Here is a 57671-nt window from a genome sequence, read left to right on the forward strand (position 1 = left end):
AAATCCACCCCCGTCACCCGACGGAGGGAGGCCAGCACCTCGCTGACCGTCAGCCCGCGTCCGCTCCCGAGGTTGTAGACCTCGTGCTCGTGCCGGCGGCCGACCATACGCGTGATCATGCGGACGACATCGTTCACGAAGATGTAGTCGCGGACCATCGAGCCGTCCCCGAACCGGACGACGGGCTCCCCGACGGCGATCTGTCGCAGCGCGATCGGGATGAGGCCCTGCTTCTTGTTGTGGTGCTGCCGCGTGCCGTACGGGTTCGAGATGCGGAGCGCCGTCGAGCGGAGGCCGCGGACCGCCTGGAAGTAGCGCAGGTAGTTCTCGATCGTCAGTTTGCCGATGGCGTACGGCGACACCGGCAGCGTCGGGTCGGTCTCGACGTACTCGGCTCGGTCCTGGGCCCCGTAGATCGCTCCGCCCGTGGAGGCGAAGTAGAAGTGACCGACGCCGGCCGCGGCACAGCTCTCGAGCATCTCGACCGTCTGGGCGACGTTCGTCCGGATGTCGAGCGTCGGGTCGTTCTGCGCCGTCGCCGGGGTCGTCGTCGACAGGAAGTGGAACACGAGGTCCATACCGGCGACCGCCGCGTCGAGGTCGGACCGGCTGAGGAACTCACCGCGGACGATCTCCACGCCGTCGGTGTCGAAACTGGGCTCGCGTGAGCTGAACCGGTCGAACGCACGGACCCGGTGTCCGTCGGCCTTGAGTGCGTCGACCAGGTGCGAACCGATGAACCCGTTCGCACCGATGACGAGGGCGTCAGCCACGCATCGCCCGTTCGAACGCCTCGACGAACTGTCGTCCGCTGTCGTCCCAGCTCGTGTGCTCCAGGGAGTCGGCCATCGCGATCGAGCGTTCGACGGCGTCCTGCCGCGAGACCACCTCGACGAGGCGCTTGGCGATCGCACCGGGTGCGGGCTGCACGTACTCGATGAAGGGGTTGTCCGAGACGAGCCGGTTGTTCGGCGCGTCGTTCACCACCGGCGCCACGCCACTCGCGATGAGTTCGAGCGGGAGCAGCGACATGTTGGAGAGGGAGAGGACGAGCCCGGCGGCGCAGCGGTTGTAGATCGGGTTCAGCTCGGAGATCGACAGCCCGGAGAGGTTCTTGTACTCGAACGGGATGTCCCAGTCCGAGACGTCCCAGCCGGCCATGTTGATCGTGTAGTCCGGTCGCTGCCTGGCGAACTCGCCGAGGGCGATGACTCCCAGTTCGAACGCACGGCGCGGGGTGACCGGGCGGGCGTAGAAGAAGATCTCCTTCCGCGGTGCGCGGTTCGTCAGGCTGTAGTGCGTCCGGTCCACCGAGAAGTCGAAGTGATCGGTGGGCATGCCGTACTCGTCGTGCAGCTTCTTCGAGAGCCAGCCACCGGCGGTGATGCCGTGGAAGCCGAAGTGGTAGGTGTTCTCGGCCAGGATGGCCTCCGAACCGGACGGGTAGAAGGCCGGTTCGAAGTCCTGGACGAAGTAGAAGCGACGGGCCCGCGAGCGGTCGCGGAACACCGGGTAGGCGGTCTCCCAACCCGTCGCGAAGATGGCGTCGACGTCGTCGGCCACCCCGCGCTCGTCGAGGTTGTGCACCCGAGCCCGCACATTGGGGTACGCCGGCGACTCGCGGAGCAGCTGCTTGAGGTCGGATTCCTTGACGATCACACCGAGGCTGTTGTAGATGTACACGCTGCACGTGTGTCCGGCGCGCTCGGCGTAGTCGATGAAGCGGAACAGGTTCTGGTGACCACCGCTCGTCGCGCTCGGCGGCGACATCACCCAGGCGATGTGCGACTTCCGGTCGCGGACGACGACCGGGTCCGACAGCTGCGGGCCGGGCTCGGTCCAGTCGACGGCGAGAGCGTCCTCGAGCTTGACCGGGAGGATGAGCTTCTTCCCCGCGAACCTCGACTTGATGTTCAGTTCGACGCGCTTCCAGAAGAAGCGGGGACCTTCGTGCTTCAGGACGGACAGGGCGTTCCTGAAGGTGGTGATGACTGATCTCATATCGGCGGACCGACCTCTATTCCGGGAATGGCCAGTATTGCGGCTGGTGGAGTCGGTGGCGCCAACGCCGTCCGAGGGTCTCGAGCTCGTAGGCGCGGACGCGGGCATCGCGGGTCTTCGACTCGAAGTGGTACAGCTCGGCTCGTGGCGTCCAGTAGGCCTGGTACCCGAGCTCCGCCACCTTGAGGCAGAAGTCGACGTCGTTGAACGCGCCGGGCAGCAACGTGGTCATGCCGCCGACCTCGAGATACACGGATCGCGGGAACAGGGAGCAGGCGGCGGTCACGCCACCGACCTCGCGCTCGACCTGGAACGCGTGCTGCGATCCGGCCGACCCGCGCGGGACCTGCAGGCCGATATGCGTCGGGCTACCCATCCAGTAGTGGTGCCCACCGTGCTGGATGGTGTCGTCCTCGTAGTAGAGCATGCAGCCGGCCATGCCTGCGCCCGGGAGCTGCGCGAGGCGCAGCAGGGACTCGATCCAGTCGGGGGTGATGACCTCGACGTCGTCGTTCAGCATGAGGACGTACTCGCCGACGGCGCTCAGCACGCCGCGGTTCGCCTTGGCCGCGAAGTTGAACGGCAGGTCGAAGTCGACGACGACGAGGCGGTCGCCGAGCAGTGCGCGGGCCTCGTCGATGACGGCGGGCTCGGGGTCGGTGTCGACGACGAGGACGACCTCGAGGTTCTGGTACGTCGTCCGTTCCACGAGGCCGCGAAGGGCGTGCAGGAGGTAGCTGTGGGGTTCGTCGCCGGCCAGCAGCGGCGCGCTGTAGCGCGCCTGGGTGGGGATGACGACGGACACGAGTGGCTCGCCGTGGAGGGGACGCACGGTGGTGTGGACGCCGTCCGCGGCGACCGCCCGCACCTCTCCACCGCCGGTGGCGGCGAGGTGACGCTCGAGGACCGCCCGGACGTGACCGAGCTGCGCTTCCGCGAACGCGCCGATGTCGCGGCGCGACGGTGCGTGGAACAGCACGCGTGGCACGTGGAGCGTGACGGCACCGGCCTGGACGCACCGCAGCGCGGCGTCGTAGAGCTCGACGCCGTCCACGTCGTGGGACAGCCCGCCGATCTCGGCGAGGGTGTCGCGGCGGAACAGCAGCAGGTCGCCGTAGTAGAACTGGCAGCGCAACCGCTCCGGTGCCGGCCCCTGCTTGGAGACCACCTCGATCCCGCCGTCGGGACGGACGGCGGACTCGTCGGAGTAGACCACCGCGGCGTCGGGTGCGAGCGCGAGCCAGTCGACGAGGGTCTGGATCGTCTTCTCGTCCGGCACGCCGACGTCCGGCAGCACGGACACGAAGCGGCCGCTAGCAGAGGCGACCCCGGTCTCGATCAGCCGGCTGACCGGCGCGGACGCCGCAGCGTCGGCACGGACGATCGACCGGTGATCGGGGACGGTCCCGACAGGAGCCACGAGCACGAGTTCCCAGTCGGTCTGACCGGTCAACGAGGCGAGCAGGTCCTGGACGCGCGCACCGTCGGGACGGATGGCGAGGAAGGAGACGAGCGGAGCACCGGTCGTCCCGGAAGCGGAGGGGATGGCCATCGGGTCAGGCGCGTCCGCGCTTCAGCACGCGGAGCGGTGCCAGCACGGCGCGGCCCGCCTTCCAGGTGCGCGTCGAGTGGACCGCGGCGAGCTGCTGACGCAGCCCCTGCATCTCGCGCTCGAGGACGTCGAAGTCGTCCTTCGTCGGCGAGAAGTAGATCGATGCTCGGGCGAGTTCGGCCTCGAGCCCGATCACCCGGTCGACGAGTGCGAGCACTCGTTCCTCGCCTGCCAGTTCGGCCGCCGTCGGGCGTTTCGTCGTCATGGTCATTCCCTCGTTCGATTCCGTCGGGCGGGTTAACCCGACGAGTCTAACATCGGCCCGATCCCGGCCCAGTGGCGGTCGTTCAGCGGCGTCGGGCGCGGTCGACGAGCCGACGGAGCGGGCTCGTCGCCCGCCACACCGTGCTGTCGGTCACCTCGGTGAAGCGGTCGCGAGCTCGCTGCAACTCGATCTCGAGCTGGGTCGCGTGCAACCGCACGGCACCGAGCTCGGCCTCCTGTCGCTCGACCGCCGCCAGGGCGTCCGACCGCTCCTGCATGAGGCCCGCCCGTGCCGTGACGACCGCGCCAAGGCGTGCGTAGTCGGCGCGCACCGCATCAGGGTCGGCCCGTCCGGCGGCGAAGAAGTCGACCAGCGGCTGCGGGAGGTCGCCCAGGCCGAGCACGCCCAGGCCGTGCCCGTGCTCGAACTGGAACGTCGAGTCCGGGTACCGCTCGCACAGTTCGGCCCACAGTCGGTGGACACCGAAGCCGCGCTCGAACTCGAAGGTGTCGTGGAAGATGACGACCGCCGTGGCCGCGAGCTTCGGTCGGTAGGTCTCGAAGTCCTCGACGGCGTCCTCGTACCGGTGCCGTCCGTCGATGTGCAGCAGTTCGATCGACCCGTCCTCGAACTGGTCGACGGCGTCGCTGAAGTAGGAGCGGATGAGTCGCGAGAAGCCGCTGTACGAGGCCTCGTTGATCTCGGTGACCGACCGATAGACGTCGTCGCCGTAGAACCCGGCGTGCTCGTCGCCCTCCCAGCTGTCGATCGCCGAGCAGCTCGTGTCGAGCCCGAGACGCTGCACGGCCTCGCAGACGGCGAAGTAGGAGAAGCCGTTGTGGGAGCCGAGCTCGACGAAGGTCGACGGACGAAGCGCGTCCACGAGCCAGAAGGCGAAGGGAGCGTGCTCGTGCCAGGCCGACGGGACGACGTGCGTGGGCGACCAGTACGAGGCCTTGCCCACCCAGGAGACCGGGGTCTCAGTCGTGATGTCACCGAGCCCGAGCGCCGAAGCACCTCTCATCATCGAACCGTTCCTCTCGTCGACCTCGGACCGCCGAAAGCCGAACGGGTCCTCGTATCCGCGATCAACCCTAGGCCACGTCGCAGACCGTATGACGGGCCGCGCAGGCCGCGCCGGTCCCGGGCTCACAGGATGGCTACGGTATATTGTCCGGGTTGCGCACCCGTGTCACCCGAACCCCAAATCGAGGCTCCATGCAGTATCTCAGGGATCTGGCATCCGCCAGGGAACTCCTGGCGAATCTCACTCTCCGAGACATCCGCGGCCAGTACAAGCGGACCATCCTCGGTCGCCTGTGGTCGCTCGTGAGCCCGCTCTCGTCGATGCTGGTGTACTCGTTCGTCTTCTACTTCCTGCTGCGCGCCGAGCCGGACCCCGGAGACCCGAGCGGTCTGCACATCTTCGCCGTCTGGCTCCTGTGCGGCCTCCTCCCCTGGTCCTTCTTCTCCGGCGCGCTGTCCGCGAGCATGAACTCCATCGTCGGCGGCGCGAGCCTCATCACGAAGGTGTACTTCCCGCGCGTCGTCCTCCCGATCTCCTCCGTGCTCACCATGGGCTACAACTGGCTGTTCGAGATGGGCGTCCTCGTGATCGTGCTGTGCGCGGTCGGCGGGTGGGGCGTCATCCTGTGGCTCCCCCTGGTCGCCGTGTTCATGGTGGTCCTCGCCGCCTTCGCGACCGGTGTCGGGCTCATCCTCGCGATCGCGAACGTCTACTTCCGCGACACCCAGCACCTCGTCTCGATCCTCCTGCAGATCTGGATGTACCTGACCCCGATCATCTACCCGCCGTCGCTCGTCGAGGTCCAGTCCGACAAGCTCGGCGGCCTCCTCGGGACGGACATCACGGTGATGAACATCTACGAGTCCAACCCGATGTTCCACTTCGTCTCGGTGTTCCGGAACCTCATGTACGACCAGCGCTGGCCCGACCCCGCAGACGCCCTCGCCTGCGTCGCCTGGGCGCTCGTCGCACTCGTCGGCGGCTTCCTCATGTTCACCCGTAAAGAGAAAAGACTGGCCGAGATCCTATGACCGAAACCGCCGTCCACGTCGACTCCGTCAGCAAGAAGTTCCGCCTGTACCACGAGCGGAACCAGAGCCTGAAGTCCGCCATCATGCGCCGCAAGATCTCGGTGCACGAGGACTTCTGGGCGCTCCGCGACATCACCTTCGACGTCCCCGTCGGCTCCACCTTCGGGCTCATCGGCAGCAACGGTTCCGGCAAGTCGACCCTGCTGAAGTGCCTCGCGAAGATCCTGTACCCGGAACACGGGAACATCAGCGCGAACGGCAAGGTCGCCGCCCTGCTCGAGGTCGGCTCAGGGTTCCACCCCGAGCTGTCCGGCCGGGAGAACGTCTTCCTCAACGGATCGATCCTCGGGATGAGCCGCAAGGAGATCCAGCGCAAGTTCGACGACATCGTCTCCTTCTCCGGCGTCGAGCAGTTCATCGACCAGCCGGTGAAGAACTACTCCTCCGGCATGTATGTCCGTCTCGGCTTCTCGGTCGCCATCAACGTCGACCCCGACATCCTGGTCGTCGACGAGGTCCTCGCCGTCGGTGACGCCGAATTCCAGCAGAAGTGCTTCCAGAAGTTCGAGGACTTCAAGGCCGCCGGCAAGACTGTGATCCTCGTCAGCCACTCGATGGGCACCGTCAAGCAGATGTGCGACCACGCCGCCTGGATCAACAAGGGGAACCTCGAGCTCGTCGGCCCGGCCGATCCGGTGATCGCCGCCTACGAGGCGACCTACCCGCACCAGGGCTGAGACCCGCTGCTCGGTGCCCGCCGAGCTACTGCGTGCTCGCGGGCTCCGGTTCGTCAGTCGCGGCGGTGGTTCGTGCGCGCCGACCCCACCGTGTCACCAGGGACCCGACGATGATGAGCACCGAGAGCCCGACGCCGACGCGGGTCGCGGTGATGCCCTGGTCGAGCCCGGGCGTACGGTAGGCGAGTTCGACCCGGTGCTCGCCGGCCTCGACCCGGACCGCGGCTCCCGCCTGCTCCGCGTCGACCAGCGGACTGGCGACCCCGTCGACCGTGACCGACCAACCGGGGCGTCGGAGCGAGTCGGCGAAGACGACCCATCCGGCGTCGTCGGCGTCGACGTCGACCACGGTCCGGTTCAGGTCCCATCCCTGGTCGCGCACCTCGACGTCGGCGTTGGACGCCGTCGTCGGCGCACTGTCCGCGGTGGTCGCCGTCGGGTCGACACCGATGAGGTCGTCGGGATCCTCCAGCAGGACGGTCGTGGACGGCAGGACGGGATCCTCCATGAGGGACACCCGGCGCGAGGGGTCGCGCTCGACGAGGCCGTCCGACGCCCAGCGCACGCGGTCGAGGGCGGTCGCCCGCTCGACGACGGTCGCGTCGCCGGTGTGCGCGACCGTGAGGCCGTCCTCCATCGGACGGTTGAGCGACACGGCGGCGGCCTCGGGTTCCAGTGCGTCGGACGCGATCCTCCCCTGTCCGTGGTCGATGGAGATCTCCGCCCGCCAGGACGCGTCGGGGGCGATGCCACTCCCGTCGATCGCCACACTCCGCTGACCCTCGATGGTGCGGTACCACGTGGAGGTCGAGGCCAGGACCTGCTCCGTCACCGGGTCGACGAGGGTGACCTCGAGGGTGGTGCCGCCCTCGGCGCCGAGGACCGGCTCCAGCATCGGGAAGGACAGGCTGCGCACCGGTCCGGTCCGCACGGTCGAGACGGCGATCTCGCCGTCACCGATCGGGACGGCCTCCTCCGAGGCCGGAGTGTCCTCGTACCGGCCTGGGACCGGGAGGTTCGGCTCCATCACGACGTACTTCACCGCGAGCCGGTCCAGGATCGGGGACTCGATCGACGAGACCAGACTCGGGTAGTTGAGCGTCGAATACGTCGCCGAGGCGAGCGACTCCGTGTCCAGGCGCAGGAGGAGGGACTTCCACTCGACGGTCTGGAACGTGTGTCCACCGAGCGAGCGGACCCGGTACATCGAGTTCGTCCCGGTGAGCATGGCGTGGTCGACCGACGCGTACCGCGACTCGCCGAGATGCTGCTGGAGGAACCTCGTGGTCGGGGTGTCGGGGTACACACTCGCGGTGTCCGACTTCGGCCACCAGGTGTCGGCCACCAAGACGGCCGGTGCGGCCACGAGCAGCGGCACGAAGCAGAGCGCGACGATGCGGATGCCACCACGCCTGGTCGCGAGCACGACGACGACGAGCGCCGCGGCGACGGCGAGCAGGACCACCGTCCACAGCACCTGCGTCTCGAGGAGGGCGGTGAACCGTTCCGGCGCGGACACCACGGCGCGCTGGAGCGCGACGGCGAGGAGCGTCGCAGCGGCGATCCCCGAGCCGAGCGTCGCGAGGCCCCAGAGCCAACGGCCGAGCGGTCGACGCGATGTCGTGGGCGGTGACACCGGCGCCGTGTCGCCGCGCTCCAGCAGCCGCCCGAACCCGACGCCCGCGAGGATGGCGACGAAGAACCCCAGCATGACGCGCAACCGTCCGATCCGGTTGCTGTCGAAGATGGGGAGCTGTTGTGCGGTGCCGAGGACCGGCCCGCCGAGGTACACCAGCACTCCGGACAGGATCAGCGCGACCGCGAGGAACAGGCTCATGTCGCGACGACCGCCCCGCCGCCGCTGGAGGAGGAGCGCCACGACGGCGAGGACCACTGCCGTCGCACCGACGTAGGACAGACGCTCGACGGGCGAGCTGTTCCCCCAGGTGTCACCGGAGCTCACCTCGCCGACGAGACTCGGGACGAAGGCCGAGAGGAGGTCGTCGATGCTCAGGTGGTTCTCGGGCCCCTGCCGCCGGCCACTGAAGTCGAGGACGGCCACCGCGTTCAGGGCGAACGGCAGCAGCGTCCACGCCGAGAGCAGGAACCCGAGGACGACGCCGGCGGCACTGACGAGGCCCGCGGTGATGACCTTCCAGAACCGGCGGTGGACGACGATCGCGCGCACCAGGACGTAGGCGGCGCCGCCGTAGAGGGCGTACCCGACGATGGCCGGGAACCCGCCGAGGAGCATGCCCGCGAGCACCAGCCCCACCGGCACGATGTCGAGGAGGCGCCGGCGGACGGCCGCGCGGTCGAGCGCCCAGAACAGGAGCGGGATGAACGCCGCGACCCTGGTCTGCGGCCAGTTCGTCCACGAGATCATGAACCCCGAGGCGAGGAAGACGACGCTCGCGATCGGCCACGCCTGGTGGGGCACACCGAGCCGTCGCAGGAACAGCGAACAGCCGAGGGTCACGACGATCATCTCGACCAGCTTCGTGAACCCGGGGGCGACGGCGACCGGCAGGAACCACCACCCGAAGGAGATCGGCGAGTACAGACCGGAGTTCGGGAGTCCGCCGAGCTCCGAGCCGCCGGCCTGATACGGCAGCCACTCGGCGAAGAAGCCGTGGCGCGCGGCCTCGACGATCGTCCACATCTGCGGAACGCCCGAGTCGATCGTGTCGCCGATCATCGCGTTGGTGCCCACCTCGGTCGAACCGCCGGCGGAGGCCCACGGCGCGAAGCGGTACAGGATGTCGGTCCCCATGAAGGTACCGACCCCGATGAGCGGCAGACCGATCGACAGGACCACGAAGGCGATCAGGGACGCCCACGCCACGATGCCGAGCACGCGGAGCGCCGCGACCGGGACGGTGGGACGCGAGGGGGCGTCCGGTGCCGTGTCCGGTTGAGCAGTCATGGGCGTCCTGGGTCTCGCATCTCGGTTGCACCGGGGCCGACCGAGCGCACCCTCGATTATGCCTGCTCGCCTCCACAGCGCGAACTCGGCCGGGCCGATCGGGGATAATGGACAGCTGCGAGACGGCCAGCGAGAGGACGACGTGCGACTGTTCATCCAGATCCCCTGCCTGAACGAGGAGACGACGCTCCCAGCGGTGCTCGAATCGATCCCGCGGTCGATCCCCGGCATCGACGAGATCGAGATCCTGGTGATCGACGACGGTTCGACCGACCGCACGGTCGAGGTAGCCCGGGCCCACGGCGTGACGCACATCGTCCGCCATGCGACGAACATGGGGCTCGCCAGATCGTTCCGGGACGGCGTCGACTACGCCCTCCTCCACGGTGCGGACATCGTGGTGAACACCGACGGCGACAACCAGTACCCGCAGGACCGGATCGGCGACCTCGTCCAGCCGATCCTCGAGGGGCGGGCGGAGATCGTCGTCGCCGACCGCCAGACCGCGCTCATCGAGCACTTCTCGCCGTTCAAGAAGGCCATGCAGCGGTTCGGCAGCTTCGTCGTCAACAAGGCGGCGAAGACCACGCTCCCGGACGCGGCGAGCGGCTTCCGCGCCTACTCGAAGTACTCGCTCATCAGGCTCAACGTCGTGACGAAGTTCAGCTACTGCATGGAGACCATCATCCAGGCGGGCAACAAGCGTCTGGCTATCACGAGCATCCCCGTCCGGACGAACCCGAAGACGCGCGAGTCCCGCCTGTTCTCCTCGATCGGTGAACACATGTACCAGTCGGGTGTCGCGATCGTGCGCGCCTATCTCATGTACCGGCCGTACGTCGTGTTCGCGGGTCTGGGCCTCATCCTCCTCCTCGCGGGGATCACCCCGTTCGCGAGATACCTCGTCCTCATGCTCGTGGACGACCAGGGGAACCACCTGCAGAGCCTTCTGGTGGGCGCGACCCTCCTCATGGGCTCGCTGCTGTCGTTCGCGATCGGTGTGGTCGCCGACCTCACGAGGATCAACCGGACGCTCAACGAGGAGATGCTCGACTACCTGAAACTGCAACGGTATGGCGACTGACCCCATCGGAGCGGTCCGTCGCCTCTGGGCGGCGTTCGTCGGCTCGGCGTTCGTCGCCTGGCTCCGGAGCCACCGGCGAGGCATCGGCGTCACCGTCCTCGTCGCCTTCGCCGTCTTCCTGGTCGTGTACGTCTGGACGAACCCGGGCGTCATCGCCGACGCGCTCTCGATCGGCTGGGGCAACCTCTCGCTCCTGTTCGGGCTGTACGTCCTCGTGCTCGTGACGCACTTCCTGATCCTCCTCGCCACGGTGCGGCTGTGCGGCAGACGGATCGCCATCGGGCCGGGTGCGAGCCTGACGGTCTACTCGACGGTCGCCAACTTCTTCGGCCCCCTGCAGACCGGGCCCGGGGTCCGCGCCGTCTACCTGAAGACCACCGTCGGCGTGCGCCTCCGCGACTACACCCTCGCGACCCTCTTCTACCTGTTCGTGTTCGGCGCGGTGAACGCGTCACTCCTGTTCGCGACGACCCTGCCGTGGTTGTCGGTGCTCGGCCTCACGGTCGGCGCAGGCGTCGTCGTCGTGGCGACGTGGAAGCTGGGGCTCGGCGACCGGGCGGGGACGGTGGTCGCGATCGCCGGCATCACCGTCGTCCAGGCGCTCGTGATGAGCGTGATCTACTTCGTCGAGGTGAACGCCGTCGCCGGCCCCTACGACTACCTCCACTCGCTCGTCTACGCGGCGAGCGCGAACCTGTCCCTGTTCGTCTCTCTGACGCCGGGTGCGATCGGCATCCGTGAGGGCTTCCTCTACTTCGCGCAGCACCTCCACGGCATCCCGTCCGACACCATCGTCGCTGCCGGCATCGCCGATCGCGCGATCTACGCGGTCTTCCTCGGGGTGCTGTTCCTCATCTCAGGGGCGTTCCACCTGCGGTCCGCCGTCCAGCAGCAGAGCGCGAAGCGCCTCGGCGACTCGGACTGACGACCACCGTCGGTCGTACAGCTCGCGGCCGCGTCGACCGATCCGTTCGAGCTCCTCGGGATGGTCGGCGGCCCACCGGACGGCCTCTGCGAGTGCCGCCGGGTCGCGCTGCGGGACGACCAGGGCGTCGACGCGGTCCGTGAAGACTCCGGTCTCCTCGTTCCCGCCGACCACCGCCGGTCGCGCGCTCGACAGGTACTGCATCGTCTTCCCGGTGATGACGAACTGCGACTGGACGGTGCCGCCGAAGGGGCCGCCGAGCAGCAGGTCGACCTCGGAGAAGAGCTCGGGGAGCACCTCGTAGTCGACCCATGCGCGGTGCTCGACGGCCGCTCCCCGCGATCGGGCCTCGGCGACGAGCCGTGCCGTCTCCGCTCCCCCGCCGACGAAGAGGAACCGGACGCGCGCATCGGATCGGAGCGCCACCGCTGCGGCGATGACGGTGTCGACCCCGTGCAGCGGCAGCATCGAGCCGTAGTACAGGACGGTGAACGCCGCGTCGACGGACCGGACCGGGCCGGGTCCGTGCGCCCGAGGCGCGAAGGTCGCCTCGTCGCTCCCCACGGGCACCACGCTGAACCGTTCCGGTGGGAGCCCCATCCGCTGGGCCGAGAAGTCGGCGTGCGAGGCGGTGTCGCTGAGGACACCGGCGCACCGACGCATCAGAGAGCGGAAGACGGTGCGCAGGAGCCGCGCGCGCGCCGACCCGGGTGGGAACTTGTGGTGCTCGTCGACGAACCACTCGACGGGGTTGATGAACTCGTCGTAGTAGACCGGCCGACGACCGGCCAGCAGCAGCACGAGCGGGAGGATCTCGTACCCGCGGAAGGTCACCAGGAAGGCGTCCGCGGTGCCGGCCATCCGGAGACGGACGAGCTGGGCGGCGACGTCGAGATACCGCAGGACACCACGCCGGGTGTTCTTCACGACGACCATCTCGTCGACGGCACCCGAGTCCGCGACGCCCTGCCGCAGCGTGATCGCCCGGATGTAGTCGGGATGCCGGTAGCAGGTGACGACCGCGAGCCTCCCGATGGCCGCCCGACTCACCGCTCGATCACGCCTGCGCGAGCAGCGTCTGCAGGTAGCGGCCGTAACCGCTCTTCACGAGTGGCGCGGCGAGCGCCGCGAGACGCTCGTCGTCGATCCACCCGGCACGCCAGGCGATCTCCTCGATGCAACCGACCTTGAAGCCCTGTCGGTCCTCGATGACCCGCACGTACTCCGAGGCCTGCATCATCGATTCGAAGGTGCCGGTGTCGAGCCAGGCGGTGCCGCGGTCGAGGACCTGCACCTGCAGCTCGCCCTGCTCGAGGTAGCGCTCGTTGACCGTGGAGATCTCGAGCTCCCCACGGGCGGAGGGTTCGATGGTCTTCGCGATCTCGACGATGGAGTTGTCGTAGAAGTAGAGCCCGGGGACGGCGTAGTTGCTCTTCGGCTGCGCGGGCTTCTCCTCGATGGAGAGCGCCTTGAAGTCGTCGTCGAACTCGACGACGCCGTACGCCTTCGGGTCGGCGACCTGGTAGGCGAAGATGAGCGCGCCGTCGATGTCGTTGTGGCTGCGGAGGGCGGAACCCAGCCCGGTGCCGTGGAAGATGTTGTCGCCCAGCACGAGCGCGACGCTCTCGTCGCCGATGAACTCCTCGCCGATGATGAACGCCTGCGCCAGGCCGTCGGGCGAGGGCTGCACGGCGTACTCGAGCCTGATGCCCAGGTCGTCGCCGTTGCCGAGGAGCGCGCGGAACTGCTCGTTGTACTCGGGCGTGGTGATGATGAGGATCTCCTTGATCCCCGCCATCATCAGCGTCGACAGGGGGTAGTAGATCATCGGCTTGTCGTAGATCGGCATCAGTTGCTTGGAGATGCCCTTGGTGATCGGCCAGAGCCGCGTGCCGGATCCACCGGCGAGAATGATGCCGCGCATCGGTCACTTTCCTCTGAGGTCGTCGCCGAAACGATGTCGGCTGGTCGGATCGCATCCGAGGGCCGAGGCCAGGGGACGCCGTCCGTTCCTGAATGGTCGCCGACGAACCGGGCGAACCGGTCCGATAGCCTGTCAACCGTAGCAAAGACAAAAGGAGAACACCGTGAGTGACAGCGCTTCGGCACCAGAGGCCGAGACGAACGACGTGCGCGAACTTCGCGCCGAGATCCTGAGACTGCGTGACGCAGTCACGGGAGCGACGGCGGAGGCGGAGCACGCACGGCAGCGTCTGGCGGCGTCCAAGCTGGAACTGGACGGGCTGCCGCTCGCACACGAGAACCTGAGACTCCGCGACGAACTCGCTCAGGCGAGGGTCGGTCAGCACTACTTCGAGTCGCTCTACCTGCGGATCTCGGCTGAGCGCGAACGCGACCACGAACGCCTGGTGCGCGAGTTCACCGGCTCACGGACGTGGCGCATCGGCGCCGCCGTGATGAGCCCCGTCGGGGTCGTCAAGCGTCTCCGCGGAGGCCGGTCGTGACCGCTGCCGATCCGACGATCTCGTCCGGACCGCAGTTCTCCGTCGTCGTGCCCTTGTACAACACGACGCCGTTCCTCCTGCAGGAGATGGTCGCGTCTGTGCAGCTGCAGAGCTACGAGGACTGGGAGCTCGTGCTCGTCGACGACGCCTCCCCCGATCCCCGGACCCGCGAGACCGCCCGCGCGTGCGCCGCGTCCGACCCGCGGATCGTGCTCATCGAGCTGCCGGAGAACCGCAACATCTCGGAGGCCTCGAACGCCGGCATCGACGCAGCCCGGGGCGTCTTCGTCGCGCTGCTCGATCACGACGACACCCTCGACCCTCGGGCCCTCGCCATGGTGCAGGACGCCATCGAGGCGGGGGTCGACATCGACTACGTGTACACCGACCAGGACGTCATGACCGACAAGGGTCATTACCGGATCCCCTTCGCGAAGCCGGAGTGGTCGCCGGAGCGGTTGCTCGGTCAGATGTTCACCTCGCACCTGTCCGTGTTCCGGACCTCCCTGCTGCGCGAGGTCGGTCCCTTCAACTCCGCGTACAACGGCTCGCAGGACCACGACCTCGTCCTGCGGTTCACGGAACAGGCCCGCGGCATCGCCCACGTGCCCGAAGTCCTGTACCACTGGCGGGCGGTGCCCGGCTCGACGGCGCTCAACGGTTCCGAGAAGAGCTACGCGTGGGACGCCGGTCTCGCCGCGGTCGCGGCGGCGGTCGAGCGACGCGGTATCGATGCCGAGGTCGCCTTCGGTCCGAACTTCGGGACCTACGCGGTCCGTCACCGGCTCCGGTCCGATCGGACCCTGTCGATCCTCGTCGCAGCGGACGCGACCGCGCCGCGCCTCGACGCTCTGCTGGCAGAACTCGACGCGTCGGATGTCGCCGCGCAGATCGTGGAGCTCATCGTCGCGCTGCCCGCCGGCCGCGACGCCTCACCGGTCACCCGGGCTCCCGGACGGTTCCCCGTCTCCTTCGTCCACACCACCGCCGACGAGCGGACGCGGCTGTTGCACGAGGCGTCCGTCGAAGCCCGCGGCGACCTCCTGGTCCTCCTCGGCGAGTCCCTCACCGAGCTGCAGCCGGAGACGCTCACGCGGCTCGCCGGTGCGCTCGGCGAGCCCGACGTCGCCTTCGCGGGCGGACGCATCGTCTTCCCTGACGAGACGGTCAAGCACGCCGGGTACCGCAAGTCGCAGACGCACCTCCGCGACGCGTTCCGCGGCTGGCCGGCTGGCACGGACAGCACCTATGGTGCGCTCACGGTCAACCGGGAGGTCTCCGCCGTCTCGACGGAGTTCGCCGTCATCGACCGACTGGTGTTCGAAGCGGTCGGCGGGTTCAACGCCGAGCTCGACGGGTACTGCGCCGAACTGGACCTGGCTGCGAAGGTCTGGTCGCAGGGCAACCGGGTGCTCACGCTCTGCGAACCGATCGTGACGTCGCTCGACCGGAGCATCGCCGACGACGAGCTGCCGAAGCGTCAGCGCAAAGTGATCTCTCGTCGATGGGGTTGGAAGGGCGTCGACCGCTTCACCCCGTGAGACGCTCCCCGTGAGGCCCGCGCGCGGGCCTCACGGGGTGAGGCGTCAGGAGCGCAGGCTCTGGTAGAACGCCCGGGCGTCGTCCCAGCTCGGAAGCAGACCGGCCGCGGCCGCCTCGTCGAGCCCGGGCGCGTCGGTGTCCTTGGGCGAGAGCAGTGGCGTGCCGGCCTCCGGGGGGATGACGAGACCGATCCGCTCGTCGAGCGGGTTGATCCCGTGCTCGCGGTCGGGGCGGTAGACGTCGGTCACGAGGTAGCTGACGGTCGCGTCGTCGGTCAGGGCGACGAAGCAGTGGCCGAGGCCCTCGGAGATGAAGATCGCCTTGCGGTCGGTGTCGTCGAGGAGCACCGAGTCCCACTGGCCGAAGGTGGGCGACCCGACCCGGATGTCGATGACGTAGTCGAGCACGGCACCACGCGTGGCCGTGACGTACTTCGCCTGGCCGATCGGGATGTCGGCGAAGTGGATGCCGCGGACCGAGCCACGCTTCGACACCGAGGTGTTGGACTGGGCCAGCTTGATGGAGCGGCCGGAGGCCTCTTCGAGCTTGTCGAAGCGGTACCACTCGAGGAAGACGCCTCGGTCGTCGCCGAACTGCTTCGGCGTGATCTCATAGCTGTCGGGGACGTTCAGTTCGCGGATCTGCACCCGGGGAGTCTACCAAGAGGGTGCCGGATGACGGCATTCCCCCAGCATCGCTCCGGGTCGGCTCATGCATAATCGAGTGTCCTCGCACAGAACGGCCCACCATGACCACGCTGCTCCAACGCCTCTGGCACGGGGTCGCCGCCTATGCGGTGAAGTTCGGCGTCGTCGGACTCATCGGGTTCGGCTTGGACGTGCTCGTCTTCAACCTGCTGCGCGTCGGCGTCTTCGGTCACGACCATCTCGCCCAGTCCCCGATCGGCGCCAAGGTCATCAGCGTCTCGGTCGCGATCATCTTCAACTGGATCGGCAACCGCTACTGGACCTTCCGCGAGCACCGGCGGAAGAACTTCGTCCTGGAGCTCGGGGAGTACATCGTCGTCTCCTTGGGCGGGATGGCCATCGCCGTCGGCTGCCTCTACCTGAGCCACTACGTCCTCGGGTTCACCTCGCTCCTCGCCGACAACCTCGCGTCCAACGTCATCGGACTCGGCCTCGGCACCCTCTTCCGGTTCTTCCTCTACCGTTTCTGGGTCTACGGGCACCACCGTGCCGACGGCCTGGCGAACCTCGCCCGCGCCGAGGAGGCGCAGCGGACCATCTTCGAGGAGCCTGAGGCCGAGGGGGTGCCGACAGGATCCTCCCCACGCGAGCCGGGTACGATGAACGGGCCACTCCCGAGAGGACCCTTATCTTGACGTACCTGATCACCGGCGCTTCCGGCATGCTCGGCCACGACCTGCAGGAGGCCCTGACGGGTCGCGAGGTCACCGCCCTCGGGCGCGCCGAGCTCGACGTGACCGATCTCGAGGCCGTCCGCGCCGCCGTCGCCGGCCACACCGCCGTCATCAACGCCGCCGCGTACACCAAGGTCGACGACGCCGAGTCGCACGAGGCCGACGCCGCCGCCGTGAACGCCATCGGCGCCCGCAACCTCGCGGTCGCCGCTCGCGAGGCCGGCGCGAAGCTCGTGCAGGTGTCGACCGACTACGTCTTCGACGGATCGGCCACCTCGCCGTACAAGGAGGACCACGCGCTCGCGCCGATCAGCGCCTACGGTCGCACGAAGGCCGACGGCGAGCGGGCCGTCCTCGCCGAGCACCCCACCGGCGCGTACATCGTGCGGACGGCGTGGCTCTACGGCAAGAACGGCCCGAACTTCGCGGCGACCATGGCCAAGCTCGCCGCCAACGGCGTCGATCCCGCCGTGGTGATCGACCAGCTCGGCCAGCCCACCTGGACGGCGGACCTCGCGGCCCAGATCGTCGCGCTGCTCGACGCCGACGCACCAGTCGGTGTCTACCACGGCACGAACGCCGGCGAGGCCTCGTGGTACGACTTCGCGCAGGCCGTGTTCGCCGCCGTCGGCGCCGACCCCGCCCGCGTCTCCCCCACCGACAGCTCGGCATTCGTCCGGCCGGCACCCCGCCCCGCGTACTCCGTCCTCGGCCACGACGCCTGGACCGCAGCGGGTCTCTCCCCCATGCGCGATTGGCGCGAGGCCTTCGAGGCAGCGACGCAGCACGGCGTCGTCACCGCACCGTGACCACGCTCCGCGTCGTCGTCGACCAGATCGTCGCGCCCGTCGCCGGCGGGGTCGGACGCTACTCCGAGGAACTCACGCGCGAGCTCATCGCGCGAGCTCCTGCCGGTTGCGAGGTCGAGGGCATCGTCTCGGCGGTGTCGAAGGAGAAGATCGACCTCATCGAGTCGAAGCTTCCTGGCCTCGCGACCCTGCACCGCACCACGCTGCCCCGCCGGGAGCTGAGCGCCGCATGGCAGCTCGGCATCGTCGCGCCGGGGACGGCGAACGGCATGGTGCACGCGCCCGGCCTGCTCGCGCCGCTCAACCGTCACGATCGCATCAACGACGGCAACCAGATCGTCGTGACCATCCACGACACCCTCGCCTGGTCGCACCCCTCCTCGCTCACCCCGATGTCGGTCGCGTGGCAGAAGGCGATGGTCAAGCGGGCACGGAAGCACGCTGACGCCATCGTCGTCCCGACGCACGCGGTCGCCGACGAACTCCGCGACATCGTCGACCTCGGCGACCGGGTCCGGGTCATCGGCGGAGCCGCAGCGACCACGCTCACCATCCCGACCGACGCCGACGGCCGCGCCCGGACGCTCGACCTCCCGTCCGAGTACCTCGTCTCGGTCGGTTCGCTCGACCCGCGGCGCGGGATCACCGAGCTCATCACGGGCCTCGGGCGACCAGGTGCCCCCGACCTCCCGCTCCTCATCGTCGGCACCGACAGTTGGGGCGACGTGACCCTGGCGCAGGTCGCCGACGAAGCGGGCCTGCCGGAGGGGCGGGTGCGTGCGCTCGGCTTCCTCGACGACGCCGACCTCGCCGTCGTCCTCGACCGCGCGACCGCGTTCGTCTACCCGAGCCTGGCCGAGGGCTTCGGGCTCCCGCTCGTCGAGGCGTTCCGCTTCGGTACGCCCGTCATCCACTCCGACGTCCCCGCCCTCGTCGAGGTCGGTGGCGGCGCCGGCGTCGTGGTCGAGTCCGGCGCGAAGGGCTACGCCGACCGGCTCATCGCCACCATCAACGACGTCATCGGCGACACCGAGCGTCTGGAACGCCTACGGATCCTCGGCATGGACCGCGAACAGGCCTTCAGCTGGCAGGACTCCGCCGAACGCGTCTGGCAGCTGCACGCGGAACTCTGACGCCCTTCGACAGGCTCAGGGACCGGGTTCAGCGAGTCAGGGACCGCCCTTCGACAGGCTCAGGGACCGGGGTTCCCGCGGCTCAGGGACCGGGTCGCGGCTCGGGGACCGGGGTCGGTCAGCCGGCGTCAGGCTCCGGGCTCGGCGACGGCGGGAACAGCTGGTCCTGCACCATCTGGTGGATGAGCGTGTAGTCGGGCTCTGCGGGGTCGATCGTCGGCGGCACGAACTGCAGGGAGTTGATGGGCAGCTCCCGCGTCTTGAGCGCGAGGTTGACGAAGTAGCCGAGCATGCCCTGCGGGACGTCCGTCTTCACGACGTCGCCACCGGCCGCCGCGACGTCCTGGAAGCGTGCGAGGACGTTCGCCGGGTTGAACTGCTTGAGCATCGCCGTCTGCAGGATGTGCTGGCGTTCCATGCGGTCGTAGTCGCTCGTCGAGTGCCGCGAGCGGGCGTACATGAGGGCCGTCCAGCCGTCCATGTGCTGCTGCCCGGGCTCGATCCACTTCGTGACGTTCTCGAGGTCGGCGTCGCCGTCCATCGGGAGGCGCTCCTTGACGTCGATGTCGACGCCACCGAGCGTGTCGATGAGCGTCGCGAACCCGTACATGTCGATGAGCACGTACCACTGGATGTGCAGGCCGGTGATCCCCTCGGCCGCCTGCTTCATCGCCTCGATGCCGGGCTCGCTCGCCTCGGCCGTGGCCTTCGGGAACAGCTCGGGGTTCTTCAGCTCGATCTCGGTGTAGATGGAGTTGAGCTGGCAGACGTCCACGTCGCAGGAGTCGTCGTAGCCGTCGGGGTAGATCGACGCCATCTCGCTGCCCTCGGGGAACGGGATGTCGACGAGGTCGCGCGGCATCGACATGGTCGTCGCCTGGCCCGTTTCGGCGTTGATGCTGACGACGGACATGCTGTCCGGCCGCATGCCGTCGCGGTCGGGGCCGGCGTCGCCGCCGAGCAGCAGGATGTTGTAGTAGCCGTCCACCGGCGGCTCGGACGGACCGGTGTTGCCGAAGATCGAGGAGATGGAACCACGGGTGGCTCCCGCGACGACCGCACCGTATCCGGCGCCGCCCGCGACCAGGACCATCGCGAGGGTCGTGAAGAGGGCGACCCCGAGCCTCGCGTTCGGAGACGCTTTGACGAGCCGCACGAGGCGCAGCGTGTCGAGGGTCAGCACCACCCAGAGGATCGCGTAGGCGACGAGCAGGACCTGCGCCACGGTGAGGGCGATCGGGTTCGTCGCGAGAGTGAAGAGTACCTCGCGGGCGAGGAACATGAGGGCTACGCCGACGACGGCGAGCAGCCAGAGGAACAGGGTGAAGCCGAGCCCGAACCGCCCGAGCTTCCGGTTGCCGGCGAGGACCTGTGCGGATCCGGGGATGAGCAGGTTGAGGAGGACGAGCCACCAGGCGCGCTTCGTCATCACCTCGCGTGAACGGGTGTCGGGATACCGCATCGGTTTCGCGGCGGTGGCTGCACTCGTCATAGCTGGGCTTTGAGGTTCCGGTTCTTCTCCTCGACGGAGTCGGCGAGGGATGCGGCATAGGCGACGAGCGCCTCGTGCAGCGCGTCGTCGGCCGTCGCGAGGATCTTGACGGCGATCAGCGCCGCGTTCTTCGCGCCGCCGATGGAGACGGTCGCGACGGGGACACCGGCCGGCATCTGCACGATCGACAGGAGCGAGTCGAGCCCGTCGAGGCGTGACAGCGGCACGGGGACGCCCACGACCGGCAGGGTGGTGACGGAGGCGAGCATGCCCGGCAGGTGGGCGGCGCCTCCGGCACCGGCGATGACGACCTTGACGCCACGGCCGTGAGCCGCTTTGCCGTAGGCGATCATCTTCTCCGGAGTGCGGTGCGCCGAGAGCACCTCGACCTCGAAGGGGACGCCGAACTCGCGCAGCAGCTGGGCCGCGTCGCTCATGACGTTCCAGTCGGAGTCCGAGCCCATGACGACTCCGACGAGCGGTGAGGCGTCAGGGGACGGGGCGGAGTTCTCGGGCATGAGCACCATCGTAGATCGCAGTGCCTGGACATCGCCTCAGGACGCACCGCAGGCGTCGGACAAGCTGCAGCCGTCCCGGCCCCAGTGTGGGGAGGTCACGATCGTTCGCGACGGGCACCGCCGGGCCTGCGTCTGGGAGAATCGGCGGATGAGCGAGTCGACCACCGACGGATCACCAGCACGCCAGGATCCGCCCAGCCCCCGGGAGCGCCGTCGTTGGCGCGGCTACCTCGCCGACGAGCGCGCGGAGGCCGCCGTCTACCGCGACCTCGCCAGTCGGCGGAGCGGCGAGGAACGCGACATCCTGCTCGCCCTCGCCGACGCCGAGAAACGGCACGAGTCGCACTGGATCGCCTTGCTCGGTGACGACGTCGGCAAGCCGCAACGCGGCGACCTGCGGACGCGGACCCTCGGGTGGCTGGCGAGGCGCTTCGGCTCGGTCTTCGTCCTCGCCCTCGTCCAGCGCGCCGAGTCCCGCTCCCCGTACGCGACCGAACGCGCGGCCACGGAACGCATGGCCGCCGACGAGCAGATCCACGAGGAGGTCGTGCGGGGCCTCGCCGCCCGCGGCCGGAACCGGCTCTCCGGCACGTTCCGGGCCGCGGTGTTCGGCGCGAACGACGGGCTCGTCTCCAACCTCGCGCTCGTCATCGGGATGAGCGCGACCGGCGTCGGCAACGGGGTCGTCCTCGCGGCGGGGCTCGCAGGGCTGCTGGCGGGCGCGCTGTCGATGGGCGCCGGCGAGTACGTCTCGGTGCGGTCGCAGCGCGAGCTCCTCGAGGCGTCGAGCCCCAATCCCGCCGCCGACGACGCCCTCCCCCACCTCGACGTCGACGCGAACGAGCTCGCCCTCGTCTACCGTGCACGCGGGATGGAGGTCCGGGAGGCCGAGGCCCACGCCGCCGACGTCCTCAGCCGGGTCGGCGCCGGGACCTACCAGCGCGAGGCACAGACCGTGCTCGACCACGAGGCCATCGGCACCGGTCTCGGCGCCGCACTCTCGAGTTTCTGCTTCTTCGCCTCGGGCGCGGTCATCCCGGTCCTGCCCTACCTGTTCGGCCTGCAGGGGTTCGCCGCGCTCCTGGTCGCGGCGGTCCTCGTCGGGGTCGCCCTCCTCGGGACCGGAGCCGTCGTCGGGCTGTTGTCCGGAGGGCCACCGCTCCGACGCGCGCTCCGACAACTGGCGATCGGCTACGGGGCCGCGGCCGCGACGTACCTCCTCGGTCTGTTGTTCGGCGCCAACGTCAGCTGATCCGGACGACGGCCGCTGGAGGGCGGCGTCGGGCAGCGCATCGCGACCGAACCGGTCACCTCCCGTCCACGGACACGTCACCCTGGCTGACTAGCCTGGGCGCGTCGTCCGCCGCACCGGCGCACGAGGCCCGCCCCGGCGGAGCGCCGACGCCGATCAGGACGGGTGGGACCGCGGGTGACGCGACTGCAGGACAGCTTCGGCACCTCTCCCATGCTCGGCACGGTGCCGCGGGCCCAGCCCGACATCCAACTGCTCCGTGCGATCGCCGTCGTCTCGGTGGTGGTCTTCCACCTCGCCGCCTCCCTGCTCCCCGGCGGCTACGTCGGCGTCGACGTGTTCTTCGTCGTCAGCGGGTACCTGATCACCGGCCACCTCGTCCGGCAGGCTTCCGAGACCGGACGGATCGACCTGCCGGCGTTCTGGGCCCGGCGCCTCCGTCGGCTGCTCCCTGCCGCCCTCCTGGTGCTCGCCGTGACGAGCGTCCTCATCTGGCGACTGGCTCCCCCGAGCGCCTGGACGCAGTTCTTCACCGAGGTGGTGGCGAGTGCGACGTCCTGGGAGAACTGGTTCCTCGCGGGCAGCGCCGTCGACTACCTCGCGCAGGGGAACGCCGCATCGCCGGTCCAGCACTTCTGGTCACTCGCCGTCGAGGAGCAGTTCTACCTCCTCTGGCCACTCGTGGTCGTGATGTGTCTCGTCCTCGTGCGCCGCGTGTCCCGCTGGGAGCTCCGCCGCACCCTCGGCACAGCCCTCGGCGTCATCGGCGCGGCGTCACTGGTCTGCTCGATCCTGCTCACCGCCCACGACCCGGCGCCGGCCTACTTCGTCACCCCGGCCAGGGCGTGGGAGTTCGCAGCGGGCGGCCTCCTCGCGCTCCTCGGGCCGGCGGTGGTCGTGCACCGGAGCCGATGGCGGACCGTGGCCGGGGCTGTCGGCATCGGGCTCCTGGCCACGAGCCTGCTCACCTTCACCGAACGGACCCCGTTCCCCGGGATCGCTGCCGCCCTGCCGGTCACCGGTAGCCTCCTGGTCATCGTCGGCGGATCATCGCTGCACCGGTGGTCGGTGACGACGGTGGCCCGGACGCGGGTGTCGTCGTTCCTCGGCGGCATCTCGTACTCGACGTACCTGTGGCACTGGCCGCTCATCGTCTTCGCCCCGATCGTGCTCGGCGTGTCCGTCGACCTCGGCACGCCGCTCGGGTGGGCGGTGGTCGCGTCGCTCCTGGCGCTGACCGTCGTGCTCGCGATGCTCACGAAGCGGTTCGTCGAAGACCCGGTCCGACGCGCGAGCCCCCTCGTCGATGCGCGCCCGCGTCGAACCGTCGTCCTGGCCGCCGCGGCGACCTTCGTCGTCCTGTGCATCCCGGTCGGCGGGCTCCAGACCGTCGCCGCCCAGGAGCGCGCGCTCGCAAGCACGGTCGACGCCTACGTCTCCGGTGGTGAACCGTGTTTCGGTGCCGACGCGGCCGTCTCGGGCTGCAGCAACCCGGTGCTCGCAGACGAACTCCTCCCGCCGCTGTCGGTCCGCACGGAGGACACCGGCGACACCTTCCGGTGTTCGGCAGCCGCCGACGCCCCGGACTTCCCCGGCTGCACCTTCGGGTCCGACCGACCGGACGCCACCCGCGTCGCGCTCACCGGGAACTCGCACGCGACGATGCTCATCCCCGGGCTGATCGATCAGCTCGAGGCACGGAACTGGCGGCTCGACGTCTACGTCGGCAAGGGCTGCGAGTGGCGGACGCCGAGTCCGGACGACTCGGAGGCCTGCGCGTCCAGACGCACGCTCATGCAGCGGGCGTTCACGGGCGAGCGGCCGTACGACATCGTCCTCGTCACCTCGAAGAGTCCCGACGAGACCTCGGTCGCTCAACAGGCCGCGATCCGCAGCGCGACCCTCGCCGCCTGGACGCCGGTGCTCGACCTCGGGACGTCGATCGTCGTGTTGCGCGACAACCCTCGGGTGCCGACCGCGGCGGCCGCGTGCGTCGACCGCTCGAGCGCCGCCGACCTCATCGCCGGCGCGTGTGCCTTCCCCGTTTCCGACGCTTACCCGACCTTCGACCTGAACACCGCAACGGCCGCGATGACCGACGGTGCCGTTCCCGTCGTGGACCTCGGCGAGCTGTACTGCACGGACGGGACCTGTCCGCTCGCCGTCGGGAACGTGCTCGTCTACCGGGATCAGCACCACATCACGGCCACCTGGTCGCGGACCCTCGGGCCGTTCCTCGTCGACCGGATCCGGGCCGTCACCGCCCGCGGGTGACGGGCAGGGTCGACGCGATCCGCCGAACAGAGCCCAGCCGGATCAGACGGTGGTGGCCTCGTACTGCCGGCGGTCGGCGACGACACCGGCGAAACGGAACGGGCCTGAGGTCTCGTGCGGGCGCTCCGAGTCGTGGACATCAGCGGACGCCGCGTCACCGAGCAGCTGCAGGTACCGGGCGTCGTCGACGACCGTGCGCGCGTCGAGGCTCGCCCGGTTCGCGTCACTGCGGAGCGCCGAGCGGTAGCCGGGCCGGACGATGCCGCTGAAGCACTCCGCGACCGCACCCGAGCCGTAGCTCAGGAAGCCGATGCGCTGACCGCTGAGGTCGAGGTCGCCATCGAGCAGGGCGAGCAACGCCAGGTAGACCGAGGCAGTGTAGCTGTTGCCGATGCGGCGGTTGTAACCCGTCGTCGGCTCGATCTGCGCGTCGAGCTCCTCCTGGCTGCGCTCGACCCCGACGGCCTTCGCAAGGTGGCGGTGCGCTTTGATCGCCATCTTCGTGAACGGCTGGTGGTAGCAGAAGTGGTCGACCTCGCTGAAGTCCGCTCCCCCGCGCGAGCGGTAGTCGGCCCAGGCGCCCTCGATCGCGTCCTGGTACGCGGAGATCGACAGCTTGCCGTCGACGATCGCGGTCGCGCTGTGGTTCGGCCGCCAGAAGTCCATGACGTCCTGCGTGTACACGCCGGTCGCGGTCTCGAGCTCGAGGATCGCGGGGTCGGCCGCGACGAGCATGGCCACCGCACCGGCACCCTGCGTCGGTTCGGCGTTCGAGTGCAGTTCGTAGCGCGCGACGTCGCTCGCGATCACGAGCACGGTCTCCTCGGGGTTCCGAGCGACGAGGGCTGCAGCGAACTGGAGTGCTGCGGTGGCCGAATAGCAGGCCTGCTTGAGTTCCACGACGCGGACCGCCTGCGGCAGGCCGAGGAGGCGGTGCACGTAGACACCGGCGGCCTTCGACTGGTCGATCCCCGACTCGGTGGCGAAGAGGACCGTGCGCAGACGGTCGCTCCCGTGCCGCTCGATGATCTGCACGGCCGCTGCGGCGGCCATGGTGACGATGTCCTCGTCGGCTGCGGGCACGCTCATCTCGCTCTGGCCGAGGCCGACGTAGTACTTCGCCGGCTCGACGCCGAAGCGTCCGGCGAGCTCGGCCAGGTCGATGCGGTTCGCACCGGTGGCGAAGGCGATGTCGTCGATACCGACGACGGGGGTGGTGGTCTGGGTGTTCACGTGCGGGGTGCTCCGTTCGAGCGTCGACGATGCACCGGTCCCCCGGTGCGGTGGGGGGTCAGGCAGGCGTTCCGGCGGCGGTCTGCGCGCTGCGTTCGAGTTTGAGGTGGGCGGCCATGAGCTCGCCGGGGTTGGTCTGCGCCGCCAGCAGCGACAGCTCGCCGCACCACACGGCCGCGGCGCACAGGACGGCGAGCCGCCGAGCGTTGGCGCCCGGTTCGCGGTCCTCGCGGCAGCCGAGGCGGGCCAGGTTCTCCTCGACGAACCCGAGGCCTTTGCCGTTGCCGACGGTTCCGACGATGAGGTTCGGGAGCGTGCAGGAGAAGTAGAGGTCGCCGTCGTGGACCTCGGCGTGGGTGACCCCCTGGGAGCCCTCGACGATGTTCGCCGCGTCCTGACCGGTCGCGAGGTAGAACGCGAGCAGCATGTTCGCGTAGTGGGCGTTCGCGCTGCGGAGGCCGCCCGCCAGGATCGTCCCGACAAGGTTCTTGCGCACGTTGAGCTGGACGATCTGTTCCGGCGTGGTGTGCAGGAACCGCTCGACGATCGCGCGCGGGATGGTCATCTCGGTGACGACGTTCTTACCGCGGCCCAGGATGCCGTTGACCGCCGTCGCCTTCTTGTCCGAGCAGAAGTTGCCGGAGATCGACCCGTACCGCAGCTGCGGCCATCGCTCCATGATGTACGGCATGAGCCTGTCGGCCGCGAGCGTCACCATGTTGTGTCCGGAGGCGTCGCCGGTGCGGAACTCGAGGCGGAGGAACAGGAGGTTGCCGGCGATCTGCGAGTTGACCTCGATGAGCTCGGCGAAGTGGCTCGACTGCGCGACGACGGCCTGGAGTTCCGGCAGACTGCGCTCGATCTCACGCAACGCCTGCAGGGCGTCTCCGGCGGAGTCGACCTCGAACAGGACGGAACGGCTCATGCGCTCGTCGACGAGGGTGGCCCGGATCCCGCCGGGGACCATGGAGGAGATCCGCGCGCCGCGACGGACCGAGGGCCACAGCGGGCTCTCGTACGTGGCGAGCGGCACCTCCTGCTCGCCCTCCATGACGTTGCCGCTGAGGTGGAGCGGGCCGACCCACTTGAGGGGGACGGGTGCGACACCGTCGGGTTCGTTGCTCATGCGTGATGTTCCGTTCCGCCCCGCGGGACGTCGTGCTGCTCGGCGAAGGCGCGAGCGTAGGTGGATCTGATGGATTCGACCGCGCGGTCGTCGGTGCGGCTGATCTCCGACGGCCCCCACGGGCTGTGGGCGGCGTCGATCAGGCCGGTCGGCGGGTGCACGGTGAGCGGGAGCCGTTCGATGCCGTGCGCCGACCAGTCGTCTTCGAGGGCGGTCGTGCACACGGATTGACCGATGAACGCGATGCCGCAGTCGCCGCCGCCCGCGCCGGACGACTTCGCCGCCCCGCCGAGCCGCTCGGCGGCGTCGCAGAGCTCGGCCAGCGCGGCGGTCTCGATGTCGACCCCGGCGTCGCGGCCGAGACCGGCGAGGGTCGCCCGTGCCGAGCGGACGGCGCCGAGCACGAGCGCCGGGTCCTCGTCGTTCAGGCCGATCGTCAACGCGTCCACGGCCGCTCGACTGGCCGAGAGGAACGCGGTGTAGTGGGCGCTCTCCGCCCACTTGCGCGACTGCAGTTCGTCGACGAGCCGGGTGGTGGATGCGGGCTCACCCGTCCAGCCCACGAGCAGGCGGAGCGAGGTGGGCGGCGAGAGGCGTTCGAGCCCGAGCTCCGCCCACGGGTCGCGCAACGCGGCGAGCACCCCGGACCGGTGGCGCAGCTCGCGCAGGCGCGCGCGATCAGGAGAGGTGTATCGGAGCCAGCCACCGAACATGCTGGCCGCGAGGTCGCCCCCGGACGCCGCCGGCGCCACGTCGATGGTCGCGAGGATCGCGAGTTTGAGCATCTGCGTGCGGGTCAGGTCGAGCTGGTAGAACTCGTCGAGCGCTCGGATGGTCGCGGTCGTGACGGCGGCGCTCGAGCCGAGACCGAACTTCCGGCCGCTCGCGTCGTCGAGTTCGCTCGTGATGGACAGGGCGGAGAACCGCTGCGCGACACCGAGTTCGGCGACCAGGGTCTCCATCGTGCTGACGGCGGAGAGGACGTGGTCGAGCGGGCGCTCCTCGTGCTCGACGACGACACCGTTGCGGTTCCGTCGCCAGATGATCGGCGCGCGACCGTACTGGTCGGAGAAGATGCGTCCCTCGTGCTCGCTCGCCTCGAGGCGCACGGTGACGCACCGGTCGACGGCGACGAGGATGGAGGGGTGTCCCGGCTCCACGACGGCGTACTCGCCGGCGACGAACAACTTGCCGGGCGCCTTGATCTCGATCATCGCGCTCCTTCCGTGGTCTGCTCGCCCGCCGATCCGCCGGGCTCCGAGGTGATGAGCCTCGCGCCCCGTCCGGCTCTGGCGGGGATGACGCCGATGTCCGGCTGCGCCTCGAGGATCCGAGACGCGAGCTCGTCGACCGTGTCGGCCCGACAGAGGATCTTCACGTTCGGGCCGGCGTCCATCGTCGCATAGCATTCGAGGCCGTCGCCTCTGAGGTTTGCGACGAGATCGAGCAGTTCCACGCTCGCCGGGCCCCAGTACCGCACCGGCGGCTCGGCACCGAGCATCGTGGCGTGCATCCGCATGGCGTTCCGCTCGGCGATCGTGCCGACCGCGGTGAAGTCCGCGCGGGCGATCGCGGCCAGCATCTCCTCGAGTTCGATCGGCGTGCGTTCGACCCACGCGGGGTAGTACGGCGAGGTGTCGACCGTGCGCCGCATGCCGTCGCGGCTCGAGACCGACTTCGCGCGGGCGTCGAGAACGGTGAGGACCATGCCCAACTCGAGCCCCGGAGGAGCCGGGACCGCCTCGGCGAAGGAGCTCTCGTCGTCGTGCCCCGAGTGCCAGACGGCGAGTCCGTCGAAGATCGACCGGGAGGCGGAGCCCGAGCCGCGACGGGCGAGGCGTGAGAGGCCGCGGCGGTCGAGCTCGAGTCCGAACGCGGTCGATGCGGCAAGCGCCAGGGCGGCGAACCCGGAGGCGGACGAGGCGAGCCCCGCACCCGTGGGGATCTCGTTGTGGGAGTCGACGACGACGCGGTCGTCGCGACCGGCGATCGTCCGGACGAGATCGATGAAGCGGGTGACGCGGGCGCGGGCGGTGCCGTCGAGTGGCTGCCCGCCGAGGGACACGACGTCGTCGGGTCCGTCGCTCAGCCGCACGGTCGTCGTGGTGGGCGCAGCGTCCAGCGTGAGGGACAGGCTGCCGGTCCACGGGAGGATGAGGGCTTCGTCGCGCTTGCCCCAGTACTTGACGAGCGCGATGTTGGGGTTGGCGAGCGCCGTCGCCTGGTGCTGTGGGGTCGTGGTCACGCGTAGTCCTCCGCGTCGATCGTCCAGGTGCCGAGTGCTCCGGCCTCCAGGAGGGCTTGCGAGATGCGCTCCGCCGAGGCGGCGTCGCGGGCGAGGGCGATGATGCAGCCGCCCTGGCCACCGCCCGTGAGTTTGGCTCCGAGGGCACCCGCCGCTCGGGCGACCTCGATGAGGGCGGTGATGGCGGGGTGGCCCGCTCCGAGCTCGTCGAGGACGAGCTGCGCGGCGGTCATGCGCGTACCGAGGTCGTCTCGGCGGTCGGCCGCGAGGTCGGCGATACCGGCCAGGGTCCCGTGCTCGAGCTCCGCGAGCAGCGTCCGTCCGCGTGCCGGGTTCCGCTCGATGAAGGCCCGTACGTCGGCGACCGCCTTGCGGGTCGATCCGCGTGCACCGGTGTCGGCGACGACGAACCCACCACCGAAGCGGATGGGTGGGTGGTCGACGCGACCCGCCGTGAAGAGGATGGGTGCGGAGGCGCTCGTTGCCCGCGCGTCGAGGCCGCTCGGCGTGCCGTGGGCGACGCGCTCGCCGCGCTGCACCAGCTCGAACCGGTCGGCGTCGTCGAGGGCCACGCCGTACAGATCGGCGACGGCGTCGACGATCGCGTTCGCGGCCGCAGCGCTCGAACCGAGTCCTCGTCCGATCGGCAACGTCCCCCGGACGACGACCTCGACGCCGTCGTCCTCGGCGCCGACGTGGCGGAGGGTCTCAAGGACGGTGGTCCCGAGTGGATCCGCGGGGTCCAGCGGGCCGAGCGAGATCTCCGTGTCGAGCACCGACGCGCCGGCCACGTGCCGGGCGGACGCTTCGACGCGGAGCGACGGGACCGGGAGGGCGACGGCGGGCGACCCGTAGACGACGGCGTGCTCGCCCAGCAGGATCGCCTTGGCATGCGCGAAGCCGCGACCGGTCGCAGCCGTGTGCTCTGTCGTCATCTCACCATTCTGGTCCGAAAAACATGCAGCTGGCTGCACATCGGTGGTCCGGTCGCGATCCGGACCAGGACGGGTCTCGACCCGTCGCCGTCCGGCGGCGCATCCGGGCGCTCCACGATCCTCAGGCGGCGGGAGCCACCGGAGCCCTCACGGCTCGTCCCATCCGCACTGGAAGCACCCAGCCTACGCCGATCGACCCGGTTCGGCCGATTACGGTTGAGCAGGCGTGACGGCACGGTTACTATCGGTACACCTCCATTCATGCAGACGACGGCCGCCGCACCCAGCGCCCGCGTCGACACGGACCCACCCTCCAGCGACGTAGACCCGGTCCCGTCATCTCACCGTCTCCGGGCCGTCCAGCGCCCGCATTCCGAGGGGTACCCCGTCGTGATCTCTTCCTCCGTCCCACCGCGCCCGCGCGCGTCCGCAGCAGCACCCCGTCCCGACCTCGTCGATCGCGAGACCGACAAGAGCGATTGCGGCGTCGGCTTCATCACCCGCAAGGACGGCGTGCAGAGCCACGACGTCATCGCCCTGGGCGACACGGCCCTCTGCGCCATCCCGCACCGGGGTGGCATGTCCTCCGAGGGCGTCGGCGACGGCGCCGGGGTCCAGGTCGACCTCTCGGTCGACTTCTTCAGCGCGCTCGTCGGCGAGCGGCTCGTCGCCGGCCGGTTCGGTGTGGCGAACGTCTTCCTGCCGGTCGACCACGGCCGCACCGCCGACGCCGAAGCCCTCATCGAGCGGGCCCTCGGTGAGGCGGGCTTCACCGTGCTGCTGGCCCGCGCCGTCCCGACGGTCGACGCCGTCCTCCGCCCGAAGGCCGTGCCGTACCAGCTCCCGATCCGCCAGTGGGTCTTCGTGTCCACCGACGACGCGACCGTCGAGGAGCTCGACCGACGCGCCCACGCGGCCCTGCTCGCGATCGAGGCGGTCGCCTACACCGACCTCACGCTCGACGGCCTGTACCCGCTGTCGCTCAGCACGCGCACCCAGGTGCTCAAGGGACGACTCAACGCCGGCGAGGTCATCCCCTACTTCGCCGATCTCGCCGACCCGCTGCACCGTGTCCGCACCCTGGCGTTCCACACGCGCTTCTCCACGAACACCGCGCCGCACCCCTCCATGGCGCAGCCGTTCCGCCTCATGGCGCACAACGGCGAGCTCAACACCGACCGGAAGAACCGACTGTCCGAGACGGCGCTCGCGGCGTCGCGCGGGCGGAAGATCATCCGGGCGAGAGGGCAGTCGGACAGCTCACGGCTCGACCAGACGCTCCACAGCCGGGTCGTCGAGGACGGGCTGGAACTCCTCGAGGCGGTCGTGTCCGTCATGCCGCCCGCCTGGGAGAACGACCGCACGCTGAGCCGCGAGGTGCGCGCGATGCTCGAGTACTTCTCGCTCGTCGAGGAGAAGAACGACGGCCCCGCCGCCCTCATCTTCAACGACGGGACGACCGTCGGCGCGCGGCTCGACCGCCTCGGTCTGCGCCCCCTGCGCAGCGTCGAGACGGAGGAGTACCTCTGCGTCACCTCGGAGGCCGGACAGCTGCCCTTCCCCGACGACGAGGTCGTCCACCGCGGACGCATCGAAGCCGGAGGGATGCTCGCCTACGACCACCGCACCGGCACGCGCCTCCGCACGAACGAGGCACTCGAGCTGCTCGCCGCACGCAAGGACTACCCGGCGATGCTCGCTGCGGCCGCCGTGGAGCTCGACGCGCTCGAGGACCACGGCGAGACCGGCACCGCGACCGGCGGCGACGACGCGTTCCCGTACCGCGGCGGATTCGGGCAGGTGCAGCGCTACGTCGCCTACTCGCTCAACCAGGAGAGCTTCAAGTTCATGACGGACCCGATGCTGGCGTCCGGCAAGGAGCGGATCTCCGCCATGGGGTACGGCAACGCGATCAACGCGCTGTCCGACCAGGAGGGCGGTCTGGCGAAGTACTTCTCGCAGCGGTTCGCCCAGGTGACCAACCCGCCGCTCGACAGCATCCGCGAGGCGGACGGCATGACCCTCCGGGTGGCGCTCGGCGCGAAGCCCGGGAGCGGGACCGTCGGCACGAAGCAGCTCATCCTCCGCTCGCCCATCATCAGCGAGGACGAGCTCCGACGCCTCGGGACGCAGCAGGAATCCCCCGTCGCCTGGTTCGACATCCTCTACCGCCCTGACACCGACGTGCAGGCGAACGCCGACGCGCTCGAGGACGCCGTCGAGCGGGTGGCCACCGACGTCGCCGCCTTCGCGGCGGTCAACGGTGGCATCGCCGTCCTCAGCGACCGCGCCGTCGACACCGAGGCGGCCGCCCTCCCGCTGATCCTCGTCGTCGCGGCCGTCAACCAGCGGCTCATCGATGACGGGCTCCGGCTCCGCGTCTCGCTCGTCGTGGACAGCGGACAGCTGCCGTCCTCGCACCACGTCGCCTCGGCACTCGGCTTCGGCGCGTCCGCGGTGCACCCGCTCGCGGTCCGGCTGCGAGCCGAGCAGAAGCACCCCGACGAGGCCGATGCGGCGTTCCACCGCTTCGCCGCCGCGGCCGAGAAGTCGCTCCTGAAGACGATGGGCCGGGTGGGCCTGTGCACGGTCGAGAGCTACATCGGCGGAGAGTTCTTCGAGCCGAACTACCTCGACACGAGCGACCCGGTGCTCGCCCGCGCCTTCCCGCACCTACGCGCCCCCGTGGGTGGGGTCGGTTTCGCCGGCATCGCCCGCACGGCGAGCGCCTGGCACCAGCGTGCCCTGACCACCACGGCCGAGGCCGACGTACCGCTCCTCGGCCTGTTCAAGGAGCGCGCCGAAGGCGCCGGTCACTCCTACGGCACGACGGCCGTCCGCGGCTTCGTCGACCTCACCGAGGAGGCGGTGCAGCTCCCGCGCGTCGACACCGCGGCCGTCGACCGGGAGGGCGGCACGCTCGGAGACGACCCGCTGCGCCTTCACACCATCGGCGACCTCGAGGACGCCTTCGGGATCGACGACGACGCCTACCAGCACACCTCCTTCGACGCCCTCGACGACGACGAGATCGACGCGTTCACCATCACCCCCGGGTACCGCTCCTTCGTCCAGTCGATGACGACCGAGCGGCGGCGGCGCCCGGCCGCGCTCCGCGACGTGCTCGTCCTCCCTGAGGACATCACCCGCCTCACCACCCCGGAGGAGTTCGCGCGCGAGCTCGACCGGCTCGGCCCGGTCGGCAACTCCTCGATCGTCGTGCGCGGGCTGCGGGCGACGCGGACCGAGCAGGGCCGCCACCGCTTGCGGCTCACCGGCCCGCTGGCCGGCGAGCTCGCCCGCGTCTCGGCGCTCGGCGAGTACTACGTCCGTCGGTTCGGTGCCGAGGTCACGGGCCACTGGATCTCCGGCGGCGACCTCATCATCGAAGCGGTCGGCTCGGCCGACGACTACTTCTCCATGCTCGTCGAGGGCGAGGAGAGCATCTCCACGGACCTCGTGCAGCCCGCCAGCGAGATCACCCGCGCGCTCGCCTCCGGGGCGATGAGCCACGGTGCCCTCGTGGCGACCGCCCACGAGGCCGTCGCGCACGGCACCAACATGGTGGGCGGGATGTCGAACAGTGGCGAGGGCGGCGAGCACCTCTCGCGCTACGGCACCATCCGCGGATCGCGCATCAAGCAGTTCGCCTCCGGCCGGTTCGGCGTCTGGGCCGGCTACCTCGCCGACCCGATGCTGCAGGAGCTGGAGATCAAGATCGGACAGGGTGCGAAGCCCGGCGAGGGCGGCCAGCTCCCGGCCCCGAAGGTCACGGTCGACATCGCCGCCGCCCGTGGCGGCACCCCGGGCATCGAGCTCGTCTCCCCGCCGCCGCACCACGACACCTACTCCATCGAGGACCTCGCCCAGCTCATCCACGACTGCAAGGCCGCCCGGGTCCGCGTCGTCGTGAAGCTCGTCTCCTCCGAGGGGATCGGCACGATCGCCGTCGGCGTCGCCAAGGCCGGCGCGGACGTCATCAACGTCGCCGGCAACACCGGCGGCACGGGTGCGGCCGCGGTCACGAGCCTGAAGTACGCGGGCCGCAGCGCCGAGATCGGCATCGCCGAAGTGCACCAGGCGCTCAGCGCGAACGGCTTGCGCTCGAAGGTCACGCTGCGCTGCTCCGGGGCGCACCAGACGGGTCGCGACGTCGTCATCTCGGCGCTGCTCGGCGGCGACAGCTTCGAGTTCGGGACCACCGCGCTCATGATGCTGAAGTGCGTCATGGCGAAGAACTGCAACGTGAAGTGCCCGGCCGGTCTCACGACGAACCCCGAGACCTTCGACGGCGACCCCCGCGCGCTCGCTCAGTACCTGCTGAACATCGCGCACGACGTCCGTGAGCGGCTCGCGATCCTCGGGCTCCGCTCGCTGCGTGAAGCCCGTGGTCGCACCGACCTCCTCCACCTCGTCGACCACCCGGCCGCGGTCGCCGACCTCGACCTGCGCGCCATGCTCGCGGTCGTCCCCGAGGTCGTCGTCACCGACCCGGTGTACCTCGAGAAGGATTTCACGCTCGACGACGCGCTCATCGAGCGGGTGCGGGCCGGGCTCTTCGACGAACGTCGGACCACGATCGACCTCGGCGCGACCGAGGGCGACGGCGGGATCCGGCTCGGCAACCGCTGGCGCTCCGTCGGCGGGCAGCTCGCGATCGACCTCGAACGTCTGCTGAACCACGAGCTCGACGACGCGCAGGCGGCGGCGACCCCCTCGGTCGTCACCGACGATCGCGGCCACCGGTCGCTGGGCGCCGACACCGTCACCATCCGGACCGAGCACTCGGCCGGGCAGTCCTTCGCGGCGTTCTGCGTCGACGGCCTGCACTGGCGGCACACCGGCACCTGCAACGACGGCGTCGGCAAGAGCGCCTCGGGCGGCACCATCGCGATCCTCTCCCCCGGCGGCGGCAGCCCGGAGCCCGGCGGCAACGTCCTCATCGGCAACTTCGCGCTCTTCGGGGCCACCGGTGGACGCACCTTCGTGCAGGGTGAGGCCGGCGACCGCTTCGCCGTCCGGAACTCGGGGGCGACCGCGGTCGTCGAGGGTGTCGGCGACTACGCCTGCGAATACATGACGAACGGCGCCGTGCTGAACCTCGGCGGTTTCGGCATCGGCTTCGGCAACGGCATGAGCGGCGGCTTCGTCTACCAGTACGACCCGCGCGGCGAACTGCCCAGCAAGGTCAGCGCCGACTCGCTCCTCCTCGGATCGATCACCGAGGGCGAGCAGGCGGCCTTCCACGAGGCGGCCGTGCTCCTCCTGCTCGAATGGCACCTCGAGGCGACCGGTTCACCGCTGGCGTCCCGGCTGCTCGCCGACTGGGAGACGGCCAGGCACCACTTCGTGTTCGGCATGCCACGCGCGCTGCTGCTGTACCAGGACAGCGACGCCATCCTCGCGGCGAAGAGCCGCAAGGAGCTCCTCGACGAGCTCGGTGCCGCGCTCGCGGCGCAACAGCTCCGCACCTTCAAGCTCGACTACCGCGACCGCCGGCCGGTCCGCGGCGGTCGCGCACCGGGTCTGGGCGAGCCCGCGGCGGACCCGCAGGACGTGTACGCGCTCCTCACCAGTTACACCGTGCTCAAGCTCGCGCAGGAGGTCGCCCTCACGCGGACCCCCGGCGTCGACGACCCCGCCCACCCGACCGTGCAGGCGGCCGTCCGCACGCTCATCCTGACCGAGGACTTCTTCGTCATGCAGCGTGTGCAGCGGACGGCCCGCGAGCTGCTCGAACGCTACGACGACGCGGCCCTCGCCGCGATGATCGCCGCGAAACGCCTGCACGACTACACGGAGGCGCTGCGCCTGCGGAACGTCCGGTCGATCGACCACCCGGGGACCACCGGGTGGATCATGCACCAGCACGCAAAGAACCGGGCCCGATCCGGTGCGACGGGTGGCACCGAAGCACTCCTTGCATCGGCCGCCCTGGCCGAGCTGACACTGGCGGGCCGCCGATGAGCGCGCCCGGTCTGGAAGGGATCATGAGCGAGACACGGACCCCGTCCGCCGTCGGGCCCCGCCCGGTGCTCTTCGAGGCGCTCGCGGCGCTCGGCAGCAGCACCGACGACCCGTTCATCCCCGAGGACGCACCGTTCAGCCCGGAGCAGCGGGTGTGGCTCGCCGGATTCCTGGCCGGTGTCCGAGCGAGCACCGTCGACGGTGCCGAAGCGGCGGCGCGGACCCCGCAGCTGGCGCTGCACGTCCTGGTCGGCACCCAGACGGGCACCGCGGAGGCGATCGCGGAGGACCTCGGTCGTGCGGCGTCCGGCTACGGGGTGGCGACGACGACCACCGGTCTCGACGACGTCGAGGTCGACAAGCTCCCGTCGATGGGTCACCTCGTCGTCATCACCTCGACGTACGGCGAGGGCGAGATGCCGGACAACGCCGAACTGTTCTGGGAGGCGCTCCAGGCGAGCACCGCTCCACGGCTCGACGGCCTGAAGTTCTCCGTCCTCGCCCTCGGCGACTCCGGGTACGACGGCTTCTGCCAGGCGGGGAAGCTCATCGACACGCGCCTCGAGCAGCTCGGGGCGGAGCGCGTCCTCGCCCGCGTGGACTGCGACGTCGACTACGAGGAGCCCGCTGCGGCCTGGACGACCCAGGCCCTGTCGCTCTTCGGCGCCCTCGCTCCGGCGACCACCGACGGTGCCCCGGCCCCGACCGTGCCAGCCGCCGCCCCCGCGAAGAAGCCCGGTCGCACGCGGTCGCCCTGGACCCGGAAGACGCCCTTCGGGGCGACGCTCGCGGTCAACCGCGTGCTCTCCGGTGCTGCCTCTTCCAAGGAGATCAGACACTACGAGTTCGATCTCGCCGACAGCGGCATCGAGTACGCCGCCGGTGACGCCCTCGGGGTCATGCCGAGCAACGACCCGGCCCTCGTCGACGCGATCATCGCCGAACTCGATGCGGATGCCGACGACGCCGTGGACGGGTCGACCCTCGCGGAACGACTCACCAACGGCTTCGAGATCCGCACACCGTCGAAGGACCTCGTCGCGGAGCTCGCCGAGCGGTCGCCGGACTCCGAGCTCGCCGGGATCCTGGCGCTCGCCCAGGTCGAGACGCTCGACTCCTGGTTGCGCGACCGCGACATCCTCGACCTCCTGCGGTCGACCTCGGTCCGGTTCGACGCCGACACCCTCGTCGACGTCCTGCGCCCGCTCCAGCACCGTGCGTACTCGATCTCGTCCAGCCCGCTCGCGGCCGACGGACGCGTGCACCTCACGGTCGCGAGCGTCCGCTATGCGGTCGGTGACCGCGTGCATGGCGGTGTCGCCTCGACCCACCTCGCCGACCGGGTCGCCGAGGGCGGCACGAGCGGCATCTTCGTCTCGGCGAACGCGGCGTTCCGCGTCCCGTCCGACGACGACGCGCCGCTCATCATGGTCGGTCCCGGCACGGGCATCGCCCCGTTCCGGTCCTTCCTGCAGGAGCGTCGTGAACGCGGCGCGACCGGTCGGAACTGGTTGTTCTTCGGCGACCAGCACCGGGCACACGACTTCATCTACGAGGACGAGCTCGGTGAGCTGCTGACCGGAGGGGTCCTCGACCGCCTCGACCTCGCCTTCTCCCGCGATCAGCGCGAGAAGGTGTACGTCCAGACGCGGATGCGCGAGAACGGCAAGGAGCTGTACGCCTGGCTCGAGGAGGGCGGCCACTTCGCGGTCTGCGGCGACGCATCACGCATGGCGAAGGACGTCGACCACGCGCTGCACGAACTCATCGCCGAGCACGGCGGCAGGTCCATGGAGGCTGCGGCGGAGTACGTGCACACGCTGAAGCGCGAGAAGCGGTACATCCGCGACGTCTACTAGGACCCCCGCTGCGGTCCCTGACCCACCTGCCCGGTCCCTGAGCTTGTCGAAGGGCGCCCTTCGACCGGCTCAGGGGCCGGTCATGGGTTCCTGAGCCCGGTCACCGGTCCCTGAGCCAAGCCCCCGGTCCCTGAGCCCAGCCACCGGTCCCTGAGCTTGTCGAAGGGCGGACCGATCAGGCGTTCTCAGCGCCGAGCAGGGCTGCCGCGGCGCGCGCCTCGTACACGACGTCGTCGAGTTCGTCGCCCGCGACGTTCACGTGGCCGACCTTCCGCCCGGGCCGTGGGTCCTTGCCGTAGGTGTGGACCTTCGCGAGCGGGTGCGCGCCGAGGACCTGCGGGTACCGGTCGTCGAGGGTGCCCTCGGTCGGTCCGCCGAGCACGTTCACCATGACCGTCCAGTCGCGGTGGCAGCCCGTCCATCCGAGCGGCAGGTCGAGGACGGCGCGGAGGTGCTGCTCGAACTGGCTCGTGACGCTGCCGTCCTGCGTCCAGTGCCCGCTGTTGTGCGGACGCATGGCGAGCTCGTTGATGAGCAGGCGGTCGTCGTCGGTCTCGAACAGCTCGACGGCGAGGACGCCGGCGACCCCCAGCGCGGTCGCCACGGTGACGGCGATCTCCTCGGCGGTGTCCGCGAGCCGTCCGGCGGATCCCGGAGCCGGAGCGATGACCTCGCTGCACACGCCACCGAGCTGCACCGTCTCGACCACGCGCCACGGCACGACCTCGCCCGACGGCCGGCGGGCGACGAGCTGGGCGAGTTCGCGTCGGAAGGACACCAGTTCCTCGACGAGGAGTGCGCCGCCGTTGGCGTCCTCCGACAGCGCCGTGAACCAGTCGTCGACCTCGTTCGGGCCGTGGACCACCCGGACGCCCTTGCCGTCGTAGCCGCCACGCGGGGTCTTCACGACGCCCTTGCCGCCGTGCTCGGCGAGGAAGGCGGCGAGCTCCTCCTGGTCGTGGACCCGCGCCCAGTCCGGGACCGGGAGCCCCAGCTCGGTGAGCCGCTCGCGCATGAGCAGCTTGTCCTGGGCGACGGCGAGCGCGTCCGGCCCTGGGTGCACCTGGACGCCGGCGTCGACGAGGGCGCGGAGGACGTGCTGCGGGACGTGCTCGTGGTCGAAGGTGATCACGTCGACCGTCTCGGCGAACGCGAGGACGGTGTCGGCGTCGCGGTAGTCGCCCACCTGCACCGTCGCCAACCGGGCGGACATGCCTTCCTGCTCGGCGAGCACGCGGATGTCGAGTCCGAGGTTGATCGCCGCCGGGACCATCATCCTGGCCAGCTGACCGCCGCCGATCACTCCGACGCGAATGCTCATGGGTTCACTCCAGCTCTCCGGCGACCGGCCGGCGGGTCTCGTATCGGCAGGCGGGACGGGCGGATCCGGAGACGGATCGGCTGAGCCCCGACTTCAACATCGTACCGGCCGGGTCGGACCCGGTCGGGTCAGCGGCGGGCGGGCGGCTGGGTCGGCGACTGTCCGGACGACTGGGCTGCCGGATAGGGGGCGGCGATGCTCTGGTTCTCCGCGACGAGCTCGTGGAGGGCGTTCTGGACGAGGACGGCGCCCGGCACGTCCCGCAGCACGACCGGCAGCTCGCCACCGGAGGTGACGCGCACGTTGCCGCTGCCGAACGCGCTCTGCACCCAGCTCTTGTGCACCGTGATCCCGTACCCACGTGCGTGGTAGAGCTCCTGGCGGGACCGGACGAAGAACCCCCGGCGGACGATGAGTCGCCGGGTGGTGATGACGTAGCGGACGGACAGCCAGGCGACGAACGGCAGCACGCAGGCGAACAGCACGATCACCCCGCCGCCGATGAGGACGGCCCAGTTCTGCCATTCGAGGTCGAACGAGCCGAAGACGTACGCTCCGACGCCGCTCACCGCGATGAGGAGGAGGGCGGGGAGCAGGAGCCGCCGGGCATGCGGACGCAGGCGTGCGACCACACGTTCGGTCGCCGCCGCGGGAGGGGCCGGCCGGCCCGGCCCCGTCATACCGGGATCAGCCATGCTCCCATTCTTAGCAGTCGTCGGAACCCGCCGTCTGCTCCCACCCCGCCCGTCGGCAATCCCGATCGACGGGCGTCGACCTCCGGCTAACATGAAGGCGTGAAACCGGCCGACAGCACCGCACCCACGGGCCGGCCTCCCGGCGTCTTCGCGTCGTTCTTCGAGGGGGTCGGCATCCTCATCGGCGGTTTCCGCCTCTGGGGCACCTCGCCGAAGCGGATGCTGCTCGGCATGGTCCCAGCGGCGATCGTGGGCGTCGTCTTCGTCGCGCTGCTCGTCGTCCTCGGCCTCAACGCGGCGGCGATCGTCGACTGGGCGACACCGTTCGCGGACACCTGGGACGAGCCGTACCGCTCGTCCGTCCGGGTCGCTGCAGCCGTCGCGTTGATCGCCGTCGCCGTCGTGGTCATGCTGTACGCCTACGCGGCCGTGACGCTGCTCGTCGGCGACCCGTTCTACGAGCGGATCTGGGCGGACGTCGAACGCTCACTCGGTGACGCTCCAGCGGAGTCCGGTGAGTCGGCCTGGCGCGGGCTCCTGACCGGCATCGGGCGCTCCCTCGGCCTGTTGCTGCTCACCATCCCGACGGCGGCCGTCCTCTTCCTGCTGGGGTTCATCCCGATCATCGGCCAGACGGTGGTCCCGGTGGCGGGTGTCGTCGTGAGCGGCTGGTTCCTCACCCTGGAGCTGACCGGGTACGCCTTCGACGCACGTGGGTTGTCGGTGCGCGAGCGGCGACGCCTCCTCGCCAGGCGGCGGTCCCGCACCCTGGGTTTCGGGACCGCCGTCGCAGTGCTCTTCCTCGTCCCCGTCCTGTCCGTTCTGGTGATGCCGGCGGCCGTGTCGGGGGCCACGGTGCTCGCCCGTCGAGCGCTCGCCGAGGCGGACGGCCCGCTCAGCGCACGTGCGTGACGTCGCCCGCCGCCACGGCCACCGGGGCGCCGCCGTCGCTCGGCCGGACGACGAGTCGCCCGTCGGGGTCGATGCGCTCGGCGGTGCCGGTCAACGTCCCGCCGCCCGGCAACTCGACGCGGACCGAACTGTCGAGCGTCACGCAGTGTTCCGTGACCGTCGTGCGGAGACCGCTGGCCTCGGCGTCGCCTGACGCCTCGAGGTACGCGTCGTACAGCCGCCCGAACGCGCGGAGGTATCCGGCGAGGACCATGTCGGGATCCGGATCCGCCAGCCCCTCGAGCGCGAGCGACGTGGACCGGTCCGTCGGCAGTTCGTCCGCCCGCTGCCGCAGGTTGACCCCGGTGCCGACGATGGCACCGTCGCCGGTCGGCAGCAGTTCGGAGAGGATGCCGGACACCTTCCGGCCACCGATGAGAACGTCGTTCGGCCACTTCACCCCGGCGGGCACCCCGAGGTCTTGGAGCGACGACGCCAGTGCGGCACCGGCGAGCAGCGGCAGCCAGCCGTAGGCCTCGAGCCCGAGGGGACGGCCGGACGGCGTGACGGGCCGGAGCAGGATGGACACGGCGAGCGAGGCTCCAGGAGGCGTCGTCCACGCCCGACCGAGGCGGCCCCGTCCGTTGCGCTGGTCGTCGGTGACGACGACCGAGCGGTCCGGCCAGCCGCCGCCGTCCTCGCGGGCCCTGATCGCGAGTTCGTCGTTGGTGGAGCCCGCGTGCTCGAGGATCTCGAGGCGCGGGACGAGGGCGGCGGTGCTGGGCAGATCCATGCCGACCACCCTACTGAGGAGCGTCGTCCGAGCCCCCTGCGCACGCACATCCGCTTGGCCGATGTCGACAACGGATCTCGATGGCGCTTGTACGCGATCGTCAACGGGTTCGCCGGGGGGCCACCGGGTAAGGTGAAACCGTGACCGACGAAACCGCCTCCGGCCCTGACCTGTACACGACGGCCGGGAAGCTCGCCGACCTCAAGAACCGCTATCACGAAGCCGTGACGGCGAGCGGCGAAGCCGCCATCGAGAAGCAGCACAAGAAGGGCAAGCTCACGGCGCGGGAGCGCATCGAGCAGCTCCTCGACCACGGCAGCTTCGTCGAGCTCGACGAGTTCGTGCGGCACCGCACCACGGCGTTCGGCATGGACCGCTCGCGGCCGTACGGCGACGCCGTCGTCACGGGCACCGGCACCATCCACGGTCGCCAGGTCGCCGTGTACTCGCAGGACTTCACCATCTTCGGCGGTTCGCTCGGCGAGGTCGCCGGCGACAAGATCATCAAGATCATGGACCTCGCCCTGAAGACCGGTGTCCCGATCATCGGCATGCTGGACTCGGGCGGTGCCCGCATCCAGGAGGGTGTCGTCGCCCTCGGCAAGTACGGCGAGATCTTCCGCCGCAACACGCAGGCATCCGGGGTCATCCCGCAGATCTCCATCATCATGGGTCCGGCCGCCGGTGGCGCCGTCTACTCCCCCGCGCTCACCGACTTCGTCATCATGGTCGACAAGACCAGCCAGATGTTCGTGACCGGCCCCGACGTCATCAAGACGGTCACGGGCGAGGACGTCGGCATGGAGGAGCTGGGCGGCGGCTACACCCACAACACCCGCTCCGGGGTCGCGCACTACCTCGCGAGCGACGAGCCGGACGCCCTCGACTACGCCAGGACCCTCGTCGGGTTCCTGCCCGACAACAACCTCGCCGAAGCCACCGTCTTCGACGTCGAGGTGGAGCTCGAGACCACCGACGAGGACCGCCGACTCAACACCCTCATCCCCGACTCCCCGAACCAGCCGTACGACGTCAAGACGGTGATCGAGCATGTGGTCGACGACGGCGACTTCCTGGAGGTCCAGCCGCTCTTCGCCCCGAACATCGTGATCGGCTTCGCCCGCGTCGAAGGTCGCTCCGTCGGCGTCATCGCGAACCAGCCGTCCCAGATGGCCGGCACCCTGAACATCGAGGCCGGCGAGAAGGCCAGCCGCTTCGTTCGCTTCTGCGACGCGTTCAGCATCCCGATCCTGACCCTCGTCGACGTCCCCGGCTACCTGCCCGGCACCGACCAGGAGTGGACGGGCGTCATCCGGCGCGGCGCGAAGCTGCTCTACGCCTACGCCGAGGCCACCGTGCCGCTCGTGACCGTCATCCTGCGGAAGGCCTACGGCGGCGCCTACATCGTCATGGGCTCCAAGCAGCTCGGTGCAGACATCAACCTCGCCTGGCCCACCGCCGAGATCGCCGTCATGGGTGGTCAGGGCGCCGTCAACATCCTCTACCGCGGCGAGATCAAGCGGGCAGAAGAGGCCGGCGAAGACGTCGCGGCCGTGCGCACCCGTCTGGCGAACGAGTACACCTACAACGTCGCGAGTCCGTTCCTCGCCGCCGAGCGGGGCGAGCTGGACGGCGTCATCGAGCCCGCGGCCACCCGCGTCTCGGTCATCAAGGCGCTGCGAGCGCTCCGCACGAAGCGTGCGAGCCTGCCCGCCAAGAAGCACGGGAACATCCCGCTGTGAGCGACGCCGCCCGGCCGGACACGACGGAACCCTCGGCGATCGACCTCCGGATCGTGCGGGGCACGCCGAACGACGAGGAGATCGCGGCTCTGACCGCCGTCCTGAGCGTCGCGATCGCGGAGCAGGCGATGCGCGACGCCGACACCGTGCCGCCGCCGCGCATCCCGTCGACCTGGGAACGGACACGGCGCCAGTTGCGCACGGGCATCACTCCGGGTCCCGGTCACTGGCGCGCGTTCACGGGCTGAGCGCCCGCGACGAGCACTCTGAAACGCTCGTCCTCGCTGTCCACGATGGAGGACGGTATGTCCTCCATAGTGCCGACTGTCGGGGGTACCCCTGATGGGGGATGATCATTCCTGAGAGTTGAGTCTCATCGAGACCACTTCACCAGCTTCTGCTCCATCTAGGGTAAGCGGGCAGAAGTTCGGGGGCGGGTCAGAGCGGTATTCGGGTTACCGCTCTGACCCACGAACGCCATGGAGGGCCAGCATCGGGTGCTGGCCCTCCTTCCCGTTAACGGGGCTTCTCCTGAACCGACACCCGTTCCGATCGGGTGCAGCTCGCGATCGACCGGCCTGCTTGCTCGCGGATCACTCGGATCCGGCGGCCGCCTGGCGTCCGAGGTCGGCGCGCGATCCGTCCCGCGGGATCTCGAGCCAGACGTCGAGGTCCTCGTCATCGTCGTCGGGGCCCGGCGCGACGCCGGGAACCGGGGGCACGGCACGCAGCCCGACGACCGTCACCGCGACGCGATCGTCGTCCGGCACGCTCCGCACGATGAGGCGCGTCGCGGCCGAAGCCGCGAGCGTCTCGGCGATCTGCGCATGGATCGCGTCGAGGACCTCGGCGTCCAACTCCTCGAGACCGCCCTCGTCGAGCATGTTCACGACCGCGCCCCGACGACGAGCGGCGAGGACCTCGGCGCGTACCGCGTCACTCAGGAGGTGGCGGCCCCGGATCTCGTCGCGGAGGCTCGCCTCGAGCGTCCGGCATTCGGTGCGATCGGCGACCGACAGCCTGCCGCCGTTCGCGATGATCGTGCGCAGCATCGGTGTGGCGAGCCGACCCGTCTGGCTCAGGCGCCGCCGTCGTTCATGGACGTGGGCGTACTGCGCGGCCTGCCAGTCCGACGTCGCGTGCTCGGCCTGGGTGAGTCGCTCGGCGTCGTGTTGAGCTCCGGCGATCGACCGGGTGAGCACACTCGCGAGGACGACCCAGATGAGGCTCCCCGTCACGCCCATGCCGAGCGCCAGGCCGGGGCCGGCCCAGACCAGGGACTGCACGGTGAGGAAGATGATCCCGAGGTAGGCGACCAGTTCGCGTTGCCGGACCACCGTGATCGTCATGAGGGTCCCGATCGAGGCCACATGCCAGGTGGCGTAGCCGTTGTTCCGGGTGGGGTCCAGCTGGCTCGTCACGAGGAGGGGCACGATGATGGCGGTCGCGAGATTGAGGCTGGCGAGCCAGGAGGGCATCCGGGTCGATCCCATCGGCCAGAGGCTCAGGACGCTCGCGACCGCGTAGACGAGCATCGCGATGAGCACCGGTACGGCTTCACGCGGCGTCTCGAGGGTCAAGGCGGCACGGAGCAGGTGGTAGGCCGAGAACAGGGCGGCGAGGATGACGAGCGCGTACCGCGGGGCCGGGGTCATGAGGCGTCCTCCGGAGACCATTCGATCCGGATGACGGCACCCTCACCGGGCCGGGAGAGCACGGTCGAGCGGCCTCCGACACCGGCCATGCGCTCGACGATCGACACCTTGAGGCCGAGTCGCTCCTCGGCGACCGCGTCGGGGCAGAATCCGACCCCGTCGTCGCTGACGGTCACGCAGACACCGCCCGACACCGTCCCCTCGATCGCCAGGCTCCTCGCGACGCCCTGGCCAGCATGCTCGACGCTGTTGACCATCGCCTGCACCGTCGCCCAGTACACCGCGTTCGCGACCGTCACGGGGAGCACCCGCCCGGACGCCCCCTCGGTCGTGACCGTGAACGGTTCGCCGAGCATCGACGCCGCACCGCGCAGGCGCTCGACGAGTTCCGCGAGGCCCGTGACCTCGTCCTCGTTGGTCATCGGTGCGCCGACCCCCTCGAGCTGCTCGATGGCGACCCTGGCCATCATCACCGCGAGGGCTTCGGACTTGGGCGTCATCGCGCGGTCGGCCGCGAGCAGGGAGGCGAGCACGCTGTCGTGCACGATCGAATCGACCTCCACCCGCTCCACCTCCGTCGCGTGCTGTTTGACGGCGGCGTCGTAGGTCGACAGCGCGGCGGCCCTGGCCACGTCGACCCGGCCCGCCAACACCCGGAAGAGGCCCACCAGGACGACGATGAGCCCGCCGATGATCGTCGCGTACGAGGCGTCGAGCGCGCCGATCTCCCAGGAGGCCGGGACGAAGTCGGCGTCGATGATGCGGTTCACGCCGTACATGAACGAGGTGACCACCAGGTACACGATGGCTCCGCGCAGTTTGAGCGGCACGCATGCGAAGGCGACCGCGATGGTGCAGAGGTACCAGATCCACGGTTCCTGGTTGATGTCGGCCGGCGCCGGCGCGTTCACCGCCGGCCAGATGAGCAGCGCGACCAGGAACACCGCCGCGAAGACCCCTGAGGCCAGCCGATGGTGCCACAGGAAGAAACAGCAGCCGATGGCCACGCCCATGGACCCGAAGACGGCCACGACATAGAGGACGCCGATCCAGCCGTCGATCTGGACACCCTGACCGAGGGTGGTGAACGCGGTCTGCAGGCCGAAGACGAGCCCGATGATCGCGACCGATCGGCCGAGGAGGCGCTCGAAGTTGGCGGTGTTCAGCATCCGGCGCTGAGCCTGGGCATCCTTCGTGTCCGCGGGGATCGCGGGATGCCTGGTCGGTGCCCGGAAGCTAGGAGACATCCGTCCCGCCTTGATCGAGGCCGGGGAGGATCCCGTCCTCGACCGCGCGGCGGAGCAGGTCGACCTTCGTCGGTGCCGGACGGCCCACCTCGACGTACTTCACGCGGATGCGGTCGATGTGCTCGCGGGCCGTCGAGTAGGCGATCCCGAGCTGCATGGCGACGGTCTTCAGCGGCAGGCCGGAGGCGTAGAGGTGGAGGACGTCGCGCTCGCGGCGGCCCAGTTGCGCGCGGGCGAAGTCGCTGTCGGCGTCGATCGCACTGGCCCACTCGATGTTGTTGAGTGCCTCGCCGCGGGCGACGGTGGCGATGGCGGCGATGACGGTGTCCGTCGGCGACGACTTCGGGATCACCCCGGACGCCCCGGCGGCCAGCGCCTCGCGGACGAGCGCCACCCGGTCGGCGATGGAGTGGATGAGCACGTGCGCGCCCACCGCCTGCACCGCCTGGATGTTCGTCGTCGGGGTGCTGCCGTCGGAGAGGGAGAGGTCGAGCACGACGACGTCGGGGACCACTCCGTTCAGCGCGGCGATGCACTCGACGGCGGTCGGGGCACTCGCCACGACCTGATACCCGGCGTGCGCACACACCGCTTCGATCCCGAGCCGGACGGACTCGTGATCATCAATGATTGCGACGGTCACCACGGCACCATCGTAGCGAGTGCCGGACCCCTCGGGCGGGACGGCCGTGGAGCGAGTCGGTCCGCCCGGGCGCTCGCCGTTCAAGCCGTGCGGGTGAAGCCGGCGACGGCCTCGAGGTGGTGGGTGTTCGGGAAGAGGTCGTAGGCGGCCAGGTGGCCCAGTTCGTACCCCTGCTCGGCGAGCAGCGCCACGTCGCGTGAGAGCGCGATGGGGTCGCAGGCGACGTAGACGATCGACGCGGGGCGCAGCTCGCCGAGCATCGCCACGATCTCCGCGCCCGCGCCCGACCGCGGCGGGTCCAGGACGACCGTCGCGGTGGCGTAGCGGGAACGCTCGATGCGGCTGCCCGAGGCGATCTCCGACCGGAGGAAGGCGTCGACCTTCGCGGTGACCGCCTGCGCGCCGACCCACTCGGACAGGTTCTCCCCCGCGTACTCGGTGGCGCGCTCGTCGCTCTCGACAGTGGTGATGCGCGTGGTGGAGCCGAAGCGGTCGGCCACGCCGGCGGCCAACAGCCCGACGCCGCCGTAGAGGTCGAGGTTCGCGGCGCGGGCGTCGAAGCGCGCGTCGTCGATCGCGTCGGAGACGGCCTGCTGCAGGGTCGCCGCCGCCTGGCGGTGGACCTGCCAGAACCCGTTCGCGTCGACGATGAACTCGCGGTCGCCGACGAGCTCGCGGATCGGATCGGCCGCCGGACGGACCGGCTTCGGGCCGCCACGTCGACCACGGCCGCCCCCGCGTCGCCGGTCGCCGCCTCCGGCCTCGTCGGCACGGGTGAGGACGCGGACGGCACCGGTCGAGGAGGCGACGATGTCGATCGACGTGGTGCCGTGCGGCAGCTCCTCGAGACGCGCCGCGTCCGCGACGGCCTCGATCGCGAGCGGCAGGTCGTCGACGGGGACGACCTGGTGGGACCGCGCGGCGTAGGGTCCGATGTTGCCGTGCTGGTCGACGTGCAGCGAGACCCTCGTGCGCCACCGCGTGCCGTCGGGCGTCTCGCCGTCGACCGCGGACACGGTGAACTCGGGCGCGACCCCGGCGAAGCGCTCGAGGCCTTCGGCCAGCACCTGGTGCTTCAGGGCGCGTTGGTGGGCCAGGTCGATGTGTCCGAACTCGGCTCCGCCGGCCCGTTCGCCCGGCTCGCGGTCGATGGAGGCCTCGGCCCAGACGTGCGGGCGGCGGTGCTCGGACGGGGTGAGGACCTCCAGGGTCTCCGCCCGCCAGAACCGCTTCTCGTTCTCGTCGACGATGCGGGCCCTGACGCGCTCACCGGGCAGGGTGTCGGGGACGAAGACCACACGGCCCTCGTGCCGAGCGACGAACACACCCCCGTGGGCTACGTTGGTGATGTCCAGTTCCACGGTGCGTCCAGTCGTCGTGCTCATGCGTCGAGCATGTCACACGGGTGACCGGCGGGGGTCCACCGTCCTCCCGGAAGGAACCGTCGTGCGTCTCACGCTCGCCTCAACGTCCCCGGCCAGGCTCGCGCTCCTGCGGTCGAGCGGCATCGAACCGGTCGTCGTCCCGTCGTCCGTCGACGAGGACCAGGCGGTCGCGGACGCCACGCTCGCCGCCGGAGCACCGCTGACCCCGGAAACGGTCGTCGCACTCCTCGCCCGGGCGAAGGCCGAGGCCTCGCTGCGGGTGGTCGTCGATCGCGGCGACGAGGTCGGCCTCCTCCTCGGGGGTGATTCGGTCTTCGTCCTCGACGGCGTCGTCCACGGGAAGCCGCACACGGCCGAGCGGGCGCGCGAGCGGTGGCAGGCACAGCGCGGGCGGACCGGGACGCTGTACTCCGGCCACTGGCTCATCGACGGCACGCGCCCGTCGCCGGTCGGGGTCGGTGCCGTGGCCTCGGCCGAGGTGTCCTTCGCCGACGACCTCGACGATGCCGAGATCGACGCGTACATCGCCTCCGGTGAGCCGCTCGAGGTCGCCGGAGCGTTCACCATCGACAGCCTCGGTGCAGCCTTCATCACCCGGATCGACGGCGATCCGTCCACCGTCGTCGGCCTGTCCCTACCGACGCTCCGGCGTCTCGTCCGCACCCTCGGGCACGACTGGCACGAGCTCCGCAACCGCGCCGGAGCCTTGTGACGCCGACGCGCTTGTAGGAGTCACACGTCGTTCCCCCGGCTTTTCTGTGCGTGTGGTCCAAAAGTCGGTCCGGCCCTCCCGGTAGGCTCGTGGACTGTGCCACGTATAACCAAGGTCCTCATCGCCAACCGTGGCGAGATCGCCGTCCGCGTCATCCGAGCCGCGAAGGACAGCGGGATCGCCTCCGTCGCCGTCTACGCCGACCAGGATCGCGACGCCATGCATGCCCGCCTCGCCGACGAGGCCTACGCCCTCGACGGGGCGACGAGCGCCGAGACCTACCTCGTCATCGACAAGCTCCTCTCCATCGCCCGACGGTCCGGCGCCGACGCCGTACACCCCGGGTACGGGTTCCTGGCCGAGAACGCCGACTTCGCGCGTGCCGTCATGGCCGCCGGCCTCATCTGGATCGGTCCGTCGCCGGAGGCCATCGAGCGCCTCGGTGACAAGGTCTCGGCCCGCCACGTGGCCGAGAAGGTCGGCGCCCCGCTCGCGCCCGGCACCCTCAACCCGGTCTCGGGTGCTGAGGAGGTCCTCGACTTCGTCGACATCCACGGCCTGCCGGTCGCCATCAAGGCCGCCTTCGGTGGCGGCGGACGCGGCCTCAAGGTCGCCCGCGAACGCGAAGAGGTCGCCGAGCTCTTCGAGTCCGCGACCCGTGAGGCGATCGCCGCCTTCGGACGCGGCGAGTGCTTCGTGGAGAAGTACCTCGACCAGCCGCGGCACGTCGAGACCCAGTGCCTCGCCGACGCGCACGGCAACGTCGTCGTCGTCTCCACCCGCGACTGCTCGCTGCAGCGCCGCCACCAGAAGCTCGTCGAGGAGGCACCGGCGCCGTTCCTCACCGAGGAGCAGAACATCGAGCTCTACCGTGCGTCGAAGGCGATCCTCAAGGAGGTCGGCTACCTCGGTGCCGGCACCTGCGAATTCCTCATCGGCAAGGACGGCACCGTCTCCTTCCTCGAGGTCAACACCCGACTCCAGGTCGAGCACCCGGTCTCCGAGGAGGTCACCGGCATCGACCTCGTCCGCGAGCAGTTCCGTCTCGCCGAGGGCGGCGTGCTCGACTACGACGACCCGAAGCCGACCGGCCACTCCTTCGAGTTCCGCATCAACGGTGAGGACCCGGGACGCGGCTTCCTCCCGCAGCCCGGACCCATCCACGTCTTCAAGACCTTCGGCGGCCCCGGCGTGCGCCTCGACTCCGGCGTGACCGCCGGCGACACGATCTCCGGCGCCTTCGACTCGTTGCTCGGCAAGATCATCGTCACCGGTCGCACCCGCGAGGAGGCGCTCGAGCGCAGCCGCCGCGCCCTCGACGAGTTCGAGGTCGCTGGACTCCCGACCGTGATCCCCTTCCACCGCAAGATCGTCCGCGACCCGGCGTTCACCGCGGAGGACGGCACCTTCGGCGTGTACACACGCTGGATCGAGACCGAGTTCGTCAACGACATCGAACCGTGGGACGGCTCCATCGACGCCCAGCAGGTGCCGGCGACGCGATCCACCGTGGTCGTCGAAGTCGGTGGCAAGCGGCTCGAGGTCAGCCTCCCGGGTGGTCAGCTGGGGCTGAACGTCGGCGCACCCGTCGCCGCCCCGGCACCGCACCGTCGTGGCGGCTCCACGGTGGTCTCCGCGGCGACCGGCGACGCCGTCTCCGCCCCGATGCAGGCGACGATCGTGAAGCTCGCGGTCGCAGAGGGCGACGTCGTGGTGAAGGGCGACCTCGTCGTCGTGCTCGAGGCGATGAAGATGGAGCAACCGATCACCGCGCACAAGGACGGCACCGTCGGCGCGATCGACGCGACCGTCGGCACGACCGTCTCCTCAGGGCACCAGCTGCTCACCATCAGCTGACCCGCCGTTCAGCCGAAGGCTCCGCCCGGCTTGAGGCGACGATACGCTGAGCAGGTGTCAGCAACCGACCTCCTCGAAGACGCGTTGGATCGTGTGGCGAACTTCGACGCCTCCGGGGCGATCGCCCTGCTCGAGGCGGTGCCGGGCGTCGAGGCGGACCCCCGGCTGCTCGCGCTCCGCTCCTACGCGCGCTTCACCGCCGCGGACTTCGTCGGCTGCCAGCAGGACGCGGCAGCAGCCGTCGCCGCTTCCACGGGTGCCGAACGGACGACCAGACTCCTCGCGCTCGGCGCGGCCGGGCTCGCGCTCGGGTCCGACCGGTCACCGGACTCGATCCTCGAGGGGTGCTTCGAGGAGGCCATGTCGCTCGTCGAGGCCGGTGGCGAGGTGGAACCGTCCGTCGCCTGGCTCGTCGGCTACCTGCTCGTCGAGGGAGCCGTCGTCAACGTGCTGATCCACGTGGCGCGCGGCTTCGCCGACGCGTTCAGCGAGGAGATCGCCGCGACGCCCACCCGGCTCTTCCGCACACTCGTCGACGGCGTCGTCGCGCGACTGCTCCTCAACGAGGGTCGCGTCGCCGATGCGGAGGCGGCTGCGCTCGTCATGTTCGAACGGGCCTCCAGCGAGCCGACGAGACTCTACGCGGAGGCCGTCCAGTGCCTCGTCGCGGGGAACCGCGCCGAGCAGGGTGCGACCCGGACCCTCGCGCGGCGCGTCCGCCAGGCCATCCCCGAACCGACGGGCGCGTTCCAGACGACCTGCTACCTCCTCGTCGGATACGGGCTCGCCGCCCTGGCCGACGACCACGGAGCCGCCGCACTGGCGCGGAGCGCTTCGGGGAACGACTTCAGCGGGCTGTCCGTCCAGGACCGGGCCCTGGCGATCGAGCTGCTCGTCGCCAGCGCGTTCCTGGACGGCGACGTCGTCGAATTGGAACGACTCATCGGCTTCATCGCCGACGACGTCGATCGGCGTGTGCCCGGCCCGGCGATCCTGCGCATGCAGTGCAAGCTGGAACTGCTGCGGGGCGATCCGGCCGGAGCACTCGTTCTCGCCCGGACGGCGGCGACTCGCGCGCTGGCGGACGGCCGCATGCTCGAGGCCGGGATCGGCGAGATCCTCGCCACCCGAGCGCTCATCGCGATGTCCGACCGCACCCAGGCGGTGCGTGAACTGTCCGCACTCGCCGAGCAGGCCGATCGCGGCGGACACACCGCGGCGACCCGATCGGCCGCCCGCGAGTTGAAGGCCATCGGACGACGTCTCGCCCCGATCGCCGGATCCGGCTGGGACGGCCTGTCACCCCGCGAGCGCGAGGTGGCCCTCCTCTCCGCCGAGGGCAACTCGACGGCGCAGATCGCCTCCGTCCTGCAGCTCTCCTCCCGCACCGTCGACGCCCACGTGACGCGGGTGCTCGCCGCGTTCGGCATCGTGTCCCGGCGCCAGCTCCCCTCGAGGCTGCCGGCGACCCTGCCGTTGAGCGCCGTCCCCATCCCGACCACGCCGCTCACGCCCCGGCAACGGGACCTCACCGAACTCGTCGCCGACGGGCTGTCGAACGACGAGATCGCCGCGACCCTCGGCATCTCCCGCAAGACCGTGGAGAAGCACCTCAGCGCGGTGTTCACCGCGTGGTCGGTGCGCTCACGGGTGGCCGTGGCGCGCATCGTGCTCGCCAACCGCACCGCCTGAGCCCGGGAGCGCGACCGGCCGGACTACTCCACGATGTGCATGGCCCGCGCGGCGTCGGTGATCGACCCGGTGAGCGAGGGGTACACCGTGAACGCCCGAGCGACCTGGTCGACGTTCAAGCGCTGCTCGACGGCCAACGCCAGGGGGAAGATGAGTTCGCTGGCCTTCGGGGCGACGATGACCCCGCCGATCACCGTGCCGCTGCCGGTGCGGGCGAACAGCTTGACGAAGCCGTCCTTGATGCCCATCATCTTCGCGCGCGGGTTCTGCGCCAGCGGCAGCTTGTAGATCTCGCCCTGCGCGATGCCGTCCTCGATCTGCTTCTGGGTCCAGCCGACGGTCGCGATCTCCGGCTGCGTGAAGATGTTCGCGGCCACGTTGCGGATCTCGGTCGGGTTCACCGCGTCGCCCATGGCGTGCAGCATCGAGGTGCGCCCCTGCATGGAGGCGACGGAGGCGAGCGGCAGGAACGTCGTGCAGTCGCCGGCGGCGTAGATGTTGGGGACGCTCGTCCGGGCCACCCGGTTGACGCGGATGTGACCGGAGTCGGTCAGCTGGACGCCGGCCTCCTCGAGCCCGATCCCGGCGGTGTTCGGGACCGAACCGACCGCCATGAGGCAGTGCGAGCCTTCGACGGTCCGGCCGTCGGAGAGGGTCGCGACGACGCCGTGCTCGGTCCGGGTGACCGAGTCGGCCCTGGACTTCGACAGCACCGTCATGCCGTTGCGCTTGAAGACGTTCTCGATGACGGCCGCGGCGTCCGCGTCCTCGCCGGGCAAAACCTGGTCGCGGCTCGAGATGAGCGTGACCTTCGACCCGAGCGCCGTGTACGCGGAGGCGAACTCGGCGCCGGTGACACCGGAGCCGACGACGATCAGGTGCTCGGGGACCGAGGTGAGGTTGTACAGCTGGGTCCAGGTGAGGATGCGCTCGCCGTCCGGCAGCGCTGACGGCAACTGACGCGGACTCGCGCCCACGGAGATGACGACGGTGTCGGCCTCGATGCGGTCGAAGTCGGTCCCTGCGGAGCGGTCGGTCGAGACGATGACCTCGTTCGGGCCGTCGAGGCGCCCCTGGCCGTTCACGATCCGGACGCCGGCCCGGATGAGCCCGGCCCGCATGTCCTCGGACTGTTGGCGGGCGAGCCCCAGCAGACGTTTGTTGACCGCGGCGAGGTTGACGGCGACCTCGGGACGGCTGGGCTTGCCGGTGGTCTCCGAGCGGACGAAGAACTGCACACCGAGATCAGCGGCCTCGCCGATGGCACCGACCGCGTCGGCCGTGGCGATGAGGCTCTTGGACGGGACGACGTCGGTGATGACCGCCGCGCCGCCGACGCCCGTCCGTTCCACCAGGGTCACGTCGGCGCCGAGCTGGGCGCCGGCGAGCGCCGCCTCGTACCCGCCGGGTCCGCCTCCGATGATCGCCACTCGCTGCTTGCGTTCGAACTCGTAGGCCATGCGACCATTCTCGCGCGCGACCAGGGGCGGGACCAAACCCGTTCCGCGCCCCGGCGACGACCGGGTTGCACGGATGAGCGGGGTCCGCACGGTTGGGGTCCGGCCTCGCCCCTGTCTAGAGTGAGAGGATGTCCGAAACTGCTGCGAACCCGCTCGATCTGTCCGATGTCGATCCCTTCGAGATCGCCCGAGAAGCCGCGGGTCAGATCGCCGAGAAGACCGGTGTCGATCGCCACGACATCGCCCTCACGCTCGGGAGTGGTTGGGGGAAGGCGGCCGACCTCATCGGTGAGACCACGGCGACCATCCCAGCAGCCGAGATCGTCGGCTTCTCGAAGCCCGCGCTCGAGGGCCACGTCGGCACCCTGCGCTCCGTCCTCCTGCCGAGCGGCAAGCGTGCGCTCGTGATCGGTGCCCGGACCCACTACTACGAGAACCACGGCGTGCGCCGCGTGGTGCACAGCGTCCGGACGGCCGCGGCCGCGGGCGCCGGCATCATGATCCTCACCAACGGCGCGGGCGGCATCAAGGACCACTGGACCCCCGGCACGCCGGTCCTCATCAGCGACCACATCAACCTCACCGCGGACTCGCCGCTCGAGGGCGCGACGTTCATCGACCTCACCGACCTGTACGCGAAGCGCCTGCGCGACCTCGCGCACTCGGTCGCACCCGAGCTCGACGAAGGCGTCTACACGCAGTTCCGCGGGCCGCACTACGAGACCCCCGCCGAGGTGCAGATGGCGAAGGCGATCGGTGGCCACATCGTCGGCATGTCCACGGCGCTGGAGGCCATCGCCGCCCGTCAGGCCGGCATGGAGGTGCTCGGCATGTCGCTCATCACGAACCTCGCCGCCGGCATCCAGAAGACGCCGCTCAGCCACGCCGAGGTCATCGAGGCCGGCCAGACGGCCGAGCCGGTGATCAGCAAGCTCCTCGCGCAGATCGTCGCCGCCCTGTGAGCGCCTCGACGCTGCTCGCGACCGCGGAGGCATGGCTCGCGCAGGACCCCGACGACGAGACGAGGGCCGAACTGGCCGGACTCGTCGAGCGCGCCAGGGTCGCCGACGAGGTCGCGGTCGCCGAGCTGCACGACCGCTTCGACACCCGCCTGCAGTTCGGCACGGCCGGGCTGCGCGGCCGCATCGAAGCCGGCTCCAACCGCATGAACCGCGTGCTCGTCTCACAGGCCGCGGCGGGCCTCGCCACCTACCTCCTCGAGCAGGCAGCGGACGGGGTCACCCCGAGCATCGTCATCGGGTACGACGGCCGGAAGAACTCCGCGGTGTTCGCTCAGGACACCGCCGAGCTCATGACGGGCGCCGGCGTCCGCGCCATCCTGCTCCCCCGACTGCTGCCGACGCCGGTCCTCGCCTTCGCCGTCCGGTTCTTCGACGCCTCGGCCGGCGTCATGGTCACCGCGAGCCACAACCCGCCGGCCGACAACGGCTACAAGGTGTACCTCGGCGGTGAGCACCAGGGCTCGCAGATCGTCTCCCCCGCCGATGCGGCGATCGCCGCGCACATCGAGCGCATCGCCACCGCGGCGTCCGTCCAGGACCTGCCTCGCGACGAGGCGTTCGAGATCGCTGGTGAGGACGTCGTCGACGCGTACGTCGCGGCGACGGCCGCTGTGGCCCAGGCTCCGGCGGGAGACCAGCTCCGCGTCGTCTACACCGCCATGCACGGCGTCGGCTGGGAGACCACCGGTCGCGTCCTCGAGACCGCAGGGTACCCCGCACCGGAACTCGTCACCGAGCAGATCGACCCGGACCCGACGTTCCGGACCGTGAGCTTCCCGAACCCGGAGGAGCCCGGCGCCCTCGACCTGTCGTTCGCGACGGCGCGAGCGACCGGCGCCGACCTCATCATCGCCAACGACCCCGACGCCGACCGCCTGGCGATCGCCATCCCGGACGCTGCGGAGGCCTCCGGCTACCGACGACTCACCGGCAACGAGGTCGGCCTGCTCCTCGGCTGGCGCGCGGCGCAGCTCGCGAGTGCGGAACTCGACGGCGATGCGGCACCGGAGGGGACCCTCGCCTGCTCGATCGTCTCCTCACCGGCGTTACGGACGGTCGCCGAGGCCCACGGTCTCGCGTTCCGCGAGACGCTCACCGGGTTCAAGTGGATCTCCCGCACCCCCGGCATGCGCTTCGGCTTCGAAGAGGCGCTCGGATACCTCGTGAACCCCGAGACGGTGCGCGACAAGGACGGTATCTCCGCCGCGGTCGCGTTCCTCGGACTCGCGACGTCGGCTGCACAGGCGGGCGAGAGCGTCGCCGGGCTGCTCGACCGGTTCGCTGCGACCTTCGGCTCCTTCGGGAGTGATCAGATCTCCATCCGCTACGCGGAGCTCAGCCGCATCGGCGAGGTCATGGCTGCACTGCGGGAGCTCCCGCCCACGCGGATCGCCGGAGCGGCGGTGACCCGGATCGACGATCTCGTCGACGGCTTCGAGGGCCTCCCGCCAAGCGACGTCCTCCGGCTGTGGCTCGACGACGGGACCCGGGTGATGATCCGCCCGAGCGGGACGGAACCGAAGCTCAAGGTGTACGTCGACGTGCAATCGAGCGAGGGCGATGCGGGCGAACGGGCGGCGACGGTCGCGGCACGCCTGGTCGCGCTGCGCAGCGAACTGACCGAGCTCGTCGCCTAGCCCGTCGGCCGGATCAGGGAACCGGACGCGGTCCGCCGACGACCGATCCGGCCGCCGAGCCACTCGGCGTGCCCTCAGCCGAGGGCGCGCTCGAGCTTCTCGGTGAGTTCGGCGAGGTCGAAATAATTGTCGATCACGACGATGTCGGCGAAGGTCTTGCCGATACGCTCGACGAGTTCGGGAGACGTCAGGATGACCTGGGCATCCGCAGCCGTCGTCGACAGGCTCTCGATGTCGCCGGCGATCACGTCGGCCTCGAGGTCGAGTCGCTCCAGGGCGCGTTCGGCGTTGAGCTTGAGGATCGCGGACGACCCCACTCCGGAACCGCAGACGGCGACGATCTTCACGCGGGACCTCCGTGGCCGAGCAGCTCGGCACGGAACACCGCGCGCACCTCGTCCGCGTCGTTGGCGGCGGCGAGCCGAGGGATCGCCGCCGGGTCGTTGAAGACGTTGGCGATCTCCGCCACCCAGCCGACGTGCGACTCCGCCGTGGTGACCGCTAGGCCGAGGACCACGGAGACCGGGTCGTTGTGCGGATGTCCGAACCGGACCGGCTCCGCGAGCGTCGCGACGACGAGGGAGTCCTGGTGGACGTCGGCTCCGGGACGCGCATGGGCGAGCGCGAGGCCTGGAGCGATGACGACGTAGGCGCCGAACTCCTCCACCACGTCGATCATGCGCTGCGTGTACGCAGCGTCCGTCGCTCCGGTCTGCGTGAGCAGTGCACCGGCCGCGCGGATCGCCTCTCGCCAGTCCGCCGCATCGACGCGGAGGGCGATTGTCGCTTCGGAGAGATCTGGGAGTGGCATCGCTTCAATCAGAGGATCGGTCGACCCGAGCGGGTCTGGACAAGCGTATCGCTCCGAGGCTGGAAGCCCGCCGCGCGTGTGCCACTCGAGTGGTCGTCCGAGTGGCACACGCGCCGAGGATCAGTCCTCGTCGTCGTCGAGGAATTCGTCGAACGCCTCCGAGATGCGGTCCGCCAGGGCCTCGCGGACCTCCAACGGCTGGAAGGCGGCGGCGGCCGCGTTCAGCTGGAAGGTCTCGAGGTCCGTGAGGTCGTAGTCGAACACCTCGGTAAGCAGCGTGAGCTCCTTGGTGAGGCTCGTGTCGCTCATCGTCCGGTTGTCGACGTTCA

48 protein-coding genes (2 of these 48 running past the window's edge) are annotated in these 57671 nt (G+C 70.2%); 21 read left to right on the forward strand and 27 right to left on the reverse strand.

What is annotated here, in order from left to right:
- From ITJ57_RS13775 to ITJ57_RS13795, 5 genes are all read right to left on the reverse strand, one after another.
- A protein-coding gene (locus ITJ57_RS13775) for an NAD-dependent epimerase/dehydratase family protein (protein WP_194670670.1) crosses the window boundary here: on the reverse strand, positions 1-773 show its 5' portion. The gene continues 163 nt to the left of window position 1, outside the view; 773 of the gene's 936 nt are visible here — the first part of the coding sequence; the start codon lies at positions 771-773; the stop codon falls past the left edge of the window.
- On the reverse strand, positions 766-2001 hold the full coding sequence (locus ITJ57_RS13780) for a glycosyltransferase family 1 protein (RefSeq protein WP_194670671.1): 1236 nt from the start codon (positions 1999-2001) through the stop codon (positions 766-768). Before ITJ57_RS13780 ends, ITJ57_RS13775 begins: the two co-directional genes overlap by 8 nt.
- Positions 2002-2017: 16 nt before the next feature.
- On the reverse strand, positions 2018-3553 hold the full coding sequence (locus ITJ57_RS13785) for a glycosyltransferase (protein ID WP_194670672.1): 1536 nt from the start codon (positions 3551-3553) through the stop codon (positions 2018-2020).
- 4 nt (positions 3554-3557) lie between these two features.
- Positions 3558-3818, reverse strand: a complete 261-nt coding sequence (locus ITJ57_RS13790) for a hypothetical protein (protein WP_194670673.1) — start codon at positions 3816-3818, stop codon at positions 3558-3560.
- Positions 3819-3900: 82 nt separating this feature from the next.
- Positions 3901-4845 carry a class I SAM-dependent methyltransferase gene (locus ITJ57_RS13795; protein ID WP_194670674.1) on the reverse strand — a complete coding sequence of 315 codons (945 nt, stop codon included), beginning with the start codon at positions 4843-4845 and terminating at the stop codon, positions 3901-3903.
- A 191-nt stretch (positions 4846-5036) separates the two neighbouring features.
- Between ITJ57_RS13795 and ITJ57_RS13800 the strand changes: the two genes are divergently transcribed.
- Both ITJ57_RS13800 and ITJ57_RS13805 read left to right on the forward strand, forming a co-directional pair.
- Positions 5037-5876, forward strand: a complete 840-nt coding sequence (locus ITJ57_RS13800; protein WP_194670675.1) for an ABC transporter permease — start codon at positions 5037-5039, stop codon at positions 5874-5876.
- Positions 5873-6613, forward strand: a complete 741-nt coding sequence (locus tag ITJ57_RS13805; RefSeq protein ID WP_082456132.1) for an ABC transporter ATP-binding protein — start codon at positions 5873-5875, stop codon at positions 6611-6613. The genes ITJ57_RS13800 and ITJ57_RS13805 overlap by 4 nt, the downstream gene beginning before the upstream one ends.
- Before the next feature lie 25 nt (positions 6614-6638).
- Here the strand turns inward: ITJ57_RS13805 and ITJ57_RS13810 are convergent, their stop codons facing one another.
- Positions 6639-9539, reverse strand: coding sequence for a hypothetical protein (locus tag ITJ57_RS13810; protein WP_194670676.1), 2901 nt, complete (start codon positions 9537-9539; stop codon positions 6639-6641).
- Between the two features lie 142 nt (positions 9540-9681).
- Between ITJ57_RS13810 and ITJ57_RS13815 the strand changes: the two genes are divergently transcribed.
- Positions 9682-10623, forward strand: a complete 942-nt coding sequence (locus tag ITJ57_RS13815) for a glycosyltransferase family 2 protein (protein WP_194670677.1) — start codon at positions 9682-9684, stop codon at positions 10621-10623.
- A complete protein-coding gene (locus tag ITJ57_RS13820) occupies positions 10613-11548 on the forward strand; it encodes a lysylphosphatidylglycerol synthase domain-containing protein (protein WP_194670678.1) in 936 nt (311 codons plus the stop codon). Before ITJ57_RS13815 ends, ITJ57_RS13820 begins: the two co-directional genes overlap by 11 nt.
- On the opposite strand, the gene ITJ57_RS19830 is transcribed toward ITJ57_RS13820, so the two are convergent.
- Positions 11480-12598: a glycosyltransferase gene (locus ITJ57_RS19830; RefSeq protein ID WP_194670679.1), complete on the reverse strand. Its 1119-nt coding sequence runs from the start codon at positions 12596-12598 to the stop codon at positions 11480-11482. The genes ITJ57_RS13820 and ITJ57_RS19830 overlap by 69 nt on opposite strands.
- Positions 12599-12605: 7 nt before the next feature.
- Positions 12606-13472: a glucose-1-phosphate thymidylyltransferase RfbA gene (gene rfbA / locus ITJ57_RS13830; RefSeq protein WP_056012813.1), complete on the reverse strand. Its 867-nt coding sequence runs from the start codon at positions 13470-13472 to the stop codon at positions 12606-12608.
- 163 nt (positions 13473-13635) lie between these two features.
- Here rfbA and ITJ57_RS13835 point away from each other — a divergent pair, with 163 nt between their 5' ends.
- Both ITJ57_RS13835 and ITJ57_RS13840 read left to right on the forward strand, forming a co-directional pair.
- Positions 13636-14013, forward strand: coding sequence for a hypothetical protein (locus ITJ57_RS13835; protein ID WP_194670680.1), 378 nt, complete (start codon positions 13636-13638; stop codon positions 14011-14013).
- Positions 14010-15554: a glycosyltransferase gene (locus tag ITJ57_RS13840; RefSeq protein ID WP_194670681.1), complete on the forward strand. Its 1545-nt coding sequence runs from the start codon at positions 14010-14012 to the stop codon at positions 15552-15554. Before ITJ57_RS13835 ends, ITJ57_RS13840 begins: the two co-directional genes overlap by 4 nt.
- Positions 15555-15599: 45 nt before the next feature.
- On the opposite strand, the gene ITJ57_RS13845 is transcribed toward ITJ57_RS13840, so the two are convergent.
- Positions 15600-16202, reverse strand: a complete 603-nt coding sequence (locus ITJ57_RS13845) for a dTDP-4-dehydrorhamnose 3,5-epimerase (protein WP_194670682.1) — start codon at positions 16200-16202, stop codon at positions 15600-15602.
- Between the two features lie 101 nt (positions 16203-16303).
- On the opposite strand from ITJ57_RS13845, the gene ITJ57_RS13850 reads away from it, so the two are divergent.
- From ITJ57_RS13850 to ITJ57_RS13860, 3 genes are read left to right on the forward strand one after another with little or no spacing between them, the layout of a single operon-like run.
- Positions 16304-16897, forward strand: a complete 594-nt coding sequence (locus tag ITJ57_RS13850) for a GtrA family protein (RefSeq protein WP_194670683.1) — start codon at positions 16304-16306, stop codon at positions 16895-16897.
- Positions 16894-17745: a dTDP-4-dehydrorhamnose reductase gene (rfbD, locus tag ITJ57_RS13855; protein ID WP_228507252.1), complete on the forward strand. Its 852-nt coding sequence runs from the start codon at positions 16894-16896 to the stop codon at positions 17743-17745. Before ITJ57_RS13850 ends, rfbD begins: the two co-directional genes overlap by 4 nt.
- Positions 17742-18878: a glycosyltransferase family 1 protein gene (locus ITJ57_RS13860; RefSeq protein WP_194670684.1), complete on the forward strand. Its 1137-nt coding sequence runs from the start codon at positions 17742-17744 to the stop codon at positions 18876-18878. Before rfbD ends, ITJ57_RS13860 begins: the two co-directional genes overlap by 4 nt.
- A 118-nt stretch (positions 18879-18996) precedes the next feature.
- On the opposite strand, the gene ITJ57_RS13865 is transcribed toward ITJ57_RS13860, so the two are convergent.
- Together ITJ57_RS13865 and purE are read right to left on the reverse strand one after the other, a co-directional pair.
- Positions 18997-20370: an LCP family protein gene (locus ITJ57_RS13865; protein ID WP_228507256.1), complete on the reverse strand. Its 1374-nt coding sequence runs from the start codon at positions 20368-20370 to the stop codon at positions 18997-18999.
- On the reverse strand, positions 20367-20888 hold the full coding sequence (purE, locus tag ITJ57_RS13870; RefSeq protein ID WP_370582408.1) for a 5-(carboxyamino)imidazole ribonucleotide mutase: 522 nt from the start codon (positions 20886-20888) through the stop codon (positions 20367-20369). The genes ITJ57_RS13865 and purE overlap by 4 nt, the downstream gene beginning before the upstream one ends.
- 148 nt (positions 20889-21036) lie before the next feature.
- On the opposite strand from purE, the gene ITJ57_RS13875 reads away from it, so the two are divergent.
- Positions 21037-22140 (forward strand): VIT1/CCC1 family protein, encoded by a 1104-nt coding sequence (locus ITJ57_RS13875; RefSeq protein ID WP_194670686.1) that lies wholly within the window; start codon positions 21037-21039, stop codon positions 22138-22140.
- A 177-nt stretch (positions 22141-22317) separates the two neighbouring features.
- Positions 22318-24414, forward strand: coding sequence for an acyltransferase family protein (locus ITJ57_RS13880; RefSeq protein WP_194670687.1), 2097 nt, complete (start codon positions 22318-22320; stop codon positions 24412-24414).
- Between the two features lie 42 nt (positions 24415-24456).
- On the opposite strand, the gene ITJ57_RS13885 is transcribed toward ITJ57_RS13880, so the two are convergent.
- From ITJ57_RS13885 to mvk, 5 genes are read right to left on the reverse strand one after another with little or no spacing between them, the layout of a single operon-like run.
- Positions 24457-25647, reverse strand: a complete 1191-nt coding sequence (locus tag ITJ57_RS13885) for a hydroxymethylglutaryl-CoA synthase (protein ID WP_194670688.1) — start codon at positions 25645-25647, stop codon at positions 24457-24459.
- A gap of 58 nt (positions 25648-25705) precedes the next feature.
- Positions 25706-26773, reverse strand: a complete 1068-nt coding sequence (locus ITJ57_RS13890) for a hydroxymethylglutaryl-CoA reductase (RefSeq protein WP_194670689.1) — start codon at positions 26771-26773, stop codon at positions 25706-25708.
- Positions 26770-27987, reverse strand: a complete 1218-nt coding sequence (locus tag ITJ57_RS13895; RefSeq protein ID WP_082456127.1) for a phosphomevalonate kinase — start codon at positions 27985-27987, stop codon at positions 26770-26772. Before ITJ57_RS13895 ends, ITJ57_RS13890 begins: the two co-directional genes overlap by 4 nt.
- The gene (gene mvaD, locus ITJ57_RS13900; RefSeq protein WP_194670690.1) at positions 27984-29018 is read right to left on the reverse strand and encodes a diphosphomevalonate decarboxylase; all 1035 of its coding nucleotides are present in this window, start codon (positions 29016-29018) and stop codon (positions 27984-27986) included. The genes ITJ57_RS13895 and mvaD overlap by 4 nt, the downstream gene beginning before the upstream one ends.
- On the reverse strand, positions 29015-29953 hold the full coding sequence (gene mvk, locus ITJ57_RS13905) for a mevalonate kinase (protein WP_194670691.1): 939 nt from the start codon (positions 29951-29953) through the stop codon (positions 29015-29017). The genes mvaD and mvk overlap by 4 nt, the downstream gene beginning before the upstream one ends.
- A gap of 390 nt (positions 29954-30343) precedes the next feature.
- On the opposite strand from mvk, the gene ITJ57_RS13910 reads away from it, so the two are divergent.
- Both ITJ57_RS13910 and ITJ57_RS13915 read left to right on the forward strand, forming a co-directional pair.
- Positions 30344-35920, forward strand: coding sequence for a glutamate synthase-related protein (locus ITJ57_RS13910; protein WP_370582410.1), 5577 nt, complete (start codon positions 30344-30346; stop codon positions 35918-35920).
- 23 nt (positions 35921-35943) lie between these two features.
- Positions 35944-37779 (forward strand): sulfite reductase subunit alpha, encoded by a 1836-nt coding sequence (locus ITJ57_RS13915; protein ID WP_194670693.1) that lies wholly within the window; start codon positions 35944-35946, stop codon positions 37777-37779.
- A gap of 175 nt (positions 37780-37954) precedes the next feature.
- On the opposite strand, the gene ITJ57_RS13920 is transcribed toward ITJ57_RS13915, so the two are convergent.
- The gene (locus ITJ57_RS13920; RefSeq protein WP_194670694.1) at positions 37955-39100 is read right to left on the reverse strand and encodes a 5-(carboxyamino)imidazole ribonucleotide synthase; all 1146 of its coding nucleotides are present in this window, start codon (positions 39098-39100) and stop codon (positions 37955-37957) included.
- A 128-nt stretch (positions 39101-39228) separates the two neighbouring features.
- Positions 39229-39795, reverse strand: coding sequence for a PH domain-containing protein (locus tag ITJ57_RS13925; RefSeq protein ID WP_194670695.1), 567 nt, complete (start codon positions 39793-39795; stop codon positions 39229-39231).
- Between the two features lie 99 nt (positions 39796-39894).
- Here ITJ57_RS13925 and ITJ57_RS13930 point away from each other — a divergent pair, with 99 nt between their 5' ends.
- Positions 39895-40707, forward strand: coding sequence for an EI24 domain-containing protein (locus ITJ57_RS13930; RefSeq protein ID WP_194670696.1), 813 nt, complete (start codon positions 39895-39897; stop codon positions 40705-40707).
- Here ITJ57_RS13930 and ITJ57_RS13935 read toward each other — a convergent pair.
- On the reverse strand, positions 40691-41479 hold the full coding sequence (locus ITJ57_RS13935; protein WP_194670697.1) for a biotin--[acetyl-CoA-carboxylase] ligase: 789 nt from the start codon (positions 41477-41479) through the stop codon (positions 40691-40693). The two genes, ITJ57_RS13930 and ITJ57_RS13935, sit on opposite strands and share 17 nt — an antisense overlap.
- Positions 41480-41619: 140 nt before the next feature.
- On the opposite strand from ITJ57_RS13935, the gene ITJ57_RS13940 reads away from it, so the two are divergent.
- A complete protein-coding gene (locus tag ITJ57_RS13940) occupies positions 41620-43221 on the forward strand; it encodes an acyl-CoA carboxylase subunit beta (RefSeq protein ID WP_056012855.1) in 1602 nt (533 codons plus the stop codon).
- Positions 43218-43469, forward strand: a complete 252-nt coding sequence (locus ITJ57_RS19440; RefSeq protein ID WP_194670698.1) for an acyl-CoA carboxylase subunit epsilon — start codon at positions 43218-43220, stop codon at positions 43467-43469. The genes ITJ57_RS13940 and ITJ57_RS19440 overlap by 4 nt, the downstream gene beginning before the upstream one ends.
- A 345-nt stretch (positions 43470-43814) precedes the next feature.
- Here the strand turns inward: ITJ57_RS19440 and ITJ57_RS13950 are convergent, their stop codons facing one another.
- From ITJ57_RS13950 to ITJ57_RS13965, 4 genes are all read right to left on the reverse strand, one after another.
- Complete coding sequence (locus ITJ57_RS13950) at positions 43815-44876, reverse strand: hypothetical protein (protein WP_194670699.1); 1062 nt, start codon at positions 44874-44876, stop codon at positions 43815-43817.
- Complete coding sequence (locus ITJ57_RS13955) at positions 44873-46123, reverse strand: sensor histidine kinase (protein WP_194670700.1); 1251 nt, start codon at positions 46121-46123, stop codon at positions 44873-44875. Before ITJ57_RS13955 ends, ITJ57_RS13950 begins: the two co-directional genes overlap by 4 nt.
- Positions 46113-46769: a response regulator transcription factor gene (locus tag ITJ57_RS13960; protein ID WP_056012862.1), complete on the reverse strand. Its 657-nt coding sequence runs from the start codon at positions 46767-46769 to the stop codon at positions 46113-46115. Before ITJ57_RS13960 ends, ITJ57_RS13955 begins: the two co-directional genes overlap by 11 nt.
- A 77-nt stretch (positions 46770-46846) precedes the next feature.
- Positions 46847-48151, reverse strand: coding sequence for a class I SAM-dependent RNA methyltransferase (locus tag ITJ57_RS13965; RefSeq protein WP_194670701.1), 1305 nt, complete (start codon positions 48149-48151; stop codon positions 46847-46849).
- A gap of 61 nt (positions 48152-48212) precedes the next feature.
- On the opposite strand from ITJ57_RS13965, the gene ITJ57_RS13970 reads away from it, so the two are divergent.
- The 3 genes from ITJ57_RS13970 (at position 48213) to ITJ57_RS19835 (ending at position 52412) form a co-directional block, all read left to right on the forward strand.
- A complete protein-coding gene (locus ITJ57_RS13970; protein WP_370582413.1) occupies positions 48213-48863 on the forward strand; it encodes a nucleoside triphosphate pyrophosphatase in 651 nt (216 codons plus the stop codon).
- Between the two features lie 96 nt (positions 48864-48959).
- Entirely contained in the window at positions 48960-50720 is a 1761-nt protein-coding gene (locus tag ITJ57_RS13975) for a biotin carboxylase N-terminal domain-containing protein (RefSeq protein WP_194670702.1), read from the forward strand.
- Positions 50721-50774: 54 nt separating this feature from the next.
- Positions 50775-52412 (forward strand): LuxR C-terminal-related transcriptional regulator, encoded by a 1638-nt coding sequence (locus tag ITJ57_RS19835; protein WP_194670703.1) that lies wholly within the window; start codon positions 50775-50777, stop codon positions 52410-52412.
- A gap of 23 nt (positions 52413-52435) precedes the next feature.
- Here ITJ57_RS19835 and ITJ57_RS13985 read toward each other — a convergent pair whose 3' ends face one another.
- A complete protein-coding gene (locus tag ITJ57_RS13985) occupies positions 52436-53872 on the reverse strand; it encodes an NAD(P)H-quinone dehydrogenase (protein ID WP_056012877.1) in 1437 nt (478 codons plus the stop codon).
- Positions 53873-54000: 128 nt separating this feature from the next.
- Between ITJ57_RS13985 and ITJ57_RS13990 the strand changes: the two genes are divergently transcribed.
- Complete coding sequence (locus tag ITJ57_RS13990; protein WP_194670704.1) at positions 54001-54834, forward strand: purine-nucleoside phosphorylase; 834 nt, start codon at positions 54001-54003, stop codon at positions 54832-54834.
- On the forward strand, positions 54831-56531 hold the full coding sequence (locus ITJ57_RS13995; protein WP_194670705.1) for a phospho-sugar mutase: 1701 nt from the start codon (positions 54831-54833) through the stop codon (positions 56529-56531). The genes ITJ57_RS13990 and ITJ57_RS13995 overlap by 4 nt, the downstream gene beginning before the upstream one ends.
- Before the next feature lie 74 nt (positions 56532-56605).
- Here ITJ57_RS13995 and ITJ57_RS14000 read toward each other — a convergent pair whose 3' ends face one another.
- The 3 genes from ITJ57_RS14000 to ITJ57_RS14010 form a co-directional block, all read right to left on the reverse strand.
- Entirely contained in the window at positions 56606-56878 is a 273-nt protein-coding gene (locus ITJ57_RS14000; protein ID WP_194670706.1) for a PTS sugar transporter subunit IIB, read from the reverse strand.
- On the reverse strand, positions 56875-57342 hold the full coding sequence (locus ITJ57_RS14005; RefSeq protein WP_194670707.1) for a PTS sugar transporter subunit IIA: 468 nt from the start codon (positions 57340-57342) through the stop codon (positions 56875-56877). The genes ITJ57_RS14000 and ITJ57_RS14005 overlap by 4 nt, the downstream gene beginning before the upstream one ends.
- 120 nt (positions 57343-57462) lie before the next feature.
- A protein-coding gene (locus ITJ57_RS14010; RefSeq protein ID WP_194670708.1) for an adenosine deaminase crosses the window boundary here: on the reverse strand, positions 57463-57671 show its end. 922 nt of this gene lie beyond the right edge of the window; 209 of the gene's 1131 nt are visible here — the last part of the coding sequence; the start codon falls outside the window, past its right edge — the gene reads right to left on this strand; its stop codon occupies positions 57463-57465.

Source organism: Plantibacter sp. VKM Ac-2880 (genome assembly GCF_015351235.1).
GTDB lineage: Bacteria > Actinomycetota > Actinomycetes > Actinomycetales > Microbacteriaceae > Plantibacter.

Excerpts from the sequence above, each read along its gene's own strand:
- ITJ57_RS14005 (WP_194670707.1), bottom strand. The coding sequence starts at position 57,342 with ATGCCACTCCCAGATCTCTCCGAAGCGACAATCGCCCTCCGCGTCGAT.
- ITJ57_RS13985 (WP_056012877.1), bottom strand. The coding sequence starts at position 53,872 with ATGGCCTACGAGTTCGAACGCAAGCAGCGAGTGGCGATCATCGGAGGC.
- ITJ57_RS13790 (WP_194670673.1), bottom strand. The coding sequence starts at position 3,818 with ATGACGACGAAACGCCCGACGGCGGCCGAACTGGCAGGCGAGGAACGA.
- ITJ57_RS13920 (WP_194670694.1), bottom strand. The coding sequence starts at position 39,100 with ATGAGCATTCGCGTCGGAGTGATCGGCGGCGGTCAGCTGGCCAGGATG.
- ITJ57_RS13805 (WP_082456132.1), top strand. The coding sequence starts at position 5,873 with ATGACCGAAACCGCCGTCCACGTCGACTCCGTCAGCAAGAAGTTCCGC.
- ITJ57_RS13990 (WP_194670704.1), top strand. The coding sequence starts at position 54,001 with ATGTCCGAAACTGCTGCGAACCCGCTCGATCTGTCCGATGTCGATCCC.
- ITJ57_RS13850 (WP_194670683.1), top strand. The coding sequence starts at position 16,304 with ATGACCACGCTGCTCCAACGCCTCTGGCACGGGGTCGCCGCCTATGCG.
- ITJ57_RS13890 (WP_194670689.1), bottom strand. The coding sequence starts at position 26,773 with ATGAGCAACGAACCCGACGGTGTCGCACCCGTCCCCCTCAAGTGGGTC.
- ITJ57_RS13820 (WP_194670678.1), top strand. The coding sequence starts at position 10,613 with ATGGCGACTGACCCCATCGGAGCGGTCCGTCGCCTCTGGGCGGCGTTC.
- ITJ57_RS13795 (WP_194670674.1), bottom strand. The coding sequence starts at position 4,845 with ATGATGAGAGGTGCTTCGGCGCTCGGGCTCGGTGACATCACGACTGAG.
- ITJ57_RS13810 (WP_194670676.1), bottom strand. The coding sequence starts at position 9,539 with ATGACTGCTCAACCGGACACGGCACCGGACGCCCCCTCGCGTCCCACC.
- ITJ57_RS13800 (WP_194670675.1), top strand. The coding sequence starts at position 5,037 with ATGCAGTATCTCAGGGATCTGGCATCCGCCAGGGAACTCCTGGCGAAT.
- ITJ57_RS13895 (WP_082456127.1), bottom strand. The coding sequence starts at position 27,987 with ATGATCGAGATCAAGGCGCCCGGCAAGTTGTTCGTCGCCGGCGAGTAC.
- ITJ57_RS13935 (WP_194670697.1), bottom strand. The coding sequence starts at position 41,479 with ATGGATCTGCCCAGCACCGCCGCCCTCGTCCCGCGCCTCGAGATCCTC.
- ITJ57_RS13875 (WP_194670686.1), top strand. The coding sequence starts at position 21,037 with ATGAGCGAGTCGACCACCGACGGATCACCAGCACGCCAGGATCCGCCC.
- ITJ57_RS13865 (WP_228507256.1), bottom strand. The coding sequence starts at position 20,370 with ATGACGAGTGCAGCCACCGCCGCGAAACCGATGCGGTATCCCGACACC.
- ITJ57_RS13915 (WP_194670693.1), top strand. The coding sequence starts at position 35,944 with ATGAGCGAGACACGGACCCCGTCCGCCGTCGGGCCCCGCCCGGTGCTC.
- ITJ57_RS13925 (WP_194670695.1), bottom strand. The coding sequence starts at position 39,795 with ATGGCTGATCCCGGTATGACGGGGCCGGGCCGGCCGGCCCCTCCCGCG.
- purE (WP_370582408.1), bottom strand. The coding sequence starts at position 20,888 with ATGCCCGAGAACTCCGCCCCGTCCCCTGACGCCTCACCGCTCGTCGGA.
- ITJ57_RS13785 (WP_194670672.1), bottom strand. The coding sequence starts at position 3,553 with ATGGCCATCCCCTCCGCTTCCGGGACGACCGGTGCTCCGCTCGTCTCC.
- rfbA (WP_056012813.1), bottom strand. The coding sequence starts at position 13,472 with ATGCGCGGCATCATTCTCGCCGGTGGATCCGGCACGCGGCTCTGGCCG.
- mvk (WP_194670691.1), bottom strand. The coding sequence starts at position 29,953 with ATGACGACAGAGCACACGGCTGCGACCGGTCGCGGCTTCGCGCATGCC.
- ITJ57_RS13965 (WP_194670701.1), bottom strand. The coding sequence starts at position 48,151 with ATGAGCACGACGACTGGACGCACCGTGGAACTGGACATCACCAACGTA.
- ITJ57_RS13780 (WP_194670671.1), bottom strand. The coding sequence starts at position 2,001 with ATGAGATCAGTCATCACCACCTTCAGGAACGCCCTGTCCGTCCTGAAG.
- ITJ57_RS13950 (WP_194670699.1), bottom strand. The coding sequence starts at position 44,876 with ATGACCCCGGCCCCGCGGTACGCGCTCGTCATCCTCGCCGCCCTGTTC.
- ITJ57_RS13955 (WP_194670700.1), bottom strand. The coding sequence starts at position 46,123 with ATGTCTCCTAGCTTCCGGGCACCGACCAGGCATCCCGCGATCCCCGCG.